Origin of the sequence: Pseudomonas sp. (genome assembly GCF_041601375.1) — a bacterium.
GTDB lineage: Bacteria > Pseudomonadota > Gammaproteobacteria > Pseudomonadales > Pseudomonadaceae > Aquipseudomonas.
Genome location: NZ_JBFIIG010000006.1, coordinates 1 through 55,699 on the forward strand (window position 1 = coordinate 1; position 55,699 = coordinate 55,699).

General features: G+C 63.0%; 59 protein-coding genes (1 of these 59 cut by a window edge). 52 read left to right on the plus strand and 7 right to left on the minus strand.

Going from position 1 to position 55,699, the window contains the following annotated elements; genetic code table 11:
* Nucleotides 1–137: 137 nt before the first annotated feature.
* The 41 genes from ABZE94_RS01785 to ABZE94_RS01985 all read left to right on the plus strand — a co-directional run bounded on the left by ABZE94_RS01785 (nt 138) and on the right by ABZE94_RS01985 (nt 41,254).
* Nucleotides 138–2,105: a flagellin gene (locus tag ABZE94_RS01785; RefSeq protein ID WP_372873819.1), complete on the plus strand. Its 1,968-nt coding sequence runs from the start codon at nt 138–140 to the stop codon at nt 2,103–2,105.
* Nucleotides 2,106–2,182: 77 nt separating this feature from the next.
* Nucleotides 2,183–2,554 (plus strand): flagellar protein FlaG, encoded by a 372-nt coding sequence (locus ABZE94_RS01790; protein ID WP_372873820.1) that lies wholly within the window; start codon nt 2,183–2,185, stop codon nt 2,552–2,554.
* Nucleotides 2,555–2,622: 68 nt separating this feature from the next.
* Nucleotides 2,623–4,023 (plus strand): flagellar filament capping protein FliD, encoded by a 1,401-nt coding sequence (gene fliD, locus ABZE94_RS01795; RefSeq protein ID WP_372873872.1) that lies wholly within the window; start codon nt 2,623–2,625, stop codon nt 4,021–4,023.
* A 3-nt stretch (nt 4,024–4,026) separates the two neighbouring features.
* Nucleotides 4,027–4,413, plus strand: coding sequence for a flagellar export chaperone FliS (gene fliS / locus ABZE94_RS01800; RefSeq protein ID WP_372873821.1), 387 nt, complete (start codon nt 4,027–4,029; stop codon nt 4,411–4,413).
* Between the two features lie 154 nt (nt 4,414–4,567).
* Nucleotides 4,568–4,948 carry a flagellar export chaperone FliS gene (gene fliS / locus ABZE94_RS01805; protein ID WP_372873822.1) on the plus strand — a complete coding sequence of 127 codons (381 nt, stop codon included), beginning with the start codon at nt 4,568–4,570 and terminating at the stop codon, nt 4,946–4,948.
* A 28-nt stretch (nt 4,949–4,976) separates the two neighbouring features.
* Nucleotides 4,977–5,273 carry a flagellar protein FliT gene (locus ABZE94_RS01810; RefSeq protein ID WP_372873823.1) on the plus strand — a complete coding sequence of 99 codons (297 nt, stop codon included), beginning with the start codon at nt 4,977–4,979 and terminating at the stop codon, nt 5,271–5,273.
* A gap of 410 nt (nt 5,274–5,683) precedes the next feature.
* A complete protein-coding gene (locus ABZE94_RS01815) occupies nt 5,684–7,156 on the plus strand; it encodes a sigma-54 dependent transcriptional regulator (RefSeq protein ID WP_372873824.1) in 1,473 nt (490 codons plus the stop codon).
* Nucleotides 7,157–7,767: 611 nt separating this feature from the next.
* Nucleotides 7,768–8,982 (plus strand): PAS domain-containing sensor histidine kinase, encoded by a 1,215-nt coding sequence (locus ABZE94_RS01820; RefSeq protein ID WP_372873825.1) that lies wholly within the window; start codon nt 7,768–7,770, stop codon nt 8,980–8,982.
* A gap of 4 nt (nt 8,983–8,986) precedes the next feature.
* Nucleotides 8,987–10,390, plus strand: coding sequence for a sigma-54-dependent transcriptional regulator (locus ABZE94_RS01825; RefSeq protein WP_372873826.1), 1,404 nt, complete (start codon nt 8,987–8,989; stop codon nt 10,388–10,390).
* 500 nt (nt 10,391–10,890) lie between these two features.
* Nucleotides 10,891–11,220 carry a flagellar hook-basal body complex protein FliE gene (gene fliE / locus ABZE94_RS01830; RefSeq protein WP_372873827.1) on the plus strand — a complete coding sequence of 110 codons (330 nt, stop codon included), beginning with the start codon at nt 10,891–10,893 and terminating at the stop codon, nt 11,218–11,220.
* 16 nt (nt 11,221–11,236) lie between these two features.
* Nucleotides 11,237–13,033, plus strand: a complete 1,797-nt coding sequence (gene fliF, locus ABZE94_RS01835) for a flagellar basal-body MS-ring/collar protein FliF (protein ID WP_372873828.1) — start codon at nt 11,237–11,239, stop codon at nt 13,031–13,033.
* Complete coding sequence (gene fliG, locus ABZE94_RS01840; RefSeq protein ID WP_372873829.1) at nt 13,026–14,042, plus strand: flagellar motor switch protein FliG; 1,017 nt, start codon at nt 13,026–13,028, stop codon at nt 14,040–14,042. Before fliF ends, fliG begins: the two co-directional genes overlap by 8 nt.
* A gap of 15 nt (nt 14,043–14,057) precedes the next feature.
* Nucleotides 14,058–14,870 (plus strand): flagellar assembly protein FliH, encoded by an 813-nt coding sequence (gene fliH, locus ABZE94_RS01845; protein WP_372873830.1) that lies wholly within the window; start codon nt 14,058–14,060, stop codon nt 14,868–14,870.
* Nucleotides 14,860–16,224 (plus strand): flagellar protein export ATPase FliI, encoded by a 1,365-nt coding sequence (gene fliI, locus ABZE94_RS01850; protein ID WP_372873831.1) that lies wholly within the window; start codon nt 14,860–14,862, stop codon nt 16,222–16,224. Before fliH ends, fliI begins: the two co-directional genes overlap by 11 nt.
* On the plus strand, nt 16,225–16,674 hold the full coding sequence (gene fliJ, locus ABZE94_RS01855; protein WP_372873832.1) for a flagellar export protein FliJ: 450 nt from the start codon (nt 16,225–16,227) through the stop codon (nt 16,672–16,674).
* A 137-nt stretch (nt 16,675–16,811) separates the two neighbouring features.
* Nucleotides 16,812–17,117, plus strand: a complete 306-nt coding sequence (locus ABZE94_RS01860; protein ID WP_372873833.1) for an STAS domain-containing protein — start codon at nt 16,812–16,814, stop codon at nt 17,115–17,117.
* 16 nt (nt 17,118–17,133) lie between these two features.
* Nucleotides 17,134–18,831: a SpoIIE family protein phosphatase gene (locus tag ABZE94_RS01865; protein ID WP_372873834.1), complete on the plus strand. Its 1,698-nt coding sequence runs from the start codon at nt 17,134–17,136 to the stop codon at nt 18,829–18,831.
* A gap of 30 nt (nt 18,832–18,861) precedes the next feature.
* The gene (locus ABZE94_RS01870) at nt 18,862–19,215 is read left to right on the plus strand and encodes an Hpt domain-containing protein (protein ID WP_372873835.1); all 354 of its coding nucleotides are present in this window, start codon (nt 18,862–18,864) and stop codon (nt 19,213–19,215) included.
* A 184-nt stretch (nt 19,216–19,399) separates the two neighbouring features.
* On the plus strand, nt 19,400–20,680 hold the full coding sequence (locus ABZE94_RS01875; RefSeq protein WP_372873836.1) for a flagellar hook-length control protein FliK: 1,281 nt from the start codon (nt 19,400–19,402) through the stop codon (nt 20,678–20,680).
* A gap of 455 nt (nt 20,681–21,135) precedes the next feature.
* Nucleotides 21,136–21,657 (plus strand): flagellar basal body-associated protein FliL, encoded by a 522-nt coding sequence (gene fliL, locus ABZE94_RS01880; RefSeq protein ID WP_372873837.1) that lies wholly within the window; start codon nt 21,136–21,138, stop codon nt 21,655–21,657.
* Nucleotides 21,658–21,714: 57 nt separating this feature from the next.
* Nucleotides 21,715–22,686, plus strand: coding sequence for a flagellar motor switch protein FliM (fliM, locus tag ABZE94_RS01885; protein ID WP_372873838.1), 972 nt, complete (start codon nt 21,715–21,717; stop codon nt 22,684–22,686).
* A 62-nt stretch (nt 22,687–22,748) separates the two neighbouring features.
* Nucleotides 22,749–23,219, plus strand: a complete 471-nt coding sequence (gene fliN / locus ABZE94_RS01890; RefSeq protein WP_372873839.1) for a flagellar motor switch protein FliN — start codon at nt 22,749–22,751, stop codon at nt 23,217–23,219.
* Between the two features lie 103 nt (nt 23,220–23,322).
* Complete coding sequence (gene fliO, locus ABZE94_RS01895) at nt 23,323–23,754, plus strand: flagellar biosynthetic protein FliO (RefSeq protein WP_372873840.1); 432 nt, start codon at nt 23,323–23,325, stop codon at nt 23,752–23,754.
* The gene (gene fliP / locus ABZE94_RS01900; RefSeq protein ID WP_372873841.1) at nt 23,754–24,524 is read left to right on the plus strand and encodes a flagellar type III secretion system pore protein FliP; all 771 of its coding nucleotides are present in this window, start codon (nt 23,754–23,756) and stop codon (nt 24,522–24,524) included. Before fliO ends, fliP begins: the two co-directional genes overlap by 1 nt.
* Before the next feature lie 2 nt (nt 24,525–24,526).
* Nucleotides 24,527–24,796 carry a flagellar biosynthesis protein FliQ gene (fliQ, locus tag ABZE94_RS01905; RefSeq protein WP_372873842.1) on the plus strand — a complete coding sequence of 90 codons (270 nt, stop codon included), beginning with the start codon at nt 24,527–24,529 and terminating at the stop codon, nt 24,794–24,796.
* Between the two features lies 1 nt (nt 24,797).
* Nucleotides 24,798–25,574: a flagellar biosynthetic protein FliR gene (fliR, locus tag ABZE94_RS01910; RefSeq protein ID WP_372873843.1), complete on the plus strand. Its 777-nt coding sequence runs from the start codon at nt 24,798–24,800 to the stop codon at nt 25,572–25,574.
* Nucleotides 25,575–25,577: 3 nt separating this feature from the next.
* Nucleotides 25,578–26,714, plus strand: a complete 1,137-nt coding sequence (gene flhB, locus ABZE94_RS01915) for a flagellar biosynthesis protein FlhB (protein ID WP_372873844.1) — start codon at nt 25,578–25,580, stop codon at nt 26,712–26,714.
* Nucleotides 26,715–26,988: 274 nt separating this feature from the next.
* The gene (gene flhA, locus ABZE94_RS01920; RefSeq protein ID WP_372873873.1) at nt 26,989–29,097 is read left to right on the plus strand and encodes a flagellar biosynthesis protein FlhA; all 2,109 of its coding nucleotides are present in this window, start codon (nt 26,989–26,991) and stop codon (nt 29,095–29,097) included.
* A 15-nt stretch (nt 29,098–29,112) separates the two neighbouring features.
* A complete protein-coding gene (flhF, locus tag ABZE94_RS01925; protein ID WP_372873845.1) occupies nt 29,113–30,414 on the plus strand; it encodes a flagellar biosynthesis protein FlhF in 1,302 nt (433 codons plus the stop codon).
* A 118-nt stretch (nt 30,415–30,532) separates the two neighbouring features.
* On the plus strand, nt 30,533–31,363 hold the full coding sequence (gene fleN / locus ABZE94_RS01930) for a flagellar synthesis regulator FleN (protein WP_372873846.1): 831 nt from the start codon (nt 30,533–30,535) through the stop codon (nt 31,361–31,363).
* Nucleotides 31,360–32,106, plus strand: a complete 747-nt coding sequence (fliA, locus tag ABZE94_RS01935) for an RNA polymerase sigma factor FliA (RefSeq protein ID WP_372873847.1) — start codon at nt 31,360–31,362, stop codon at nt 32,104–32,106. Before fleN ends, fliA begins: the two co-directional genes overlap by 4 nt.
* Before the next feature lie 138 nt (nt 32,107–32,244).
* Nucleotides 32,245–32,619 carry a chemotaxis response regulator CheY gene (locus ABZE94_RS01940; protein WP_170862135.1) on the plus strand — a complete coding sequence of 125 codons (375 nt, stop codon included), beginning with the start codon at nt 32,245–32,247 and terminating at the stop codon, nt 32,617–32,619.
* Between the two features lie 19 nt (nt 32,620–32,638).
* Entirely contained in the window at nt 32,639–33,427 is a 789-nt protein-coding gene (locus ABZE94_RS01945) for a protein phosphatase CheZ (protein ID WP_372873848.1), read from the plus strand.
* A gap of 10 nt (nt 33,428–33,437) precedes the next feature.
* A complete protein-coding gene (locus tag ABZE94_RS01950) occupies nt 33,438–35,609 on the plus strand; it encodes a chemotaxis protein CheA (RefSeq protein ID WP_372873849.1) in 2,172 nt (723 codons plus the stop codon).
* 43 nt (nt 35,610–35,652) lie between these two features.
* Nucleotides 35,653–36,759, plus strand: coding sequence for a chemotaxis response regulator protein-glutamate methylesterase (locus ABZE94_RS01955; protein WP_372873850.1), 1,107 nt, complete (start codon nt 35,653–35,655; stop codon nt 36,757–36,759).
* A complete protein-coding gene (locus ABZE94_RS01960; RefSeq protein ID WP_318947662.1) occupies nt 36,759–37,499 on the plus strand; it encodes a flagellar motor protein in 741 nt (246 codons plus the stop codon). Before ABZE94_RS01955 ends, ABZE94_RS01960 begins: the two co-directional genes overlap by 1 nt.
* A gap of 2 nt (nt 37,500–37,501) precedes the next feature.
* Nucleotides 37,502–38,374, plus strand: coding sequence for a flagellar motor protein MotD (gene motD / locus ABZE94_RS01965; protein WP_372873851.1), 873 nt, complete (start codon nt 37,502–37,504; stop codon nt 38,372–38,374).
* Nucleotides 38,375–38,424: 50 nt separating this feature from the next.
* Complete coding sequence (locus tag ABZE94_RS01970) at nt 38,425–39,213, plus strand: ParA family protein (RefSeq protein WP_372873852.1); 789 nt, start codon at nt 38,425–38,427, stop codon at nt 39,211–39,213.
* A gap of 87 nt (nt 39,214–39,300) precedes the next feature.
* Complete coding sequence (locus ABZE94_RS01975) at nt 39,301–40,098, plus strand: CheW domain-containing protein (RefSeq protein ID WP_372873853.1); 798 nt, start codon at nt 39,301–39,303, stop codon at nt 40,096–40,098.
* Between the two features lie 102 nt (nt 40,099–40,200).
* A complete protein-coding gene (locus ABZE94_RS01980) occupies nt 40,201–40,680 on the plus strand; it encodes a chemotaxis protein CheW (RefSeq protein WP_372873854.1) in 480 nt (159 codons plus the stop codon).
* Nucleotides 40,681–40,855: 175 nt separating this feature from the next.
* Nucleotides 40,856–41,254 (plus strand): DUF2802 domain-containing protein, encoded by a 399-nt coding sequence (locus ABZE94_RS01985; RefSeq protein ID WP_372873855.1) that lies wholly within the window; start codon nt 40,856–40,858, stop codon nt 41,252–41,254.
* A 235-nt stretch (nt 41,255–41,489) separates the two neighbouring features.
* Here ABZE94_RS01985 and ABZE94_RS01990 read toward each other — a convergent pair whose 3' ends face one another.
* Nucleotides 41,490–41,825 (minus strand): EscU/YscU/HrcU family type III secretion system export apparatus switch protein, encoded by a 336-nt coding sequence (locus ABZE94_RS01990; protein ID WP_372873856.1) that lies wholly within the window; start codon nt 41,823–41,825, stop codon nt 41,490–41,492.
* Entirely contained in the window at nt 41,822–43,366 is a 1,545-nt protein-coding gene (locus ABZE94_RS01995; RefSeq protein ID WP_372873857.1) for a flagellar hook-length control protein FliK, read from the minus strand. The genes ABZE94_RS01990 and ABZE94_RS01995 overlap by 4 nt, the downstream gene beginning before the upstream one ends.
* 152 nt (nt 43,367–43,518) lie before the next feature.
* Between ABZE94_RS01995 and ccmA the strand changes: the two genes are divergently transcribed.
* From ccmA to ABZE94_RS02045, 10 genes are all read left to right on the plus strand, one after another.
* Nucleotides 43,519–44,154: a cytochrome c biogenesis heme-transporting ATPase CcmA gene (gene ccmA / locus ABZE94_RS02000; RefSeq protein ID WP_300650390.1), complete on the plus strand. Its 636-nt coding sequence runs from the start codon at nt 43,519–43,521 to the stop codon at nt 44,152–44,154.
* A complete protein-coding gene (ccmB, locus tag ABZE94_RS02005; protein WP_238041682.1) occupies nt 44,151–44,822 on the plus strand; it encodes a heme exporter protein CcmB in 672 nt (223 codons plus the stop codon). The genes ccmA and ccmB overlap by 4 nt, the downstream gene beginning before the upstream one ends.
* Before the next feature lie 63 nt (nt 44,823–44,885).
* Nucleotides 44,886–45,644, plus strand: a complete 759-nt coding sequence (locus ABZE94_RS02010) for a heme ABC transporter permease (RefSeq protein ID WP_372873874.1) — start codon at nt 44,886–44,888, stop codon at nt 45,642–45,644.
* On the plus strand, nt 45,641–45,817 hold the full coding sequence (ccmD, locus tag ABZE94_RS02015; protein WP_372873858.1) for a heme exporter protein CcmD: 177 nt from the start codon (nt 45,641–45,643) through the stop codon (nt 45,815–45,817). The genes ABZE94_RS02010 and ccmD overlap by 4 nt, the downstream gene beginning before the upstream one ends.
* Complete coding sequence (ccmE, locus tag ABZE94_RS02020; protein WP_372873859.1) at nt 45,814–46,281, plus strand: cytochrome c maturation protein CcmE; 468 nt, start codon at nt 45,814–45,816, stop codon at nt 46,279–46,281. The genes ccmD and ccmE overlap by 4 nt, the downstream gene beginning before the upstream one ends.
* Nucleotides 46,278–48,251, plus strand: coding sequence for a heme lyase CcmF/NrfE family subunit (locus ABZE94_RS02025; protein WP_372873860.1), 1,974 nt, complete (start codon nt 46,278–46,280; stop codon nt 48,249–48,251). The genes ccmE and ABZE94_RS02025 overlap by 4 nt, the downstream gene beginning before the upstream one ends.
* Complete coding sequence (locus tag ABZE94_RS02030; protein ID WP_372873861.1) at nt 48,248–48,784, plus strand: DsbE family thiol:disulfide interchange protein; 537 nt, start codon at nt 48,248–48,250, stop codon at nt 48,782–48,784. The genes ABZE94_RS02025 and ABZE94_RS02030 overlap by 4 nt, the downstream gene beginning before the upstream one ends.
* Complete coding sequence (locus ABZE94_RS02035; RefSeq protein ID WP_372873862.1) at nt 48,781–49,281, plus strand: cytochrome c-type biogenesis protein; 501 nt, start codon at nt 48,781–48,783, stop codon at nt 49,279–49,281. Before ABZE94_RS02030 ends, ABZE94_RS02035 begins: the two co-directional genes overlap by 4 nt.
* Nucleotides 49,278–50,483 (plus strand): c-type cytochrome biogenesis protein CcmI, encoded by a 1,206-nt coding sequence (ccmI, locus tag ABZE94_RS02040; protein WP_372873863.1) that lies wholly within the window; start codon nt 49,278–49,280, stop codon nt 50,481–50,483. Before ABZE94_RS02035 ends, ccmI begins: the two co-directional genes overlap by 4 nt.
* Complete coding sequence (locus ABZE94_RS02045) at nt 50,480–50,803, plus strand: hypothetical protein (RefSeq protein ID WP_372873864.1); 324 nt, start codon at nt 50,480–50,482, stop codon at nt 50,801–50,803. Before ccmI ends, ABZE94_RS02045 begins: the two co-directional genes overlap by 4 nt.
* Nucleotides 50,804–51,015: 212 nt before the next feature.
* On the opposite strand, the gene ABZE94_RS02050 is transcribed toward ABZE94_RS02045, so the two are convergent.
* The 5 genes from ABZE94_RS02050 to ABZE94_RS02070 form a co-directional block, all read right to left on the minus strand.
* Nucleotides 51,016–51,870, minus strand: coding sequence for a pirin family protein (locus tag ABZE94_RS02050; RefSeq protein ID WP_372873865.1), 855 nt, complete (start codon nt 51,868–51,870; stop codon nt 51,016–51,018).
* A gap of 299 nt (nt 51,871–52,169) precedes the next feature.
* Nucleotides 52,170–52,904, minus strand: a complete 735-nt coding sequence (locus ABZE94_RS02055; protein ID WP_372873866.1) for a VacJ family lipoprotein — start codon at nt 52,902–52,904, stop codon at nt 52,170–52,172.
* 193 nt (nt 52,905–53,097) lie between these two features.
* Nucleotides 53,098–54,396: a serine/threonine protein kinase gene (locus tag ABZE94_RS02060; RefSeq protein WP_372873867.1), complete on the minus strand. Its 1,299-nt coding sequence runs from the start codon at nt 54,394–54,396 to the stop codon at nt 53,098–53,100.
* A 77-nt stretch (nt 54,397–54,473) separates the two neighbouring features.
* A complete protein-coding gene (locus ABZE94_RS02065) occupies nt 54,474–54,962 on the minus strand; it encodes an N-acetyltransferase family protein (RefSeq protein ID WP_372873868.1) in 489 nt (162 codons plus the stop codon).
* A 152-nt stretch (nt 54,963–55,114) separates the two neighbouring features.
* On the minus strand, nt 55,115–55,339 hold the full coding sequence (locus tag ABZE94_RS02070; RefSeq protein WP_372873869.1) for a DUF2061 domain-containing protein: 225 nt from the start codon (nt 55,337–55,339) through the stop codon (nt 55,115–55,117).
* Between the two features lie 263 nt (nt 55,340–55,602).
* On the opposite strand from ABZE94_RS02070, the gene ABZE94_RS02075 reads away from it, so the two are divergent.
* Nucleotides 55,603–55,699, plus strand: the beginning of a protein-coding gene (locus ABZE94_RS02075) for a ComEA family DNA-binding protein (RefSeq protein WP_372873870.1). 227 nt of this gene lie beyond the right edge of the window; only the first 97 of its 324 coding nucleotides appear in the window; it begins with the start codon at nt 55,603–55,605; its stop codon lies beyond the right edge, outside the window.

Here is a 55,699-nt window from a genome sequence, read left to right on the forward strand (position 1 = left end):
AAAAGCCCCTAAAGCATCCTGGCTTAGCGCCGATAAAGATTACGAATGCGAAGTAACTGGGATGCCTGAGCCAGGCAACCGCCCAAGCGCTCGCAACGCCCAGCTACCTTAAGTACTAGCCCATTGGAGGCAACACCATGGCCCTTACCGTCAATACCAACATTGCGTCGCTCAACACCCAGCGCAACCTGAACTCGTCTTCCAATGCGCTGAATACTTCCCTGCAGCGTCTGTCCACCGGTTCGCGCATCAACAGCGCCAAGGACGACGCCGCCGGCCTGCAGATTTCCAACCGCATGAGCAGCCAGATCAGCGGCCTGGGCGTTGCCGTACGTAACGCCAACGACGGTATCTCCATGGCGCAGACCGCAGAAGGCGCCCTGCAGCAGACCACCGGCATCCTGCAGCGCATGCGTGACCTGTCCCTGCAGTCGGCCAACGGCTCCAACGGCGACTCCGAGCGCAAGGCACTGAACGGCGAAGTGGTGCAGTTGAAAAACGAACTGGACCGTATCGCCACCACTACCCGCTTCGGTAGCAAGCAGTTGTTCGACGGCACCCTGAAAGAGAATATCCAGGTCGGCGCCAACGCCAACGAAACCATCAACGTGGCGATCTCCAGCTTCCGCACCGTCGACATGGGCACCACCGCTTCGCGGGAAGCCACCGCGGCCAAGCTCAGCGCGAGCAATGCGGTCACCAGTCGGACCATCGGCGCGTCGGGTGGCTCCGCGGCCGCGGCCCAGGTCGATGGCAGCGCCTCGACCCTGGTCGGTTCGGCCGCTCCAACCACAGATTTTGACAACAGTGTTGCGGGAACTGCGTCCACGCTGACAGGGAGCGCTGCGCCTACCACGCTGGTTATTGATGGCACCAACAATACTCTGGATCTTAGTGGTGGAGGCATTAGTGGTACTGTAAGTCTCACTCTGAGCTCTGCAACCTATGGTACTGATCAGCTTCTTGCAGATGAGATCAATACTCAAATTGCAGGGTCTGCAGCAGCGGGTCAAGTTACGGCCACCGTTTCTGGCGGTAACTTGGTGTTGACTGAGGTTGACGCGGGCAGTGGCTTCAGCGGTACAGATCTGGCGGTTGCGGGCAATGGTGCAGCTAATGCATTCGGTACTCCGGCCAATAATACTGCTGCAGCAACCGTGGCCAACACTGCCGCTGCGGACTTCACCATTGACTTCGGTGGCACCAACCAGAGCTTCACCCTCAATACTGACCTGACCGACGCAGCTGGCGTCCGGGACGAGATCAATACCCAGATTGCCGCAGGTGCGCTCAACGGGCTAGTCACAGCGTCTTTGGATGGCAGTGGTAACCTGCAGCTGACCGAAGTGGATGTGGGCAGCGATAGCCTCTATACAGCCGGAGCGCTGGCGGTTAGCGGTACGGGTGCAGCCTCCGTCTTCGGTGCAGGGCCAACCAGCACTACCGGTACCGCCGGTACGGCAGCGGTTGCAGCGGTTCCGGCTACCACCAACAGAAGCTTCGATATTTCTCTGGACGGCGGCACCGCTGCAACCATCACCATCGATGACGGTACCTACGACAGCCTGGAAGCCCTGGCCGACAACATCAACCAGAAGTTCGCCGCCGATGCCACCCTGAAAGGCGAGGTGCGTGCCACCGTCGATAACGGCCAGTTGCAGTTCGTTCGTTCCGACAAGGGCACGGCCAACAGCGTCACCGTCACTGCGGTGGCGGGCGATACGGGTCTGACCAACCTGGGCTTCGCCGATGCCGACACCATCGCCGGCACCGATGCCGGTGCAGTCGACAGCTCGGTCGAGCAGATCGATATCAGTACCGTCGAAGGGGCCCAGGCGGCGATCGCCACCCTGGATGCCGCGTTGGCCGAAGTGGACACCACCCGCGCCAACATGGGTGCGGTGCAGAACCGCTTCGAGTCGACCATCAGCAACCTGCAGAACGTCTCGGAAAACACCGCGGCTTCCCGTGGTCGTATCCTGGATACCGACTTCGCCGCGGAAACTGCCAATCTGAGCAAGAACCAGATTCTGCAGCAGGCCGGTACCGCGATTCTGGCTCAGGCCAACCAGTTGCCACAGGCAGTACTCAGCCTGCTGCGTTAAGCTCAGTGGCAGGTTAGCTTGAACCTCGGGGGGTAGTGCCTGGCGCTACTCCCCGCTTTGCCATTCGAGGTAAGGTTATGGATATCAATGCAGTAAGTAATGCAGGGCAGGTGGGCAGCGTCAGCCGTTTGCCGCGAAGCGATACGGCTCCTGGGGCCGAGCTCGGTCGTCCTCCGGTCGCGGTGCCAGCAGAGCAGGTGCAGCCCGCTGCGCAGCAGGCGCCGTCACGTGAGCCGGTGGAAGAGGCCGTATCGAGTATCAAGGCGTTCGCCCAGAGCATTCAGCGCAACCTGAATTTCGCCCTGGATGACTCGAGTGGACAGGTCGTGGTCAAGGTGACCGATGGCATCTCCGGCGAGGTTATCCGGCAGATCCCCTCGGAAGACGCATTGCGCCTGGCCGAGAGCCTGGAAGAGGCGCGCAGTTTGCTGTTCAAGGCGGAAGCCTAGAACGGCACGCTTCTTGATTGCTCTTGTCTCTACAGGGGTAGCGTCAACTCCATGACGAGGTGGTCAGCATGGCAGGCATAACAGGTATCGGTTCCGGCCTTGATATCAACAGCATCGTAGGTGCGTTGATCAATGCCGAGAAGGCTCCCAAGCAGGCGCAGCTCGCGCGTCTGGAAAAAGCGTCCACTACCAAGTTCTCCGCATTGGGGCAGCTCAAGGGTGCGCTCGGTACCTTCCAGACTGCCATGAAGAATCTCAACAGTCCGGCGTTGTTCGAGAAGCGCACGGCGACCTCTTCCAATAGCAGCGCGCTCACGGCTACAGCCAGCAAGACTGCGCTGGCAGGCAGCTACAAGGTCACGGTGGAGCGTCTGGCCAGTGCCAGCAAGGTTGCTACCGCCGCATTGGCCAGTGATTTTGCGGCGACTGGCACTGGCCAGTTGAGCGTCAAGCTCGGCGCCAGTGATGCAGGGGTAAGCGTCGATATCGCCAGCGGCGATACTCTGGTGGGCATCCGTGACAAGCTGAATGCGGCGCTGAAGGACAAGGGCATCACCGCCAATATCGTCAACAATCCGGCAGACGGCACCTCGCGTCTGGTCCTGAATGCCAAGGAGACGGGGGGTGGCCAGGATATTTCCATCGAAACCGCCGATGCCGGTCTGACTGCCCTGGTCGTCGATGGCGCGAGCGAGGTCGTGGGCGATGCTGCCGGTTATCTGCAGCAGGCGGCAGATGCGGAGTTCACCATCGATGGTCTGGCACTGAAAAGCTCGAGCAACAGCGTCGATGGCGCCATCCCTGACGTAACTTTTACCCTGGTTGGCAAGACCGAAGTGGACAAGCCGTTGACGGTCAACGTCGGTCAGGATAAGTCCGGGGTTACCGCCAACATCAAGAAATTCGTCGAGGCTTACAACAAGCTGATAGCCACCACCAGTGAGCTGACCAGCGTAGTGGCCGTGGGCGAGGGTAAGGCGCCGGTTGTCGGTGGCCTGGTTGGCGATGCTTCGGTGCGTATGCTGCTGAGCGGTGTGCGTAACGAGCTGGTCAATCCGGCTGATCAGGAGGGCGTGCGGGTGTTGGCCGATTTGGGGATCACCACCCAGAAAGACGGTACCCTGAAAATCGACGATGCCACGTTGAGCACGGCGCTCACCGATAATTTCGATGCAGTGGGCGCCTTTTTTACTGGCGATAACGGCCTGATGAGTCGCGTCGACAAGCGCATCGATGGTTTTGCCAAGACTGGTGGTGTGCTTGAGCAACGCATGAGTGGTCTGCAATCCACCCTGACGGGCATCGACAAGCAGCGGGAAACCTTGAATCGACGTGTCGAGCAGATGCAGGCACGACTGCTTTCCCAGTTCAACGCGATGGACGCGTTGGTGGGCCAGTTGAACCAGACCAGTGAGCGACTTGCCCAGTCTTTAGGCAACCTGCCAGGCGTAGTTAAACAGGACTATTGATTCGTGAATAACCCAATCGACACCTACAAAACCGTCAAGACCAGCCAGGAAGTCAGTCCTTACCGTGCCGTGCAATTGTTGCTCGATGGCGCATTGGAGCGGATTTCCCTGGCATTGCTGGCTCAACAGCAAGGCAGTCCCGATGTGCGTGGCGAAGCCGTGGGCGGGACCCTGTCCATCATCGGCATTCTCCAGGGCAGCCTGGACAAGCAGCTGGGCGGCGAACTGGCGGAAAATCTGGATTCGTTGTACGACTACATGACCCGGCGCCTGGCCGGTGTGGCGCTGGACAAGACTCCGCAGAGCCTGGAAGAGGTGCAGGGCTTGCTGGCGCAGATACGTGATGCCTGGAGTGCGATCGGGCCTGAGGTCGAGCCTGTCGCGTCCTGATTACGGCGGCGATTCATTGGCCTGTGCAATGGCTTGCTGGTTCCTGTTTGACGAGTTAAATCAATCAGTTGTGTTCTTTACATGTCGCCCTAAAGCTGCCGCCGGAACTGCCGATACATGAAGTATTCCCGCACCACACTGGAGTACATTCAGCATGAACGCGATGACGGCCATGAAGCAGTATCAAAACGTCAACACCCAGGCTCAGGCCGTGGATGCCAGTCCCCATCGGTTGATCCAAATGCTGATGGAAGGCGGTCTGACTCGCATCGCCCAGGCGCGTGGCGCCATGGAGCGCCAGCAGACGGCGATAAAGGGCGAACTGATCGGCAAGGCCATCGCTATCATCGGTGGCCTGCGCGAAGGCCTGGATCTGCAGCAGGGTGGCGAGTTGGCAGCCAACCTGGATAGCCTCTACCAGTACATGGTTTCTCGTCTACTCGAGGCCAATGTTAAAAATGACGCCGCGTCGCTCGATGAAGTGGCGGGGCTGTTGCGAAATGTGAAGTCCGGCTGGGACGCGATCGGCCAGTGATGCAGCCTGGCGCTTAAGGAGCACGCTCATGAGTTCATCTGTCCAGCGTCTGGAAAAGACCGGAAGCGCCTTGCGCGATGCCCTGGCCGCACAGGATTGGGCGGCCATCGGCGAACTGGATCTGCAGTGCCGCCAAGCCGTTGACGAAGCCATGGTCGAGTCCGTGCAGGACGAAGACGTGCTGCGCGCACGCATGCAGGAATTGCTGGACCTGTACCGCGAGCTGGTCGATGTCTGTCAGTCGGAGCAACGGCGCCTGGCGGACGAGCTGATGCAGCTGAACCAGGCCCAGCAAGGGGCCAAGGTCTACCAGTTGTTCGGGTGATGGGTCGGCGGTCAGCCAGTATGCAATAATCCACAATCCGTAGGGCGTATATGGACTCCTCCTATAGGCGGCATCTGCGTGCCAAGTAATGTGTTCTGAGTAAGAGTCACAGTACTCACCAAGAGGAGGAGTCCATCCCATCATCACTCGCCGCAGGCAGTGCGCCACGGATAGTTGGTGCAGCACAATAGCTGGCGGGTTGTCGCTTCGCTCCGAAGCCGCCCTACGATAGGATCATCGTCCTACTGGTCTTGCTCCCCCTTCTTGCAAACAATCGCTTAGGCACTTGGTCGTGAATATCAAAAAAAGCACGCCATAAAATTGACTATTCTCGAGAAATTGACTTTACTAGCGGCCAATTGCCAGCGTACAGAGTGCGCTTCCGTTCGCTCCCAGGATCAGATCAAAATATGTGGCGTGAAACGAAAATTCTGCTGATTGACGATGACAGCGAGCGGCGTCGTGATTTGACGGTCATCCTCAATTTCCTGGGCGAAGATCACCTCGCGTGTGGCAGCCGTGACTGGCAGGATGCGGTGGCTCAATTGGCCTCCAGTCGCGAGGTGCTCAGCGTATTGCTCGGTGATGTGCTGGCCAAGGGCGGGGTCCTGGAGATCCTCAAGCAAACGGCTGCCTGGGACGAGTTTCTGCCGATCCTGCTGATCGACGAACAGGCGGCTGCGGAATGGCCGGAAGAGTTGCGCCGCCGTGTGCTGGCGACCCTGGAAATGCCGCTTAGCTACAACAAGCTGCTCGATTCCTTGCACCGTGCTCAGGTCTACCGTGAGATGTACGACCAGGCGCGCGAGCGCGGTCGTCAGCGTGAGCCGAATCTGTTCCGCAGCCTGGTCGGTACCAGCCGCGCCATTCAGCAGGTGCGGCAGATGATGCAGCAGGTGGCGGATACCGAGGCCAGCGTGCTGATCCTCGGTGAGTCGGGCACCGGCAAAGAGGTTGTGGCGCGCAACCTGCACTATCACTCCAGGCGACGAGAGGCGCCTTTCGTGCCGATCAACTGTGGCGCGATTCCTGCGGAGTTGCTGGAAAGCGAACTGTTCGGTCATGAAAAGGGCGCCTTTACCGGAGCGATCACCAGCCGCGCCGGGCGTTTCGAGTTGGCCAATGGCGGCACCCTGTTCCTCGATGAAATTGGCGACATGCCCCTGTCGATGCAGGTCAAGCTGCTGCGGGTGCTGCAGGAGCGCACCTATGAGCGAGTTGGCAGCAACAAGACGCAAAGTGCCGACGTGCGCATCATCGCGGCGACCCACAAGAATCTGGAAGAGATGATCGAAGCGGGTAGTTTTCGCGAAGATCTCTACTACCGGCTCAATGTGTTCCCCATCGAAATGGCACCGCTGCGCGAGCGTATCGAAGATATTCCCCTGCTGATGAACGAGCTGATCTCGCGCATGGAGCACGAGAAGCGCGGCTCGATCCGTTTCAACTCGGCGGCGATCATGTCGCTGTGCCGCCACGACTGGGCGGGCAATGTGCGTGAGCTGGCCAATCTGGTCGAACGCATGGCGATCATGCATCCCTATGGGGTGATCGGCGTGGGCGAGCTGCCGAAGAAATTCCGTCATGTCGACGATGAAGACGAGGACCTGACCGCTAGCCTGCGTGAGGATCTGGAGGAGCGTGCAGCCATCATCGCCGGGCTGCCGGGCGTCAGTACGCCGGCCATGCTGCCGGCCGAAGGCCTCGACCTGAAGGACTACCTGGGCAACCTCGAGCAGGGCTTGATCCAGCAGGCGCTCGATGACGCCAGCGGTGTGGTGGCCCGGGCGGCAGAGCGCTTGCGCATTCGCCGCACCACCCTGGTCGAGAAAATGCGCAAGTACGGTATGAGCCGGCGTGACGACGAGGTTCAGGAAGACTGATACCAAGCAGCGCGCGTAGCGCGCTGCTTGGTTCGCTGGGCGACCCGGGCGGTGTCCATTCTGAGGTAGGGCGGCCTCGGCGCGCAGTGACAACCCGCCAGCTCTGCGTCGCGCCGATAACCCACGGTGCACTGCCTGCGGCGGGTGACACCCTACGGGTCGCGATTTGCCCCAGATTCAACGATACCTTCGCACTGTAGGGCGGCCTCGGAGCGAAGCGACAACCCGCCAGCTTTATGCCGCGCCGATGGACCATGGTGCACTGCCTACGGCGAGTGACACCCTACGGATCGCGGGTTGTTCAAGACCCGGTATGGCGTGCATCAGGCTCGCCGCCGCCCCAGATTACGCTTGAGCTCATCCAGGCTACGGTATGGTCAACGTCACCGGTCCCAACCCATCCGACCGCTCGGTGAGCAATGGCGTCCGCCGGCCGCAGTCAGCGAGTCAGGGTCTTGGCACCGCTGCATTCAATTCAGCCGGGGCTTTGACGCAATTGGCGGGCTTGTTTTTCAAGGCATTGATAAATAGCTAATTTTTTTTAGGCACGGGTATTGCTAACTCTCTGCTAACTGACTGTCTTATGACGGCTCGCCAGGCGAGAGAGAACAATGAAGCCCAATGCCCAACCTTCCCCGAATGCCGAACTTGAACCTGCGGCTCCTCAGGAGCTGGCCAGTCGCGCGAGCCTGGAACAGGCGTTTGCCCGCTTCAACCAGATGTCGACTCAGTTCAGCGAGTCTTACAGCATGCTGGAGGATCGGGTCGCCGAGTTGAAGGGGCAGTTGGCCCTGATCAGCGCCCAGCGCATGCAGGAGCTGGCCGAGAAGGAGCGCCTGGCCTACCGCCTGCAAAGCCTGCTGGATCTGCTGCCCGGCGGGGTCATCGTTATCGACGGGCAGGGCGTGGTGCGTGAAGCCAATCCGGTGGCGTGCAATCTGCTCGGTCTGCCGCTGCTCGGCATGCTCTGGCGTCAGGTGATCGCGCGCAACTTCGCCCCGCGCGAGGACGATGGCCACGAAGTCTCCCTGAAAGATGGTCGACGCCTGTCGATTGCCACTCGCTCGCTGCAGGGCGAGCCGGGCCAACTGGTGCTGCTCACCGACCTGACAGAAACCCGGCGCCTGCAGGATCAGCTGGCGCGGCATGAGCGCTTGTCCGCGCTCGGGCGCATGGTCGCCTCCCTGGCCCATCAGATTCGTACGCCGCTCTCGGCGGCGTTGCTCTATGCCAGCCATTTGACCGAGCAGGTGTTGCCGGTCGAACAGCAGCAGCGCTTCGCCGGGCGCTTGAAGGAGCGTCTGCATGAGCTGGAGCACCAGGTGCGCGACATGCTGGTCTTCGCCCGTGGCGACCTGCCGCTGCCGGATCGGCTGACGCCCAAGGCATGGTTCGAGGCCCTGCAGGCGGCGGCCGAGCCCCATGTGCGCGACATGACGGTGCGCTGGCAATGCGACAGCCGTGACGGCGAGTTGCTGTGTAATCGCGACACCCTGGTCGGTAGCGTGCTCAACCTGATCGAGAATGCGATCCAGGCCGCCGGGCGCGAGGCGCGCTTGAAGATTCACCTGTATCAGCGCGGCAACAGCCTGCGCCTGTGCATCAGCGACAACGGCCCGGGCATAGACAGCGTCACCCTGGCTCGCCTGGGCGAGCCCTTCTTTACCACCAAGGCCACCGGTACCGGCCTCGGCCTGGCGGTGGTCAAGGCGGTTGCGCGCGCCCATCAGGGCGAATTGCAGGTGCGTTCGCGGATCGCGCGCGGCACCTGCGCCTTATTGATTTTGCCGCTGCTGCCCGCGGCGCAACCCTTGATTCAGGAGTAACCCCATGGCTGCCAAAGTTCTACTGGTCGAAGACGACCGCGCCCTGCGCGAAGCCCTGGCCGATACCCTGGCGCTGGGTGGTCACGACTACCGGGCGGTGGATTGCGCCGAAGCGGCGCTCACGGCCCTGGGGCAAGAACCCTTTGGCTTGGTGATCAGCGACGTGAACATGCCGGGCATGGACGGCCATCGGTTATTGGCCCTGATTCGCCAGCGCCAGCCGCAACTACCGGTGTTGCTGATGACCGCCTTCGCGGCGGTCGAGCGTGCGGTGGATGCGATACGCCAGGGCGCGGCGGATTATCTGGTCAAGCCGTTCGAGCCGCAAACCCTGCTGGCGCTGGTCGATCGCCATGCCCTCGGGCGCGTGACGGCGGCCGAGCAGGACGGTCCGGTGGCGCTGGAGCCGGCCAGCGTGCAATTGCTCGAGCTGGCCACGCGGGTGGCGCAGAGCGATTCGACGGTGTTGATCACCGGCGAGTCCGGCACCGGCAAGGAGGTGTTGGCGCGTTTCATTCACCAGCAGTCGCCACGGGCGGCGAAGCCCTTCATTGCCATCAACTGTGCGGCGATTCCCGACAACATGCTCGAGGCCACGTTGTTCGGCCATGAGAAGGGCTCTTTCACCGGCGCCATCGCCAGCGCGCCGGGCAAGTTCGAGCTGGCCGAGGGCGGCACCATTCTGCTCGATGAAATTTCCGAGATGCCACAAGGTTTGCAGGCCAAGCTGTTGCGCGTGCTGCAGGAGCGTGAAGTGGAGCGGGTCGGTGGGCGCAAGCCGATCAGCCTGGATATTCGCGTACTGGCCACCAGTAACCGCGACCTGGCCGGCGAAGTGGCGGCGGGGCGCTTCCGCGAGGACCTCTACTATCGCCTGTCGGTCTTCCCGCTGGCCTGGCAGCCGCTGCGCGAGCGCCCGGCCGACATCCTGCCGTTGGCCGAGCGGCTGCTGGCCAAGCACGTCAAAAAAATGAATCACGCGCCTATTCGGCTTTCGCCGCAGGCGCAGGCGAGTCTGGTGAGCCATGCCTGGCCGGGTAACGTGCGTGAGCTGGATAACGCCCTTCAGCGTGCGCTGATCCTGCAGCAGGGTGGTTTGATCCAGCCGCAGGATCTGTGCCTGGCAGCCACTGTCGGCAGTCTCGCGTCTGCGCCCAGGCCGTTCCTGGCGATGGTGCCGGCGAGCGTCCCGCTGCCGCCGGAGGTTGTGTCGGCCGAGGCTGGTGCCTTGGGTGAAGACCTGCGCCGGCATGAGTTCCAGATGATCATCGATATCCTGCGCGCCGAGCGCGGGCGGCGCAAAGAAGCCGCCGAGCGCCTGGGCATCAGCCCGCGCACCCTGCGCTACAAGCTGGCACAGATGCGCGATGCCGGCATGGATGTGGAGGCCTATCTGTTTGCCAGCTAGCGCTGGCAGCGGCAAGCCGAAAAGGGTGGACGTAGGGTGGGCTCAGGAGCGCAGCGAACAGTCCACCGCCACCCTGCCATCAGCCGGGAACCTTGCCACGGCGTACTGCTTTGCGAGTACGCCCTACGGTCTGCTCCGTGCTCCGATTGTACGTAAAAGCCGTAGCCAGGTTGGGCGAGGAGGGTGGACGTAGGGTGGACTCAGGAGCGCAGCGAACAGTCCACCGCCACCCTGCCATCAGCCGGGAGCCTTGCCACGGCGTACTGCTTCGCGAGTACGCCTGACGGTGTGGCCCTATATTGGCAAATTCAAGCTGTAAGCCGTAATCGTTAAGCCACAAGAAGAAGCCCGTCTCCTGCGGCTTCATCCGGGCCGAGCTTTGGCTGTTGCTTGCAGCTTTTGGCTTACGGCTTGCGATTGCCGTTATCTGGCACCCTTGTTGCAATACCTCTGCTACGAGCCGCGTAGTGTCAAAAAACCGCGGCCAGTGGAGGAAGGTCATGAGCCAGGGTATTGAATTCAACCGCTTGATGCTGGAAATGCGTTCCATGCAGACCGAGGCGATGGCGCGGCAGAAGCCGGTCGCCAGCGTGCCGGAGCCCGGTGCTCCGAGCTTCTCGGACATGCTGGGGCAGGCGGTGAACAAGGTCAACGAAACCCAGCAGGCCTCCAATCAACTGGCCACTGCCTTTGAAATGGGCAAGAGCGGGGTGGACTTGAGCGATGTGATGATCGCCTCGCAGAAAGCCAGCGTGTCTTTCCAGGCCATGACTCAGGTGCGCAACAAGCTGGTTCAGGCGTATCAAGACATCATGCAGATGCCGGTTTAAGGGTAGGTTCTAGATTATGGCCGACGCACTCGCCAGCAACATTCCCGCCACGACTGCTGGCAATGACTCGAGCAAGCCGCTGTTCGGCCTGGCGTTTCTGGAGAACCTCGCGGACATGTCGATGCTCCGCCAGCTCGGCCTGATGGTCGGCCTGGCCGCCAGCGTCGCCATTGGTTTTGCCGTGGTGCTCTGGTCGCAGCAGCCGGATTACCGTCCGCTGTATGGCAGCCTGGAGGGGATGGACGCTTCTCAGGTCATGCAGACCCTGGGCGCCGCCGACATCAGCTACACCGTCGAACCCAGTTCTGGCGCGCTGCTGGTCAAGGCCGATGATCTGGCGCGGGCACGCATGCGTCTGGCCGCCGCCGGCGTGGCGCCGAGCGATAACAACATCGGCTTCGAGATTCTCGACAAGGAACAGGGCCTCGGCACCAGCCAGTTCATGGAAGCCACGCGTTATCGCCGTGGTCTGGAAGGCGAGTTGGCGCGCACCGTGTCCAGCCTCAACAACGTCAAGGCTGCGCGGGTGCACCTGGCCATTCCGAAGAGTTCGGTGTTCGTGCGTGACGAACGCAAGCCCAGCGCCTCGGTGCTGGTCGAGCTGTATTCGGGGCGCGGTCTGGAGCCGAGCCAGGTGACGGCCATCATCAACCTGGTGGCCACCAGCGTGCCCGAGCTGGACAAGGCACAGGTCACGGTGGTCGACCAGAAAGGCAACCTGCTGTCCGATCAGCAGGAGACGTCCGCGCTGAGCATGGCCGGCAAGCAGTTCGACTACAGCCGGCGCATGGAGAGCATGCTCACCCAGCGCGTGCACAATATCTTGCAACCGGTGCTCGGTGCCGGGCGCTACAAGGCCGAGGTGTCGGCCGATGTCGACTTCAGCGCGGTCGAGTCCACCTCGGAAATGTTCAACCCGGATCAGCCGGCGTTGCGCAGCGAACAACAGGTCAACGAGCAACGCAGCAGCGGCAGCCAGTCGCCGCTGGGCATACCGGGCGCCCTGAGCAATCAGCCGCCGGGCGCCGCGGGCGCACCGGAGAAGGCCGGTGGAGCGGCGGCCGCAGGCGGGGCGATTGCCGCGGGTCAGCCGCTGGTGGACGTCAACGGCCAGCAGGTCATGGACCCGGTGACCGGTCAGCCGATGCTGGCGCCTTTCCCGGCGGACAGGCGCGAACAATCGACGCGCAATTTCGAACTGGATCGCTCGATCAGCCACACCAAGCAGCAACAGGGCCGTCTGCGCCGCCTGTCGGTGGCGGTGGTGGTCGACGATCAGGTCAAGGTCGATGCCGCCACTGGCGAAACCAGCCGCACGCCCTGGACCATCGACGAACTGGCACGCTTCACCCGCCTGGTGCAGGACTCGGTCGGCTTCGATGCCAGCCGCGGCGACAGCGTCAGCGTGATCAATACGCCATTCTCCGCCGTGATCGGCGAAGAAATCGCCGAGATTCCGTTCTACACCCAGCCCTGGTTCTGGGACGTGGTCAAGCAAGTGCTCGGCGTGTTGTTCATTCTGGTCCTGGTATTCGGCGTGTTGCGCCCGGTGTTGAACAATATCACCGGTGGCGGTAAAGGCCGGAGCCTGGCAACTGGCGGTCGCCATGGCGATGCCGAACTGGGTGACATGGGCGGTCTGGACGGCGAGCTGGCCGCCGACCGGGTCAGCCTCGGCGGCCCGCAAAGCATCCTCCTGCCGAGCCCGAGCGAGGGGTATGATGCGCAGCTAAATGCAATCAAGAGCCTGGTGGCGGAAGATCCGGGCCGCGTTGCCCAGGTGGTGAAAGAGTGGATCAACGCCGATGAGTGAGAACCGTACAGCCGCCAAGTTGAGCAAGGTCGAGAAGGCCGCGATCCTCCTGCTGTCGCTCGGTGAAACCGATGCCGCACAGGTGTTGCGCCACCTCGGGCCGAAGGAAGTGCAGCGCGTCGGCGTGGCCATGGCCGGCATGCGCAACGTGCACCGCGAGAAGGTCGAGCAGGTGATGGGCGAGTTCGTCGACATCGTCGGCGACCAGACCAGCCTGGGCGTGGGTGCCGACGGTTATATCCGCAAGATGCTGACCCAGGCCCTGGGCGAAGACAAGGCCGGCAACCTGATCGACCGTATCCTGCTCGGCGGCAGCACCAGCGGCCTGGACAGCCTGAAATGGATGGAGCCGCGCGCCGTGGCCGACGTGATCCGCTACGAGCATCCGCAGATCCAGGCGATCGTGGTGGCCTACCTCGACCCCGACCAGGCCGGCGAGGTGCTCGGCCATTTCGACCACAAGGTGCGCCTGGATATTGTCCTGCGCGTGTCCTCGCTGAATACCGTGCAGCCGGCGGCACTCAAGGAACTCAACCAGATTCTCGAGAAGCAATTCTCCGGCAGCTCCAACAGCACCCGCGCCAGCATGGGCGGGGTCAAGCGGGCGGCCGACATCATGAACTTCCTCGACAGCTCGATCGAGGGCCAGTTGATGGACTCGATCCGCGAGGTCGACGAAGATCTGTCGTCGCAGATCGAAGACCTGATGTTCGTCTTCGACAACCTCGCCGAGGTCGACGACCGCGGCATCCAGGCGCTGCTGCGCGAGGTTTCCTCCGATGTGCTGGTGCTGGCGCTCAAGGGCGCGGACGAGGCGATCAAGGAGAAGGTCTTCAAGAACATGTCCAAGCGCGCGGCCGAGCTGCTGCGCGACGATCTGGAAGCCAAGGGCCCGGTGCGGGTCAGCGACGTGGAAACGGCGCAGAAGGAAATTCTCACCATTGCCCGGCGCATGGCCGAAGCCGGGGAAATCGTCCTCGGTGGCAAGGGTGGCGAAGAGATGGTTTAACCGGAGAAGATCGGCATGGCCCCCAAGGAAGCGCCCAGCGAGTTGATTCGCGCCCAGGACATCAGCGTCATCGACCGCTGGGCATTGCCCAGCTTCGACCCGCAGGTCGAGGCTGCCGGCGCCGATCCGACGAGCGAGGCCGGCGCAGCCGCAGCCGCAGCCGAGTCCGCCGAGGCGGGGCCGGCTGAGTCCGAGGATGTGGCCCTGGAAGACGTCAAGCCCTTGACGCTGGATGAGCTGGAGGCGATTCGCCAGGACGCCTACAACGAAGGCTTCAGCACCGGCGAGAAGGACGGTTACCACAGCGGTCAGCTGAAAGCCAAGCAGGAGGCCGATAGCGCGCTGGCAGGCAAGCTGCTCGCCGTCGAGCAGCTGATGCAGCAGCTGTTCGAGCCGATTGCCGAGCAGGACCAGCAGCTCGAAGTGGCGCTGGTCAACCTGGTCAGCCACATGGCCCGCGAAGTGATCCAGCGCGAGCTGAGCAGCGACTCCAGCCAGATCCGTCAGGTCTTGCGCGAAGCCCTCAAGTTGCTGCCGATGGGCGCCGGCAACGTGCGTATTCAGCTCAATCCGCAAGACTTCGAGATGGTCAAGGCCCTGCGCGAGCGCCACGAAGAGAGCTGGCGGATTGTCGAAGACGACAACCTGTTGCCCGGCGGTTGTCGGGTCGAGACGGAACACAGCCGTATCGATGCGAGCATAGAAACCCGCCTGGCCCAGGCGCTGAAGCAGCTGTTCGAGCAGCAGCGCGAGCAGGCTACCCACCCGCTCCCAGCCGATATTCAGCTCGACCTGAACGGGGCCAAGGAGCCGCCGCATGCGTCTTGAACGCACCAGTTTCGCCAAGCGCCTGGCCGGTTACCGCGAGGTGCTGCAGTTGCCTAGCCAGCCGGTGGTCGAAGGGCGTTTGCAGCGCATGGTCGGCCTGACCATGGAGGCCGAGGGCCTGCGCGCGGCACTCGGCAGTCGCTGCCTGGTGATCAACGATGACAGCTATCACCCGGTGCAGGTCGAAGCCGAGGTGATGGGCTTCGCCAACGGCAAGAGCTACCTGATGCCGGTCGGCAGCCTGGCCGGCATCGCGCCAGGGGCGCGGGTGGTGCCGCTGCCGGACAGCGGACGTTTGCCGATGGGCAAGTCGATGCTCGGTCGGGTGCTGGACGGCACCGGGCGGGCGCTGGACGGCAAGGGTGGGATGAAGGCCGAAGACTGGGTGCCGCTGGATGGGCCGACGATCAATCCGCTGAAACGCCACCCGATCAGCCAGCCGCTGGATGTCGGCATCCGCAGCATCAACGGTCTGCTCACGGTCGGGCGCGGCCAGCGCATCGGTCTGTTCGCCGGTACCGGGGTCGGCAAGAGCGTGCTGCTGGGCATGATGACGCGCTTTACCGAGGCGGACATCATCGTGGTCGGCCTGATCGGCGAGCGTGGTCGCGAGGTCAAGGAGTTCATCGACGAGATCCTCGGTACCGAAGGCATCAAGCGTTCGGTGGTGGTCGCCTCGCCAGCGGACGATGCGCCGCTGATGCGCCTACGCGCGGCGATGTATTGCACGCGCATCGCCGAATACTTTCGCGACAAGGGCAAGAATGTCCTGTTGCTGATGGATTCGCTGACCCGTTTCGCCCAGGCCCAGCGCGAGATCGCCCTGGCCATTGGCGAACCGCCGGCGACCAAGGGCTATCCGCCGTCGGTGTTTGCCAAGCTGCCAAAACTGGTCGAGCGCGCCGGTAATGCGGAAGAGGGCGGCGGTTCGATCACGGCGTTCTACACGGTATTGAGCGAAGGCGACGACCAGCAGGATCCGATTGCCGACGCCGCGCGCGGCGTGCTCGACGGTCACATCGTACTGTCGCGGCGCCTGGCCGAGGAGGGCCATTACCCAGCCATCGACATCGAGGCCTCGATCAGCCGCGTCATGCCGCAAGTGGTGACCAGCGAACACCAGCGTAGCGCGCAGCGTTTCAAGCAGCTGTGGGCGCGCTATCAGCAGAGTCGCGACCTGATCAGCGTCGGCGCCTACGTGCCCGGCGGCGATGCCGATACCGACCTGGCCATCGCGCGCCAGCCGGCGATGGTCAGATACCTGCGCCAGGGGCTGGGCGACAGTGAAAGCCTGGAGCGCAGCAGTGCGCTGCTGGCGGCGACCTTCAACCCCAACGCCGCGCCGGGGGGCTAAGTGTCGACCAGTCGCGCCGCGCGTCTGGCGCCGGTTATCGAGATGGCCGAGCGCGCCGCGCGCGAGGCCGCCTTGCAACTCGGCCACTGTCAGGGGCTGCTGCGCCAGGCTCAGGTCAAGCTGGGCGAACTGGAGCAATACCGCGGCGACTATCAGCAACAGTGGATCAGCGAAGGCCAGCGCGGGGTTTCCGGGCAGTGGCTGATGAACTACCAGCGCTTTCTTTCCCAGCTGGAAACCGCCATCGGCCAGCAGCGCCAGAGCGTGGCCTGGCATGGCAACAACCTGGACAAGCTGCGGGTGGTCTGGCAGCAGCGCTATGCGCGCCTGGAGGGCCTGCGCAAGCTGGTTCAGCGCTATCGGGAGGAGGCCCGCCTGAGCGCGGACAAGCGCGAGCAAAAACTCCTCGACGAGTTGGCCCAACGCATACGCCGGGACGATATCGCTTGATTGCCAGTTGCCGCTGGCGCTTGCGAGTGCTACATCTTGAGCACACGGATCGTGCATTCAGACTCGTTCAGTCGCGATAACCATCGCGCAGCCTTGTCTGGGGCGATCGACTGTTCTGCTCGAGTAAGGAGTTCTGTATGGCCATCACCTCGCTGCCCTCGCCCGATGGGCAAGAGTTGACCATTGTGATTCAGGGACGTTTCGATTTCGGCTCGCACCAGGAATTTCGTGACGCCTATGAGCGCGTCAACCTCAGCCCCAAACGCTATGTAGTGGATCTCAAGGGCACGACCTATCTCGACAGTTCGGCGCTGGGCATGTTGCTGTTGTTGCGCGATCACGCCGGTGGCGATCATGCGCAGATCCGCTTGCTCAACTGCAACCCGGATGTGCGCAAGATCCTCGCCATCTCCAATTTCGAACAACTGTTCCAGATCACCTAGCGCGAGCCTCTGAGCCATGCCTGCGCGTCTGTCGATTCTGATTGCCGAGGACAATGCGGCCGACCGCATGCTGTTGTCGACCATCGTCAGCCGTCAGGGCCATCGTAGCCTGACCGCCAGCAATGGCATGGAGGCGGTTGCCTTGTTCGCGCGGGAGCGTCCGCAGCTGGTGCTGATGGACGCCCTGATGCCGGTCATGGACGGCTTCGAGGCGGCACGTCGGATCAAACAGATGGCCGGCGAGGAGCTGGTGCCGATCATCTTCCTGACCTCGCTGACCGAAGGCGAAGCGCTGGTGCGTTGCCTGGAGGCGGGCGGCGATGACTTTCTCGCCAAACCCTACAATCGGGTGATCCTCGAGGCCAAGATCAATGCCATGGATCGTTTGCGCCGCCTGCAGGATACCGTGCTGCAGCAGCGCGACCTGATCGCCCAGCACAACGAGTACCTGCTCAACGAGCAGCGCGTGGCCAAGGCGGTATTCGACAAGGTGGCGCATTCCGGTTGTCTCGCCGCAGCGAATATCCGCTATCTGCAATCGCCCTATGCCTTGTTCAATGGCGATTTGCTGCTCGCCGCGTTCAAGCCTTCCGGTGAAATGCATGTGCTGCTCGGCGACTTTACCGGCCATGGCCTGCCGGCGGCGATCGGCGCCATGCCGCTGGCCGAGGTGTTCTATGGCATGACCGCCAAGGGCTATTCCCTGACGGAAATCCTCCGTGAGATCAACGCCAAGCTCAAGCGTATCCTGCCGCTGGGCGTGTTCTGTTGTGCCACCCTGCTCAGTATCAGCTTCCAGCGCCGGGTCGTGGAGGTGTGGAGCGGCGGCTTGCCGGACGGCTATCTGCTGCGCGCCAACGGCAGCGAGCGGGTGCCCCTGGTGTCGCGGCATCTGCCCTTGGGGGTGTTGGAGCCGGCAGCGTTCAATGACCGCTACGAGGTCTTCCCGCTGGAGTTGGGTGATCGGGTTTTCCTGCTGTCCGATGGCGTACTGGAAGCGCGCAACCAGCAGGACGAATTGTTCGGCGAGAGGCGCCTGCTCAGGGTGTTTGCCGCCAACCGCCAGCCGGCGCAGCTGTTTACGGAAATTCAGCAGGCGCTGCTGCGCTTTCGCGGCGAACTGCAGGACGATGTCAGCCTGGTCGAAGTCAGCATGGTCGAGGAGGGCAGCCTGAACCGTGGCCCCTTGATCTTCACCGGCAGTGGTCAGAACAGTCCGCTGGATTGGTCAGCGAGTTTCGAGTTTCGTGGCGAGACCCTGCGCCGCTTCAATCCGCTGCCGTTCCTGTTGCAGTTGCTGCTCGAGGTCGAGGGCTTGCGACCCCAGGGGGGCGCGCTCTACAGCGTGCTCACCGAGCTCTACTCGAATGCCCTGGAGCATGGGGTGCTGGGCCTGGATTCGAGTTTGAAATGCGATGCCGAAGGTTTCGCCGAGTATTACCTGCAGCGCAGCGCCCGCCTGACCCAGTTGCGTGAGGGCTATGTGCGTTTCCATCTGCAATTGGTTCCCGAATCTGCCGGCGGGCGGCTGACCGTGCGGGTCGAAGACAGTGGGGCGGGTTTCGATGAGCAGGCGATTCTGCAGCGACAGCTGCATGTTGACCGTCTGTGTGGGCGCGGCCTGGCGCTGGTGCGTCAGTTGAGCGAGCGCTGCACCTGGTCGGAGGATGGTCGGGGGGTTAGCGTGGAGTTTTCCTGGTCGGCTGGGGCATAATCCCGCGCCTGGTGATCAGGGAGCGAGCAGATGTCCGATATTCATCTCGATAGCGCGGTATTGGCTGCACTGCAGGATGTAATGGAGGATGAGTATCCGGTGTTGCTGGATACCTATCTGGCGGATTCAGAAGAACGCCTGCGCTTGTTGCATCAGACCCTGCGTGAGGCCGATGCACGGGGCCTGCGTCTGGCGGCGCACAGCTTCAAAGGCAGTTGCAGCAACATGGGCGCGCCCATACTCGCCGGCTTGTGCAGGCAACTGGAAGAAGTCGGTCGGCGCGAGGCGCTGGTCGAGGCGGCCGCGCTGATCGAGCAGATCGACCGTGAATTCGCCATCGTGCGCATTCTGTTCAAAGCCGAGCGCCAGCGTTATCGGCGATGAGAGCAGAAGAGTCGCTACCAGCCGCAAGCGACAAGTAACAGCAAAAGCCCGGCCTGGATGACATCTTCAGGGGCTGAATTTTTCTTGCAGCTTGCAGCTTATGGCTACCGCTCAACTCTACAACCCAACTTGGCCCGGCCTTTGCTAAGTCTATGGCACGACCCCATTTGAATGGAGAATGCCCATGGCCGTCGCCCCCGATCCGCTACTCCGGTCGGCACCGCAAATAAAGCCGAAAACCTCTGCGGGAAAAGCGCCGGAAAGACCGGCCGAGCCCCGTAAGAACGAGGCTTCCAGTTTTGCCCAGGTGTACGCCAAGGAGCGTCAGGCGAAAGCAGCAGAGCGCAGCGATGCGTCCGCCAAACCCGCTCGCCCGGGCAAACCCGAGACGCAGGATGCGCGGCATGCGCAAGCCCCAGAGGCTGCGACTGTCGCGCCGCAGCCGGAATTTGCCGATAGCGGCAAGCTTTTGCCGAACGCCTCGGACGTGGATGACCCGGCCCTCGATTCGCTGCTGGTGTTGGACTCGCCCGGCCAGCAGCCGCTCGATGGCGAAGCGGCAGGTCTCGGTCTTGATCTGGAGCTCGCCGGCGAGCCGCAGCCGCTGATGACGACTGCCCTGTCGGGCGCCTGGCCGACGCCGTCGACCCAGTTGCCAGCGGCCAACGCCGATGCCGAACTGGATGTGCTGGAGCAACTGCCGGCCGTGCAGATGGCTCTGGAATTGGGCGCCAAAGCCAAGGCCACAGTGGCCGAGCAGAGCGCGCCAGGCAGTGTGGCGACGCAAGCCGTGCAAGGCGCCGGGCAAAGCTTTGCCAGCGCCATCGCGGCCATGGGCACTCAGCAGGCGGAGCCCGAGCTCGACTTGCCGGCGCTCGAGCTGACCGCGCAGGGCCTGGAGGCGCTCAAGGAAAGCACCGCCGACAATCGGCCGGAAAACTTCGTCGCCCGGCTCAGTGCGCTGAGTCAGGCCGTTGCTCAGCAGGCCTCGCAAGCTCCGCGCGCCGGGTTGATGGCCGGTCAGCCGGTGCCCATGCAGCAGGCTGGTTGGAGCGAGGCCGTGGTGGATCGGGTGATGCTGCTCTCCAGCCAGAACCTCAAGTCCGCCGAGATTCAGCTCGATCCGGCCGAACTGGGGCGCCTGGAAGTGCGCATCAGCGTCAATCAGGAGCAGACTCAGGTGACCTTCGCCAGCGCCAACGCCGGAGTTCGTGAGGCCCTGGAAGGGCAGATGCACCGTCTGCGCGAGATGTTCGCCCAGCAAGGCATGAACCTGCTCGATGTGAATGTTTCCGATCAGTCGCTCAACCGCGGCTGGCAGGGGCAGGGCGGCGATGGCAAGGGACGTGGCGACGCGGGTAGCGAGCTGCTGGGCGGGGTTGACGAGGAGCTTGTGCCTCTCGGTGTGGAGCTCAAGGGTGGCCTGCCCGGCACCGGGCGCGGCATGGTCGACTATTACGCTTGACGGGCCGAATAGTTTCGCGTCTCGCTTGAGAGTGCACTTTTCGTCGGCTGCCACTCACCGCAGGCCGTGCACCGATGGTTCACCGGCGCGACACAGAATCTGGCGGGTTGTCGCTGCGCTCCGAAGCCGCCCTACCCGCAGGCAGTGCACCGATGGTTCGCCGGCGCGGGGCACAAAAGCTGGCGGGTTGTCGCTGCGCTCCGAGGCCGCCCTCCGAACGAATCGCCGTCCGCCCCCGCAATGGGGGCGGACGTGGCGTTTTCGGGTGACAGCAAGGGGCGAGACTGGTATACCCGCTGGCCATCGTTGAGTCGAACCTCGATTGCGTATGCTGTCGCACCATTGTCTGGGTGTTTCGCAGGCCCGGCACCCTGCAGATATTCGCAAGCTGGCATAACACTTGCTCTCAACCCTTTGAACACGGATTGAACTCCGATTAGTGACGGATAATTGGCATGGCTAAGAAAGACGCGGCGCAAGACCCGGCAGGCGCCGAGGCGAAACCGGCCGGTAAGTTGAAGCTCATCATCCTGATTGTCGTGGCCCTGCTCCTGGCTGCGGGGCTGTCGGTGGGCGGCACCTGGTTCTTCCTCAGCAAGGGCGAGGCCAAGAGTGAGGTCGCGACGGAGTCCGCAGAACCTGCGGTGCCCGTCAAGCAAATGGCGATCTACGAAGAGTTAGTGCCGGCGTTCGTGGTCAACTTCACCCATAACGGTCGGCCGCGCTACATGCAGGTCAGTATTGCTCTGCTGGTGCGTGACCAGGCGGCGCTCGATGCGCTCAAGGTGCACATGCCGGTGCTGCGCAACCGTCTGGTGATGTTGTTCTCCAATCAGGAGTTCGAGTCGTTGATCACCCCGGTGGGCAAGGAAATGCTGCGACAGCAGGCGACGGCCAGCGTGCAGGAACTGGCGCAGCAGGAGACGGGTAACGTAACCGTCGAGCAAGTGCTGTTCACCAACCTGGTGCTGCAATAGGGCATGTTCAGCGCGCCAGCGTGAACAGTCTTTCAAGACCCTAGAGGGGAGCTCCACATGGCTGTGCAAGACCTGCTTTCCCAAGATGAAATCGATGCGCTGCTGCACGGTGTCGATGACGGCTTGGTCGAGACCGAGGACGAGGCCGAACCGGGGAGCGTCAAGCAATATGACCTGACCAGTCAGGACCGGATTGTCCGTGGGCGCATGCCGACCCTGGAAATGATCAACGAGCGCTTCGCCCGCTACACCCGCATCAGCATGTTCAATCTGCTGCGCCGCTCGGCGGATGTGGCAGTCGGCGGCGTGCAGGTGATGAAGTTCGGCGAGTACGTGCATTCGCTGTATGTGCCGACCAGCCTCAACCTGGTCAAGATGAAGCCGCTGCGTGGCACCGGCCTGTTCATCCTCGATGCCAAGCTGGTGTTCAAGCTGGTCGACAACTTTTTCGGTGGCGACGGTCGTCACGCCAAGATCGAAGGCCGTGAATTCACCCCCACCGAACTGCGTGTGGTGCGCATGGTGCTCGATCAGGCATTCATCGATCTCAAGGAGGCCTGGCACGCGGTGCTGGACATCAACTTCGAGTACGTCAACTCAGAGGTCAATCCGGCCCTGGCCAACATCGTCAGCCCCAGCGAAGTGATAGTGGTGTCGACCTTCCATATCGAGCTGGACGGCGGTGGCGGCGACCTGCACATCACCATGCCCTATTCGATGATCGAGCCGATTCGCGAAATGCTCGATGCCGGTTTCCAGTCCGATGTCGACGATCAGGACGAGCGCTGGATCAAGTCCCTGCGCGAAGACATCCTCGACGTCAGCGTGCCGCTCGGCGCCACTGTGGCCAAGCGCCAACTGCGGCTGCGCGACATCCTGCACATGCAGCCGGGCGATGTGATTCCGGTGGATATTCCCGACAACGTAATCATGCGTGCCAATGGCGTCCCGACCTTCACGGTCAAGCTCGGCGCACATAAAGGCAACCTGGCGCTACAAGTGCTAGAGCCCATCGACCGCCAGCGCTGACAGGCTGTCATTGCACAGCACCGCGCTCGCCCAACCCGCTACCAGCCAGCCGAGGACATACGATGGCAGACGAGAATGAACAGACCACCCCCGAGGAGCAGGCGCTGGCCGACGAGTGGGCAGCCGCCTTGTCCGAATCCGGCGACGACGCCAGTCAGGATGATATCGATGCCATGCTAGCCGTCGGTGGGGCGGCTGCGCCAGCTGCGCCACGCGCGCCCATGGAAGAGTTTGGCAGCGTGCCCAAGGGCAATCTACCGGTCAACCTGGACGGGCCGAATCTCGATGTGATTCTCGATATTCCGGTGTCGATTTCCATGGAGGTCGGCAACACCGATATCACCATCCGCAACCTGCTGCAGCTCAACCAGGGTTCGGTGATCGAACTCGATCGGCTCGCTGGCGAGCCGCTCGATGTGCTGGTCAACGGTACCCTGATCGCCCACGGCGAAGTGGTGGTGGTCAACGAGAAGTTCGGCATCCGCCTGACCGACGTGATCAGCCCCAGCGAGCGGATCAAGAAACTGCGTTAACCGGTCGTTGAACAACTCCCTAGGTTGCGGCCGTTTTTGCCTGGTCTTGGCGGCCTCGCCGAGATTTTTCAGCGACTTGTCAAGACGCCGACAGAGCCCGATCATGCACAGATTTTTTGCTATTCCCCTGTTCCTGCCGTTCACCGCCCTGGCCGCCGAGCCGGCCGCACAAGCGGCCGCGCCCATGGCCGGCAGTGGCATCGCCGGGCAACTGGTGCAGTTGCTGCTCGGCCTGCTGCTGGTGATCGGCTTGATTTTCCTGCTCGCCTGGCTGATGCGCCGGGTGCAGCAGCTAGGCCCGCGCGGCGGCCAGGTGATCAAGATAGTCGCCAGCCAGGCCCTGGGGCCGCGCGATCGGCTGGTGCTGGTGCAGGTCGGCGGCGAGCAGTTGCTCCTGGGGCTGACGCCGGGGCGTATCGCGCCCTTGCATGTGCTGAAAGAGCCGGTGCACTTGCCTGACGGCGAGCCGGCCTCGACCGAGTTCGCCCAGCGCCTGATGGAGCTGCTGGGCAAGGATCAGAAGGACAAGTCGTGATGAGCGCACTGCGCCTGCTGCTGGTTCTGCTGTTCTCCCTGCTCGCCCCCATGGTCTTCGCTGGCGAGGTGTTTGCCGCCGACAATCCGTTGTCGATCCCGGCGATCACCCTGAGTACCGATGCCGAAGGCCAGCAGGAGTATTCGGTCAGCCTGCAGATCCTGTTGATCATGACGGCGCTGAGTTTCATTCCGGCCTTCGTCATGCTGATGACCAGTTTCACCCGCATCATCATCGTGTTCTCCATCCTGCGTCAGGCTCTGGGCCTGCAACAGACGCCGTCCAACCAGATTCTCGTCGGCCTGGCACTGTTTCTCACCCTGTTCATCATGGCGCCGGTGTTCGAGCAGATTAATGAAGAGGCCTTGCAGCCTTATCTCAGCGAGCAATTGCCGGCCCAGGAGGCGATTGCCAAGGCCGAGGTGCCGCTGAAGAACTTCATGCTGGCGCAGACCCGCGAAAGCGATCTGGAGCTGTTCATGCGCCTGTCCAAGCGCAACGATATCGCCAGCCCGGAAGACACGCCCCTGGTCATCCTGGTCCCGGCGTTCGTCACCTCCGAGCTGAAGACGGCGTTCCAGATCGGCTTCATGATCTTCATCCCGTTCCTGGTGATCGACCTGGTGGTGGCCAGTATCCTCATGGCCATGGGCATGATGATGCTCTCGCCGCTGATCATTTCCCTGCCGTTCAAGATCATGCTGTTCGTCCTCATCGATGGCTGGGCGCTGATCATGGGCACCCTCGCCGCCAGCTTCGGAGGGACCTAGGCATGACGCCCGAGGTAGCCGTCGACCTGTTTCGCGAGGCGCTGTGGCTGACCGCGACCATAGTCGCGATCATCGTCGTGCCCAGCCTGCTGGTCGGCTTGCTGGTCGCCATGTTCCAGGCCGCGACCCAGATCAACGAACAGACCCTGAGCTTCCTGCCGCGCCTGCTGGTGATTTTGGTCACCCTGATCGTCGCCGGGCCCTGGCTGGCCCAGCGCATGATCGAGTACACGGAGAATCTGATCATGAATATTCCTATGCTGATCGGCTGACATGCTGGAACTGAGCGATGCGCAGATCGGCGGCTGGGTGAGCAGCTTTCTCTTGCCGTTGTTTCGTATCGCCGCGTTATTGATGACCATGCCGATCATCGGCACGCAGCTGGTGCCGCTGCGCGTGCGCCTGTATCTGGCGCTGGCGATCTGCCTGGTGTTGCTGCCCAACCTGCCGGCGATGCCGCAGGTCGAGGCGCTGAGCCTGCCGACGTTTATCCTGATCGCCCAGGAAGTGCTGATCGGGGTGATGCTGGGTTTTACCTTGCAGCTGTTCTTCCATGCCTTCGTCATCGCCGGGCAGATAGTGGCAACACAGATGGGCCTGGGCTTCGCTTCCATGGTCGATCCGGCCAACGGCATCTCGGTGGCGGTGATCGGGCAGTTTCTGCTGATGCTGGTGACCTTGCTGTTCCTCGCCATGAACGGCCATCTGGTGGTCTTCGAGGTGCTGGCCGAGAGTTTCGTCACCCTGCCGGTTGGTGGCGGCTTCCTGGTCGAGCACTACTGGCAGTTGGCCAATAAACTGGGCTGGGTGATAGGTGCGGCGCTGATTCTGGTGTTGCCGGCGATTACCGCGCTGCTGGTGGTCAACCTGGCCTTCGGGGTGATGACCCGCGCCGCGCCGCAGCTGAACATTTTCTCCATCGGTTTTCCGCTGACCCTGGTCGTGGGATTGGTAATCCTCTGGATTGGCATGGCCGATATTCTTGCGCAGTACCAGGTGTTCGCCAGCGAAGCCCTGCAACTGCTGCGCGAAATGGCGCGGGCGGGGTAGACCATGGCCGAATCGGAGAGCGGTGCCGATAAAAGCGAGGAGCCCACGGAGAAACGCCTGCGCGAATCCCGTGAGAAAGGCCAGATCGCCCGCTCCCGCGAGCTCAATACCCTGGCGATCATGCTGGCCGGGGCCGGTGGCTTATTGGCCTTCGGCGGCAGCCTGGGCAGTGCCTTGCTGTCGATCATGGGCGGCAACTTCTCCCTGGCGCGCGAGACGATCATGGACGAGCGCTCCATGACGATCTGGCTGCTGGCTTCCGGCAAAGTCGCCGTGGATGCCCTGGTGCCCTTGCTTCTGGCCTTGCTGATCGCCTCCATAGTCGGTCCGATCGCCCTGGGCGGCTGGCTGTTCTCGGCCAAGGCGATGGCGCCCAAGATGAGCCGGATGAACCCGGGGGCGGGGCTCAAGCGGATGTTCTCGGCCAAGGCGCTGGTCGAATTGCTCAAGGCACTGGCCAAATTCACCCTGGTGCTTACGGTGGCGCTGGTGGTGCTGGCCGCCAATGTCGACGACCTGCTGGCGATAGCCCATGAGCCGTTGCAGTCGGCCATCATGCACGCCGCCCAGGTGGTCGGCTGGAGCGCGTTGTGGATGGCCTGTGCGCTGGTGCTGATTGCGGCGGTGGATGTGCCGTTCCAGCTCTGGGACAACAAGCAGAAGATGATGATGACCAAGCAGGAGGTGCGCGACGAATACAAGGACAGCGAGGGCAAGCCCGAGGTCAAACAGCGTATTCGCCAGCTGCAGCGCGAGATGGCCGAGCGGCGCATGATGCAGGCCGTGCCGCAGGCGGATGTGGTGATCACCAACCCGACTCACTTCGCCGTGGCCCTGAAGTACGACCCGAGCAAAGGCAGCGCGCCGGTGTTGCTGGCCAAGGGCGGCGACTTTACCGCCTTGAAGATTCGCGAGATCGCCCAGGAGCACAAGGTCATGCTGCTGGAGTCGCCGGCCCTGGCGCGTGCGGTGTTCTATTCCACCGAACTGGACCAGGAGATTCCGGCCGGCCTGTACCTGGCCGTGGCCCAGGTGCTGGCCTACGTCTACCAGATCCGCCAGTACCAGGCCGGCAAGGGCAAGCGCCCGGCACCGCTGCCGGACCTGCCGATCCCGTCGGATTTACGCCGCGACGAGTAGGGCGGGTGCAACCTGCCGTTGCCGGCGTGGCGGGTTGCACCCGCCCTACAGCTAATTCCCTCCACCCGACATGGCGTCAGCAGGCCCGGTGCCGCGATGGGTTACGCCGCGCCCGAACAGCGGTCTTGAGCGAATATCGGCTCAGCGGCTCAACCCAGCCTGCGAATGGTTCGGACAAAGTTGGACAGCTTCTTGCAAACCCTCGGCAAGGGCGCGGTCAGCGTCAAAAGATTGAATTGGCTGGGGTAGGGATGTGGCAGTAGATCGCTCGCAAATGGTCGGTAACGTGCGCAGCAACCTCTCCGGGTTGCGCGAGGGTAATCTGGGCATTCCCCTGATGCTGCTGGTCATGCTCGGCATGGTCATGCTGCCGATTCCGCCGTTCCTGCTCGACGTGTTGTTCACCTTCAGCATCGCCCTGTCGATCGTGGTGCTGCTGGTCGGCATCTATGCCTTGCGCCCGCTGGATTTCGCGGTGTTCCCGACCATCCTGCTGGCGGCGACCTTGCTGCGCCTGGCGCTGAACGTCGCCTCCACCCGCGTGGTGTTGCTCAACGGGCATGACGGTCATGGCGCGGCGGGGCAGGTGATTCAGGCCTTCGGCGAGGTGGTGATCGGCGGCAACTACGTGGTCGGTATCGTGGTGTTCGCCATCCTCATGATCATCAACTTCGTGGTGGTGACCAAGGGCGCCGGGCGGATTTCCGAGGTCAGCGCCCGCTTCACCCTGGACGCCATGCCCGGCAAGCAGATGGCCATCGACGCGGATCTGAATGCCGGCCTGATCGATCAGGCGGAAGCCAAGACGCGTCGTTCCGAGGTCTCCCAGGAGGCCGACTTCTATGGCTCGATGGACGGTGCCAGCAAGTTCGTCCGTGGCGATGCCATCGCCGGTCTGCTGATCCTGTTCATCAACCTGATCGGTGGCATCGCCATCGGCATCTTCCAGCACGACCTGAGCTTCGCCGATGCCGGCAAGGTCTACACCCTGCTGACCATCGGCGACGGCCTGGTCGCCCAGATCCCCTCGCTGCTGCTGTCGACTGCCGCGGCGATCATGGTCACCCGCGTCTCCAGCTCGGAAGACATGGGTGCCCAGGTCGGCCGGCAGATGTTCGCCTCGCCGCGCGCCCTGGCCGTGGCGGCGGCGATCATGATCGCCATGGGCCTGGTGCCCGGCATGCCGCACTTTTCCTTTATCAGCCTGGGCCTTGCCGCCGCGGCTGGCGCCTACTGGATCGCCAACAAGCAGCGCAAGGTCAAGGAAGAGGAGGTGCACGAGGTGCAGCGTCAGCAGGAACTGCTGCCGGCCCAGCGTGCCCAGGAGGTCAAGGAGCTCGGCTGGGACGACGTCATGCCGGTGGACATGGTTGGCCTGGAGGTCGGCTACCGGCTGATTCCGCTGGTCGACCGCAACCAGGGCGGCCAGTTGCTCGCGCGGATCAAGGGCGTGCGCAAGAAGCTCTCGCAGGAGATGGGCTTTCTCATGCCCTCGGTGCATATCCGCGACAACCTCGACCTGCAGCCCAGCGCCTATCGCCTGACCCTGATGGGGGTCAGCGTGGCCGAGGCCGAGGTCTACCCGGACCGCGAATTGGCGATCAACCCGGGCCAGGTATTCGGCAGCCTCAACGGGGTTGCCGCCAAGGATCCGGCGTTCGGCCTGGAGGCGGTCTGGATCGATCCGGGCCAACGAGATCAGGCGCAATCGCTGGGCTACACCGTGGTCGATGCCAGCACCGTGGTCGCCACCCACCTCAACCAGGTCTTGCACAAGCACGCGCACGAGCTGCTGGGGCACGAGGAGGTCCAGCAGCTCATGCAGTTGCTGGCCAAGAGCTCGCCGAAGCTGGCCGAAGAGCTGGTGCCGGGTCTGGTCTCGCTGTCGACCCTGCTCAAGGTGCTGCAGGCGCTGCTGCAGGAACAGGTGCCGGTGCGCGACATCCGCACCATCGCCGAAGCCATCGCCAACGTGGCGCCGAAGAGTCAAGATCCCGCCGCGATGGTCGCGGCGGTGCGGGTCGCCCTGGCTCGCGCCATCGTGCAAAGCATCGTGGGACTAGAGCTGGAGCTGCCTGTGATCACCCTCGAGCCAAGGCTGGAACAGATATTGCTAAACAGTCTACAGAAGGCCGGTCAAGGCTCCGAGGAGGGCATCCTCCTGGAGCCGGGCATGGCCGAGAAGTTGCAGCGTTCCCTGGTGGAAGCAGCGCAGCGCCAGGAAATGCTCGGCAAACCGGTGATCCTACTGGTAGCCGGTCCGGTTCGGGCGATGCTCTCGCGGTTTGCACGGTTGGCAGTGCCGAGTGTGCACGTGCTGGCTTACCAGGAAATCCCGGACAACAAGCAGGTCACCATCGTCGCAACGGTGGGGCAGAATTAACCGAGGTAACAGGCCATGCAGGTCAAACGCTTTTTCGCTGCCGATATGCGCCAAGCCATGAAGCTGGTTCGCGACGAGCTGGGTGCGGACGCCTCGATCATCGGCAACCGCCGGGTTGCTGGCGGCGTCGAGCTGACTGCCGCTCTGGACTACCAGATTCCCGCCGCTCCTGCCCGCCAGCCGAACGCTGCACTGGAAGCCGAGCTGCTTCAGACCCAGGCCCGTATCGCCTCGGCCCAGGCCGAGCTGGTGACGCGCAGCCAAGCCGACGCCAGCAAGGATCGCCAGTTGCTCGCCGAAGAGCCGGCGGCGCCGCTTGACAGCCTGGATAGCACGCTGCGCATGGCCGCGCCGGCACCGATGACGACCGGCGACCAGGGCGCGCTCGAGGCCATGCGCTCCGAACTGCACGGCTTGCGTGAGTTGCTCGAGGTGCAACTCGGCTCCATGGCCTGGGGCCAGATGCAGACGCGTCGGCCGCAGCAGGCCAACCTGTGGCGGCGTCTGCAGCGCATGGGCTTGCCCGCCGAGTTGTCGCGGGTGTTGCTCGAACGCGTGGCGAATGTCGCCGAGCCGCGCCAGGCCTGGGGCATGTTGCTCGCCCACCTGGCCCATGCGATTCAGACGCCGCAGCAGGAGCCGCTGGAAGAGGGCGGGGTGATTGCCCTGGTCGGTCCGGCCGGCATGGGTAAAACCACCACCCTGGCCAAGCTGGCCGCGCGTTACGTGCTCAAGTACGGCGCCCAGCATGTCGCCCTGGTCAGCCTGGACAGCTATCGGATCGGCGCCCAGGAGCAACTGAAGACCCTGGGGCGGATTCTCAATGTGCCGGTGACCCTGGTCGATCCGGGGCAGTCGTTGACCCAGGCCCTGGCGCCCTTGGCGCGCAAGCGCGTGGTGCTGATTGATAGCGCCGGCCTGCCGGCCAGCGATCCCGCCCTGCACATGCAGCTGGAGACCCTGGCCAGTCGCGGCATCAAGGCCAAAAATTACCTGGTTCTGGCCGCTACCAGCCAGAATCAGGTGCTCAAGGCGGCCTACCACAGCTACAAGCGTTGCGGCCTTTCCGGCTGCATCCTGACCAAACTGGATGAGGCCACCAGTCTGGGCGAGGTTTTAGGTCTGGCTATTGGCCAGCGTCTACCGGTAGCCTATCTGACCGATGGACCGCGGATTCCGGATGATCTGCAGGTGCCACGCAGTCACCAGCTGGTGAGCCGCGCGGTGGGCCTGCAAAGCGCCGAGAATCCGAGCGAAGATACGATGGCCGAGATGTTTGCCGGGCTTTATCAACATCCGGCGCGGCGCGCCGGTTAACAGACCACTGCGGCAGTGGTTCAGCGATAGGCGGCAATGCGTGGTGCCCGGCAGAGACTTGGCGCAGGACACGCAGCCACATGGTTCCAGTCGAAGTCAGACAAGGTGTGTAGATAACATGGGTATGCATCCCGTACAGGTGATTGCGGTGACCGGCGGCAAGGGTGGCGTCGGCAAGACCAATGTGTCGGTGAATCTGGCGCTGGCGCTGGCTGACCTCGGTCGGCGGGTGATGGTGATGGACGCCGACCTGGGCCTGGCCAACATCGACGTACTGCTGGGCCTGACGGCCAAACGCACGCTGGCCGATGTGATCAGTGGCGAGTGCGAACTGCGTGATGTGGTGCTGCAAGGCCCCGGCGGCATTCGTATCGTGCCCGCGGCCTCCGGCACGCAAAGCATGGTGCAGCTCTCGCCCATGCAGCATGCCGGCCTTATCCAAGCCTTCAGCGACATCAGCGAAAACCTCGATGTCTTGATCATCGATACGGCTGCCGGTATTGGCGACTCGGTGGTCAGTTTCGTCCGCGCCGCCCAGGAAGTGTTGGTGGTGGTGTGTGACGAGCCGACTTCGATCACGGACGCCTATGCCCTGATCAAGCTGCTCAACCGCGACCATGGCATGAGCCGTTTCCGCGTGCTGGCGAATATGGCGCACAGTCCACAGGAAGGCCGCAACCTCTTTGCTAAGCTGACCAAGGTTACCGATCGCTTCCTCGATGTCGCGCTGCAATACGTCGGCGCGGTGCCTTACGACGAGTCGGTACGCAAGGCCGTGCAGAAGCAGCGTGCGGTCTACGAAGCTTTCCCGCGTTCGAAGTGTTCCCTGGCGTTCAAGGCAATTGCCCAGAAAGTCGATGCCTGGCCGCTACCGGCCAATCCGCGCGGCCATCTGGAGTTTTTCGTCGAACGTCTGGTGCAGCAACCGGCCGCGGATACGGCCATATGACAGCAGCTTCTGGACTCCGTATGTACAGCAAGGCTCAGACCCAGGACGCCCAGCACCAATTGATCGAGCGCCATGCGCCCCTGGTCAAGCGGATTGCCTATCACTTGTTGGCGCGTTTGCCGGCCAACGTGCAGGTGGACGATTTGATCCAGGCCGGGATGATCGGCCTGCTCGAAGCCTCGAAGAAATACGACTCCAGCAAGGGTGCCAGTTTCGAAACATTCGTCGGCATCCGCATTCGCGGCTCGATGCTCGACGAGGTGCGCAAGGGCGATTGGGCGCCGCGTTCGGTGCACCGCAACAGCCGCATGGTCAGTGACGCAATTCGGGTAATTGAGGCCAAAACCGGTCGCGACGCTAAAGATCAAGAGGTTGCGGCCGAACTCCAATTGAGTCTCGAGGATTACTACGGCATTCTTGGCGACACTTTGGGCAGCCGCCTGTTCAGTTTCGACGATCTGTTGCAGGACGGCGAACATGGCGGGCTGCACGAAGACGCCGGCTCCACCCATCCCGAACCCTCGCGAGAACTGGAGGAAGAGCGCTTCCAGGCGGCGTTGGCCGATGCCATCGGCCACTTGCCCGAACGGGAGCGGTTGGTGTTGGCGCTGTATTACGATGAGGAATTGAATCTCAAGGAAATAGGCGAGGTTCTGGGGGTTAGCGAATCGCGCGTCAGCCAGTTGCATAGCCAGTGTGCCGCACGCTTGCGGGCACGCCTGGGTGAATGGCGAGCGCGCTGAGCCGGTAAATCAGCAGACCCTTGAAGTGTTGCAAGCGCAGTGGTTTTGCAGCGGCCTGTCAGGCCGGTTTCACGATATAAGGCGTGCCCAGGTGCTGGGTTCGTTTGGGACTGTACGGAGGTCGACTTGGACAAAAACATGAAAATCCTCATCGTTGACGACTTTTCAACGATGCGCCGGATCATCAAGAACCTCCTGCGCGATTTGGGGTTTACCAATACCGCAGAGGCCGATGACGGCACCACTGCACTGCCGATGCTGCACAGCGGCAGTTTCGATTTTCTGGTGACTGACTGGAATATGCCAGGCATGACCGGGATCGACTTGTTGCGTGCGGTGCGCGCCGACGAGCGCCTGAAGCACCTGCCGGTGTTGATGGTGACCGCCGAAGCCAAACGCGATCAGATCATCGAGGCCGCACAAGCCGGAGTGAATGGCTATGTGGTAAAACCGTTCACAGCCCAGGTGCTGAAAGAAAAGATCGAAAAGATCTTCGAGCGGGTCAACGGCTGATGTCTGCCGCGAGGGCACTATGGAACATGATGAATCCGCTCAGGGTGATTTCGAGTCGACCCTGAAAACTCACGCCCGCCAATTGGTAGAGAGCCTGGAACACGGCGATTTTGGCGAAGCGGTGCAACTGATCAACGATCTCAACAAGGTGCGCGACCGTGGTCTGTATCACGAGGTCGGCAAGCTGACGCGCGAGCTGCATAACGCCATCGTCAATTTTCAGCTCGATCCACGGGTGCCGCATGCCAAGGAAGTGTCGCAAATCACCGACGCGACCGAACGCCTGAACTATGTGGTGACGATGACCGAGAATGCGGCCAATCGCACCATGGATCTGGTCGAACTGAGTTCACCGCTGGTCAACGGCATCGGTGCCGAGGCGCAGAACCTGAGTGCCGACTGGGGTCGTTTCATGCGTCGGGAAATGGGCGCCGAGGGCTTCCGTGACCTGGCCAAGCGGATCGAACTGTTCCTCGCCAACAGCGAGCGCGACAGCGTCCAGGTGTCCGCCCATCTCAACGATATTCTGCTCGCGCAGGACTATCAGGATTTGACCGGCCAGGTGATCAAGCGGGTGACCCAACTGGTCACCGAAGTGGAAAGCAACCTGCTCAAACTGGTGCTGATGGCCAGTCAGGTCGACCGTTTTGCCGGTATCGAGCATGACCACGCCGTGCTGCGTGCTGAACAAGAACAACAAAAACAGCCTTCCCACGGTGAAGGTCCGCAGATTCATGCCGATAAGCGTGAAGACGTCGCATCCAATCAGGACGACGTCGACGATCTGCTTTCCAGCCTGGGATTTTAGGAGCACGTCTATGAGCTTCGGCGCCGATGAAGAAATCCTCCAGGACTTCCTGGTGGAGGCCGGCGAGATTCTTGAACTACTGTCCGAGCAGCTGGTGGAGCTTGAAAGCCGCCCGGACGACATGAATCTGCTCAACGCTATTTTTCGCGGGTTTCATACCGTCAAAGGTGGCGCCGGTTTTCTCCAGCTCAATGAGCTGGTGGAATGCTGCCATATCGCAGAAAACGTCTTCGACATCCTGCGCAAGGGTGAGCGGCGCGTCGACTCCGAGTTGATGGATGTAGTGCTGGAAGCGCTCGATGCGGTCAATGGCATGTTCACCGAGGTGCGTGAGCGCGTCACCCCGACGCCGGCCACCCGGGAGTTGCTGGCCGCCCTGGCGCGTCTGGCCGAGCCGGCTGCGGTCGTTACGCCCGAGCCGCCCAGCGTCGAAGTCGTTGCCGAGGCGCCAGCGGTGGCCTCTGGCGATATCACCGACAGCGAATTCGAGCAGTTGCTCGACGCGCTGACCGATTCGCCTGGCCAGGTGGCGAGTACCAGCGCTGGCAGTGACGAAATCAGCGATGACGAGTTCGAGTCGCTGCTCGATGAGCTGCATGGCAAAGGGCAGTTCGCTCCGCCGCCAGTGGTCGCCAATGTCGCGCTGCAGCCAGCAGCGGGCGCTGCCGGCGACGAGATCAGTGACGACGAATTCGAGGCGCTGCTCGACCAGTTGCATGGCAAGGGCCAGTTCGCTGCACCCGCTGTACCCGCTGCCGCCGTGGCGCCGCCGGTCGCAGCGCCCGTCGCCGCCGCTGGTGATGAAATCAGCGACGACGAGTTCGAGGCGCTGCTCGATCAGCTGCATGGCAAGGGCAAGTTTGTCGAGCCGGCCGCGACCGCCAAGGCGTCCGCGGCCGCTCCGGCCAAACCAGCTGCGCCCGCACAGCCCTTGGCCAAACCCGAGGTCAAGGTTGCCCCGCCGAAAGCGCCGCCGGCTGCCGCCGTCGCCGACAAGGCGCAAGCGCCCAGCGAAGCGGAAACCACCGTACGGGTGGATACCGCGCGCCTGGACGAGATCATGAACATGGTCGGCGAACTGGTGCTGGTGCGTAACCGCCTGGTGCGCCTGGGCTCCAATAGCGGCGACGAGGCCATGGCCAAGGCCGTGTCCAACCTCGACGTGGTCACCGCGGACCTGCAGACGGCGGTGATGAAGACCCGCATGCAGCCGATCAAGAAGGTCTTCGGCCGCTTCCCGCGCCTGGTCCGCGATCTGGCGCGCAGCCTGAAGAAAGAGATCAATCTGGAGCTGGTCGGCGAAGAAACCGACCTGGACAAGAACCTGGTCGAGGCGCTGGCCGATCCGCTGGTGCACTTGGTGCGCAACGCCGTCGACCATGGCATCGAAACCCCGCAAGAGCGCGAGGCCGCGGGCAAGTCGCGCGGCGGCAAGGTGGTGCTCTCGGCCGAACAGGAAGGCGACCACATCCTTCTGTCGATCTCCGATGATGGCAAGGGTATGGATGCCGATGTGCTGCGCGCCAAGGCCGTGGAGAAGGGCCTGCTGGACAAGGACGCGGCCGACAGGCTCAACGAGTTCGAGTGCTACAACCTGATCTTCGCCCCGGGCTTCTCGACCAAGGCCGAGATCTCCGACGTGTCCGGCCGCGGGGTTGGCATGGACGTGGTCAAGACCAAGATTTCCCAGCTCAACGGCACGGTCAACGTGTTCTCGGTCCAGGGCCAGGGCTCGAAGATCGTCATCAAGGTGCCGCTGACCCTGGCGATCATGCCGACCCTGATGGTGATGCTGGGCAACCAGGCTTTCGCTTTCCCGCTGGTCAACGTCAACGAGATCTTCCACCTCGACCTGTCGCGCACCAATGTGGTCGATGGCCAGGAAGTGGTGATCGTACGCGACAAGGCGCTGCCGTTGTTCTACCTCAAGCGCTGGCTGGTGCGCAGCGCTGCCCATGAGGAGCAGGGCGAGGGCCATGTGGTGATTCTCACCGTGGGTAGCCAGCGCATCGGTTTCGTTGTCGATCAGCTGGTCGGTCAGGAAGAAGTGGTGATCAAACCATTGGGCAAAATGCTCCAGGGCACTCCGGGTATGTCTGGCGCTACCATCACCGGCGATGGACGCATCGCCCTGATTCTCGACGTGCCGAGCATGCTCAAGCGCTACGCGCGGCGCATCTGATTGTTCGCGGCGCCGATTCAGACGGCGTCGTTTAGGAGTGTTTATGCTGGTCAAGGTGTTGGTGGTGGACGATTCCGGCTTTTTTCGCCGGCGTGTTTCGGAAATTCTCTCTGCCGATCCGAATATCCAGGTGGTGGGTACGGCGACCAATGGGCGCGAAGCCATCGATCAAGCGTTGGCGCTCAAGCCCGATGTGATCACCATGGATTACGAGATGCCGATGATGGACGGCATCACCGCCGTCCGGAACATCATGCAGCGCTGCCCGACCCCGGTGTTGATGTTTTCCTCGCTGACCCACGAAGGCGCGCGCGTCACCCTGGATGCGCTGGATGCCGGGGCGGTGGACTTCCTGCCGAAGAACTTCGAGGACATCTCGCGAAACCCGGAGAAGGTCAAGCAACTGCTCTGCGAGAAGGTGCACAGCATCGCCCGCAGCAATCGCCGCGGCCTTGTTACGGCGCCAACGCCGAGGGCCAGTACGCCGGGAAAGCCGGCAGCGCTCAGTAGCCTCGCTCGTCCTGGCGTCGGCGTGCCTGCGCCAGCCGCCCCGGTTACTGCGCGCGCGAGTGCGCCCAAACGCAAAAAAGCCTACAAGCTGGTGGCCATCGGCACCTCGACCGGCGGGCCTGTGGCGCTGCAGCGGGTCCTGAGCCAGCTGCCGGCCAACTTCCCGGCGCCGCTGGTGCTGATCCAGCACATGCCCGCGGCTTTTACCAAGGCGTTTGCCGAGCGTCTGGACAAGCTGTGCCGGATCAGCGTCAAGGAGGCCGAGGACGGCGATCTGTTGCGCCCGGGGCTGGCGCTGCTGGCCCCGGGCGGCAAGCAGATGATGATCGATGGGCGCGGCGCCGTGAGGATTCTGCCGGGCGATGAGCGCCTGAACTACAAGCCCTGTGTCGACATCACCTTCGGTTCGGCGGCCAAGGCCTTTCACGACAAGGTGCTGGCGGTGGTCCTGACCGGTATGGGCGCCGATGGTCGCGAAGGCGCGCGCCTGCTCAAGCAGGGCGGCAGCCAGGTGTGGGCGCAGGACGAGGCCAGTTGCGTGATCTACGGCATGCCGATGGCGGTGGTCAAGGCCGATCTGGTGGACGCCATCTACGGCCTCGACGACATCGGTCGGCACCTGGCAGAGGCCTGCGTGTAATGGACGTGCTGAGCCTGATAGGGGTCATCCTGGCGTTCGTCGCCATTCTGGGTGGCAATTATCTGGAAGGTGGCCACGTCGCGGCGCTGCTCAATGGCCCGGCGGCGTTGATCGTGATCGGCGGCACCCTGGGCGCGGCCTTCCTGCAGGCGCCGGTCAGTGTGTTCAAGCGGGCCCTGGTGATCCTGCGCTGGATATTCTTTCCACCGCACATCGACCTGGTCGGCGGCATCGAGCGTGTCGTCGGCTGGAGCATGACCGCGCGTAAGGAGGGCCTGCTCGGCCTGGAGACGGTGGCCGATGCCGAGACCGATCCCTATGCGCGCAAGGGCTTGCAGTTGCTGGTCGATGGTGCCGAGCCCGAAGCCGTGCGCAGCATCCTCGAGGTCGACCTGTACACCCAGGAGGGCCGCGATATCCAGGCCGCCAAGGTCTACGAAAGCATGGGTGGCTACGCGCCGACCATCGGCATCATCGGTGCGGTGATGGGCCTGATCCATGTGATGGGCAATCTGGCCGATCCGAGCAAGCTCGGCAGCGGCATTGCCGTGGCCTTTGTCGCCACCATCTACGGGGTCGGTTTCGCCAACCTGCTGCTGCTGCCCATTGGCAACAAGCTCAAGGCCGTCGCCCAGCGTCAGTCGCGCTACCGCGAGATGCTGCTGGAGGGTATTCTGTCGATCGCCGAAGGTGAAAACCCGCGCTCCATCGAGTTGAAGCTGCAAGGCTTCATGGAGTAACCATGGCTCGTCGCAGGCACCAGGAAGAGCATGAGAACCATGAGCGCTGGCTGGTCTCCTACGCGGACTTCATTACCCTGTTGTTCGCCTTTTTCGTGGTGATGTATTCGATGTCCTCGGTCAACGAGGGCAAGTACAAGATTCTCTCGGACAGCCTGACCGGGGTGTTCAACCAGCCCGACCGGGCGATCAAGCCCATCCCCGTGGGCGATCTGCGCCCGCGCACCACCGAGCCGGATCGTGCGCTGGTCGATGAAGACGAGCCGGTCGGCCAGGCGACGGACTCTCTGCAGAGCATCGTCGACAGTATGCGTCAGGCGTTTGCCGGGTTGATCGACTCCAAGCAACTGAAAGTGAGCGGCAACGAGTTGTGGGTCGAGATCGAGCTCAGTTCCAGCCTGTTGTTCCCCAGTGGCGATGCCTTGCCGAACAATGCGGCCTTCGACCTTATCGAGAAGATTGCCAAAATTCTGGCGCCTTACGAGAATCCGGTGCATGTCGAGGGCTTTACCGACAACCTGCCGATTAAAACCGCGCAGTACCCGACCAACTGGGAGTTGTCGGCAGCCCGGGCGGCCAGCATCGTGCGCATGCTCGCCATGGATGGGGTCAACCCCGGGCGGTTGGCGTCGGTGGGCTATGGTGAGTTTCAGCCCGTGGCGGATAACGCCACGGCCGATGGCCGGGCACGTAACCGGCGGGTGGTGCTGGTGGTGTCGCGCAACCTCGATGTGCGCCGCAGCGTGAGTGGTGTGGGCAGTTCCAATGCCCGCCCCGATAGCGCCTTGCAGCGGGCTGGCACGCAACCTGCACCACCGCCAGCAGTGCAGGCCCCGTCAGCGGGTGCCGTCAATCCTCCGTCGTTTGCCCCCTAGGGCGGCGCCCGTTCTCGGTAGGTCTGGATCATGCCGGAAGGACAAGCAAGATGAGAGTCTGGGCAGTAGCCAATCAAAAGGGTGGTGTTGGCAAGACCACCACCGCCATCGCCTTGGCCGGCCTGCTGGCCGATGCCGGTAAGCGCGTGGTCGTGGTCGATCTCGATCCCCACGGCTCGATGACCAGTTATTTCGGCCACGATCCGGACGCGCTGGAGCACAGCTGCTTCGACCTGTTCCTGCATCAGGGCGCGGTGCCTGAGGGGTTGCCGAAGCAACTGCTGCTGCCCACCAGTCACGAGCGCATAGCCCTGTTGCCATCGAGCACCGCCTTGGCCACGCTCGAGCGTCAATCGCCCGGGCAGAGTGGTTTGGGCCTGGTCATCGCCAAGAGCCTGGCGCAGTTATGGCAGGGCTACGACCATGCGGTGATCGACAGTCCGCCGTTGCTGGGCGTGCTGATGGTCAATGCGCTGGCGGCCAGCCAGCATCTGGTGATCCCGGTGCAGACCGAGTTTCTCGCGGTCAAGGGCCTGGAGCGCATGGTCAGCACCCTGGCGATGATCAACCGGTCGCGCAAGCAGGCGTTGCCCTACAGCATAGTGCCGACCCTGTTCGACCGGCGTACCCAGGCCTCGCTGAGCACCTTGCGCCTGCTGCGCGACAGCTATCCCGAACACCTGTGGCCGGCCTATATTCCGATCGACACGCGCTTGCGCGATGCCAGCCGCGCAGGCCGCACGCCCTCGCAGTTCGACCCCAGCAGCCGCGGTGTACTGGCCTATCGGGCGCTGCTCAAGCACCTGTTGGCGCAGCAGTTGGCGGCGCAGGTGGCTTGAGATGAGGGGCTATGTCGAGTCGAAGCGTTCAAGTATGCCGCCACTGCGGCCGATAGGTTGTACAGGCTATTTTTGCGGATTCCATCTATGAGTCGTCCCGTCGCCACCGCCACCCGTCCCCAGCTGGCCTTGCAGTCCTACCTGGACAGCTTGCTGCGGGAGGCCGCAGTCGAGTTGGTCGAGAGCAGCCTCGACGAGTTCGAGGCCGCGGTGCTGGAGGAGCAGGCGCGCGATGCCGGCCTGTTCTCCACTTTAACCGTGCAGGCGCTGGCGGAGTCGCCGGTTGTCGTGCCGCCGATCGAGCCGGCGCCTGCGGTCGTTGCTCATCCGGTGTCGGTTGAGTCGGTAATCGAGATCAATCTGCCCGCCGCGGCGCCGAATCCGCTGCTCGGCTTGCAGCCGGGAGAGCGGCCGGAGTGGGCGCAAGAGCCGTTCGAATGCCTGCTGTTCGATGTCGCCGGCCTGACCCTGGCCGTGCCGCTGGTGTGCCTGGGTTCGATCTTTCCGCTGGCGGGGCAGGAATTGACGCCATTATTTGGCCAGCCGGACTGGTTTCTCGGCATACTGCCGTGCCAGGCCGGCAATCTGAAAGTCCTGGATACCGCGCGCTGGGTCATGCCTGACCGTTATCGCGACGATTTTCGCCAGGGTTTGCAGTATGTGATTTCGGTCGAAGGCTATGAATGGGGCCTGGCCGTGCATCAGGTCAGTCGCTCGATTCGCCTGGACCCGAGCGAGATCAAGTGGCGCACCCAGCGCACGCAGCGACCTTGGCTGGCGGGCACCGTGATCGAACACATGTGCGCCTTGCTGGATGTGACGGCCCTGGCCGAGCTGATTGCCAGTGGCGCGGCCAAGCGCATGGTCAAGGGCCAGGTTCACTGATTGAGAGATAACGGGCTCGCCCTCGCGGCGGGCCTGACGGATGATGACCAGCGGTTTGAACCGCGCACGCCGCACAGTGCGGCTTACGACGAGGCTAGGGATATGATTAAGAATTCTGCACAGGGCGCTGAAGATCCCATCCTGCAATGGGTGACCTTTCGCCTGGACAATGAAACCTATGGCATCAATGTGATGCAGGTTCAGGAAGTGCTGCGCCATACCGAGATTGCGCCGGTGCCGGGTGCGCCGAGCTATGTGCTGGGCATCATCAACCTGCGCGGCAATGTGGTGACGGTGATCGACACCCGCCAGCGCTTCGGCCTGGACTCGGCGGCGGTGACCGACAACACCCGCATCGTGATCATCGAGGCGGACAAGCAAGTGGTCGGCATCATGGTCGACAGCGTGGCCGAGGTGGTCTATCTACGCCAGTCCGAGGTGGAGACCGCGCCGAATGTCGGCAACGACGAGTCGGCCAAGTTCATCCAGGGCGTGTGCAACAAGAACGGCGAGCTGCTGATTCTGGTCGAGCTGGACAAGATGATGAGCGAAGAAGAGTGGTCCGAGCTGGAGAGTATCTAGTGTCTCGACGCATGAGTTTGGCAGAGAGATGGCGAGTGGTTTTTGTTGTCTGGCAAGGCGCCGTGACGAGTCATAGCTTGCTATGGGGAGCGGCAACGCCGCATGGTCGGGGCGCCGAACCGAGCAAAAGACGCCGCCAGAATTTGTCCGAAACTTGTGTGTCGAGATACTGACCATGCTCGAGATCGCGCTGATCCTGCTCGGGCTGGTGTGCCTGGGGTTGGTCGGCACCTGCGTCTGGCTGGTCATGCAGCAGCGCCACCTGGCGTTGCTGCAGGCCGAACGGGACGCGGCGCGCGATCTGCGGATCAAGGAGCTGGGTAAACGCCTGGATATCTATCTGGCCGGTAGCGTGCGCATGGGTGAAGAGCTGCACGAACTGCGGCAGGTCGTAGCACCGTTACCGGACAAGCTCAGCCAGATCGAGCAGCGCGACCCCAGCAGTCTGTCGTTCACCCAGGCCGCGCGCCTGGTCGGCCTGGGTGCCAGTGTCGATGACCTGACCCAGTCCTGCGGGCTGAGCAAGGCCGAGGCGGAGCTGATCACTAAGCTCAATCAGCCGAGAAACCGCTAGTGTCGCGTCAACGTTGAAATGTCGGTTAAGCGCGGTATTACCCATGTACCGCGAATCCTTTTAGGGTGGGTTACGCGGCGCGCCACGATGGCGGTGTCCGATCCGCGCCGCTAACCTGCGCGGCACGACCTAGGCGGCCCCAGCCACCCTACAGTGAAGCGACATTTCAGGATTGACACGACACCAGTAAGCGCTTGCGTCGCCCGGACTGCCTCCGGGCCGCAGGCGCTGCCTGCTAGCGGGGTGGGCCGTCGAGTAGCGCTAGCGGCGGGGTGATGTCGCTGTCACGCTTATCGCTCTGGAAGCCCGGCGGGCACTTGCCCTTCAGGTGCCAGGCAAAGGCGATGATCTCGGCAATGCAGCGGTACAGTTGCTCGGGGATTGCCTCGCCCAGTTCAAGGCGTGCCAGCAGGCGCACCAGATCGGCATTCTCGTAGATCGGTACTTCATATTCGCGGGCGATTGCCAGGATCGCTTCGGCCAGCTCGTCATCGCCCTTGGCGCTGAGGCTGGGCGCATTCTGCCCGTCATAGGTCAGGGCGATGGCTTGGCGCGGAGCTGGTTTTTTCATGCGGTTTCATCAACCCAGCGTTGTTCCAGACTGGTTCTCGGTCCCTGGGGTGGCGTGCCTTGATTGCACGCCAGTTCGCCGACGGTCAGGCCGGCGGCGGTCAGACGTTCACGCAGGGTGTTCAGCTCGGCGTCGATCAGGCTGGCGGTGCGCGGGCGTTCGGCCCATAGTTGGCTGGACAGGCTGCCGCGCGCCAGTTGCGCCTGGACTTGCAGCGGGCCCAGCGGTTCCAGGTCGAAGGCCAGTTCGACCTTCCACAGCGCTTCCTGCTGTTCGTTGCCGGGCGACTTCTGCGGCTCTTCGTGCTGGATTTTCACCTGCAGGGGCACCAGTTCGCGCTGGTCGCGCATGGGCAGCTCCAGTTGCCAGGTGGTCAGCAGGTTGCCGTCCGGGCCGACCTGGCTCTGCGCCAGGCTGGACAGTTGGTGAGTTTGCAGGCGCGAGACGGCGGCGGCGGCCAGTTTCAGCAGGGTCTGCAGATCGGCGTCTCCCTCCATCGCCTGCAGCAGGCGCGATGGCAGGGGGAAGCGCAAGGCCTGTTGGCGTGCGCTGGCTTGGCCGAGGGAGCCGAGGATGTCGCGGGCGAATGCCGGCAGGGCCTGGGCCATGGCGGCGCTGGCATTGGCCGTGGCCAGCGGTGCGCCGCTCGCCAAGCTGGGCAGCAACTGGCTGATCAGGCGCAGCAGGTTGGCTTTCATGTCCGCCGGCAGGGCCTGGCCCTGACCGCCGAGCAGTTTGCTTTCGAGGAACAAGCCGCTGTTTTCCAGGGCCAGGCTCAGCCCCTTGCCGGTACTCAGCTGGGCGGCATCGGGCAGGGCGTTGAACAGCTTGTCGATGCTGGTACGCAGACCCTCCGGCAGGGCCTCCTTGCCCCCTGCGCCTTGCAGGGCCTTGAACAAGCCTTCCAGCGAGCCCTGGCGGTTTTGCTGGCTGGCCAGTTGCTGGCTCAATTCGAGCTGATCCAGACGCCCGCTGAGGGGCAGGAAATTCAGGGCCTGGCTGCCTTGCACCTGCGCGCTGAGCAGGCTGCCGAGGGGCAGGGCCAAGGGGGTTTCCAGCGACAGCTTGCTGCCCGCCAGCGGGGTGTTGAGCAGGCTCACGACCACCTTGTAGAGCGCCTGCTGTGATTTCGCCTGGACCAGTTGCTCGCGCGTCACGACCTTGCCTTGCAGTAGGGTGCCGACCGGCAGTTGCTCGAGATCCAGGCTGGTCAGGGCTTTTTCGCCGCCGGCCAGCAGCGCCACGGCCAGGCGGCTGTCCGCCAGTGCCGTGACCATCAGGGCGGTGCCTTGGGCGAGGGGACGCGGGCTGCTGGCCTGCAGGGTCGCCTGGCGACCATTGTCCAGCGTCAGTTTGAGCAGCAGTTGGAAACTGTGCGCCACTTCCTTGAGGGCAACCACTTCGGCCTTGGCGCTCTCGCCGCTGGCCAGCAGGCCTTGCAGCGGCTGCAGCAGCTTGAGCGCCAGATCGCTGGCCGGCGCGCTGGCACGGCTGCTCGGTGGTGTCGGCGCTATCGGGCGGGAACTGCTGATTTCGCTCATTGGCGGGTTACACCCTGTCGAAAATGCCCACTGCGGGGGGCAGGGCATGGCATGTATAATCGCGCCCCGTCTGGGTCGGCTGCGCATTTAACTTGCGTCAGTATAGCGGCCGGGGCACTGCCGACTTGAACCGCTTTTTAGGTAAATATGCCGTGACCAGCCCTCTTCTTGAAGCCGTGGCGCTCTCCTGTGAGCGGGATTGGCGCATGTTGTTCGAGCGGCTCGAGTTGCGTTTGGCGGCCGGTGAGATGTTGCAGGTTTGCGGTCCCAACGGCAGTGGCAAGACCAGTCTGCTGCGTTTGCTCGCCGGGCTGATGCAGCCGACGGCCGGAGAAGTCCGTCTGAATGGGCAGCCGCTGGGCTCGCAGCGCAGCGAGCTGGCACGCAATCTGTTGTGGATTGGCCATGCCGCCGGGATCAAGGGTCTGCTCACTGCCGAAGAAAACCTGGCCTGGTTGTGTGCGCTGCATCGTCCGGCCGAACGCACGGCGATCTGGCAGGCGCTGGAGGCCGTTGGCCTGCGCGGTTTCGAGGATGTGCCCTGTCATACCCTGTCTGCCGGCCAGCAGCGTCGTGTCGCGCTGGCCCGCTTGTATCTGGACGGGCCGCCGTTGTGGATCCTCGATGAACCTTTCACCGCCCTCGACAAGCTCGCGGTGGCGCAACTGGAAAACCACCTGGCGTGGCACTGCGAAATGGGTGGTCTGGTGTTGCTGACTACCCACCATACGCTGACGGTAAAGCCCGCCGGTTACCGCGAGCTTGATCTGGGGCAGCGTATTCTATGAGCAATGTGTTCAGTTTATTGGTCGCGCGCGAAGCGCGACTGTTGTTTCGCCGGCCTGCCGAGCTGGCCAATCCGCTGGTGTTCTTCGCCATCGTGATCGCGCTGTTTCCGTTGGCCGTGGGGCCGGAGACCCAGTTGTTGCAAACCCTGTCGCCAGGCCTTGTGTGGGTGGCGGCATTATTGGCTGTCTTGCTCTCGCTGGATGGCATGTTTCGCAGCGATTTTGAGGATGGCTCGCTGGAGCAGTGGGTCCTTTCGCCGCACCCCTTGCCTCTTCTGGTATTGGCCAAGGTACTGGCAAACTGGCTGTTTTCTGGCCTGGCCCTGGTGCTGCTGGCGCCCTTGCTGGCCCTGATGCTCGGTTTGCCCGGGCGTTGCCTGCCGGTGCTGCTGCTCTCGCTGCTGCTCGGCACGCCGGTGCTGAGCCTGCTCGGCGCAGTCGGTGCGGCGCTGACGGTGGGCCTCAAGCGTGGCGGCCTGCTGCTGGCGCTGCTGATTCTGCCGCTGTATATCCCGGTGCTGATTCTTGGCAGCGGGGCGTTGCAAGCCAGCCTGCAAGGATTGCCGGCGGTTGGTCACCTGCTGTGGCTGGCCAGCCTCACCGCGTTGGCGGTGACCTTGACACCTTTTGCGATTGCCGCCGGTCTGACGATTAGTGTCGGCGAGTGATCTACAACCGTGCTACCGAGGACGGCCAATGCGCGGCCATTGCCTCGGAGAATGATGAGTAATCTGATGAACTGGACGTGGTTTCACAAGCTGGGCTCGCCCAAGTGGTTTTATGAGATCAGCGGACGCTTGCTGCCCTGGCTGAGCACGGCTGCCGTAGTGTTGCTGGCGGTTGGGATTGTCTGGGGGCTGGCGTTTGCGCCGCCGGACTACCAGCAGGGCAACAGCTTCCGCATCATCTATATCCATGTGCCGGCGGCGTTTCTGGCCCAGTCGGTCTACGTCATGCTGGCGGTGGCCGGTGTAGTCGGCCTGGTGTGGAAAATGAAGATCGCCGATGTCGCGGTACAACAGGCGGCACCCATTGGGGCCTGGATGACCGTGATCGCATTGCTGACTGGGGCCATCTGGGGCAAGCCGACCTGGGGCACCTACTGGGTCTGGGATGCGCGCCTGACCTCGATGCTGATCCTATTGTTCCTGTATTTTGGTGTGATCGCTCTCGGTCAGGCCATCAGCAACCGCGACAGTGCGGCCAAGGCTTGTGCGGTCTTGGCCATCGTCGGGGTGATCAACATCCCGATCATCAAATACTCGGTGGAGTGGTGGAATACCCTGCACCAACCCGCCACTTTCAGCGTGATCGAAAAACCGGCCATGCCGCTGGAAATGTGGCTGCCACTGCTGATCATGGTGCTTGGCTTCTACTGTTTCTTCGGTGTCGTATTGTTGCTGCGCATGCGCCTCGAGGTGCTCAAGCGTGAGGCGCGCAGCAGCTGGGCCAAGGCCGAGGTCAAAGCTCAGGTGGAGAAAAAACTATGAGCTTCAACTCGTTTGCCGAGTTTCTCGCCATGGGCACTCATGGCGCCTACGTCTGGTCGTCCTTTGGCATCAGCTTGGCCGTGCTGGGGCTGAATATCGTACTGCCGCTTTTGGCACGCCGCCGTTACCTGCAAGACGAGGCGCGTCGCTTGCGCCGGGAGAAGTTGCAATGAATCCTCTTCGCAAGAAGCGCCTGTTGATCATCCTGGCGATCCTCGCCGGCGTGGGTATCGCCGTGGCCTTGGCCCTGAGTGCGCTGCAGCAGAATATCAACCTGTTCTATACGCCGACCCAGATCGCCAACGGCGAGGCGCCACAAGACACGCGCATCCGCGCCGGCGGGCTGGTGGAAGAGGGTTCGGTCAAGCGCTCCAGCGATTCCCTGGAAACCGACTTCGTGGTGACCGACGGAGCGGAAAGCGTGACCATTCGCTACAGCGGCATCCTTCCTGACCTGTTCCGCGAAGGGCAGGGCATCGTGGCCATGGGCAAGGTCAATGCCGATGGCGTGTTGATCGCTGATCAGGTGCTGGCCAAGCATGATGAAAACTACATGCCGCCGGAAGTCATGCAGGCCTTGGAGCAAAGCGCAATGAAGCAAAAGCATGACGCGGCCACACAAGGGGGTGCGCAATGATTCCTGAACTCGGCCATCTGGCGATGATCCTGGCCCTGTGCCTGAGCCTGGTACAGGCCAGCCTGCCGATGATCGGCGCCTGGCGCGGCGATCGGCAGTGGATGAGCCTGGCGCAGCCCGCGGCCTGGGGCCAGTTCGCCTTCCTGGTTTTCGCCTTCCTGTGCCTGACCTATGCCTTCATGGTCGACGACTTTTCCGTTGCCTATGTGGCCCATAACTCCAACAGCGCGCTGCCCTGGTACTACAAATTCAGTGCGGTGTGGGGCGCCCACGAGGGCTCGCTGCTGCTCTGGGCGCTGATCCTGGCCGGCTGGACCTTCGCCGTGTCGATCTTCTCCCGCCAGTTGCCCGAGGAGATGCTCGCCCGTGTGCTCGGGGTGATGGGCATGATCAGTATCGGCTTTCTGCTGTTCCTGATCGTCACCTCCAACCCGTTCGCACGCTTGCTGCCGAACACGCCGCTGGACGGCCGCGACCTCAATCCGCTGTTGCAGGACTTCGGCCTGATCATCCATCCGCCGATGCTCTACATGGGTTACGTCGGCTTCTCGGTGGCCTTCGCCTTCGCCATCGCCGCCTTGCTCGGCGGCAAGCTGGATGCGGCCTGGGCGCGCTGGTCGCGGCCCTGGACCATCGTCGCCTGGGCCTTCCTCGGCATCGGCATCGCCCTTGGCTCCTGGTGGGCCTATTATGAGCTTGGCTGGGGCGGCTGGTGGTTCTGGGACCCGGTGGAGAACGCCTCCTTCATGCCCTGGCTGGTCGGCACCGCGCTGATCCACTCCCTGGCAGTGACCGAGAAACGTGGGGTGTTCAAGAGCTGGACGGTGCTGTTGGCGATTGCCGCCTTCTCCCTGAGCCTGCTCGGCACCTTCCTGGTTCGCTCCGGAGTACTGACCTCGGTGCATGCGTTTGCCACCGACCCGGAACGCGGGGTGTTCATCCTGGCCTTCCTGTTGATCGTGGTCGGCGGTTCGCTGACCCTGTTCGCCATCCGTGCGCCGGTGGTCAAGAGTCAGGTCGGGTTCGCCCTGTGGTCGCGGGAAACCCTGCTGTTCGTGAACAACCTGATCCTGGTGGTGGCGGCGGCGATGATTCTGCTCGGCACCCTCTACCCGCTGGTGCTGGACGCCATGACCGGGGCCAAGCTGTCGGTTGGCCCGCCGTACTTCAACACGCTGTTCGTGCCGCTGATGGGCCTGCTGATGGCGATGATCGCGATCGGCGTGCTGGTGCGCTGGAAGGACACGCCGCTGCGCTGGCTGTTGGGCATGCTGGCGCCGGTGCTGATCGGCAGCGTGGCACTGGCCGCGCTGGCGAGCGTGTTGCACGGCGACTTCAGCTGGGCGGTGCTGGGCGTCTGCCTGCTGGCCAGTTGGGTGGTGTTGGCCGGGGTGCGCGACATTCATGACAAGACCCGCCACAAGGGCCTGCGCAAGGGCCTGCCAAGCCTGGGCCGCAGCTACTGGGGCATGCAGACGGCGCACCTCGGCCTGGCCGTGTGCGCCCTCGGGGTCATCCTGACCAGCATGGGCAGCTTCGAGCGCGACATGCGCATGGCGCCGGGCGACTCGGTGGAAATGGGCGGTTACCAGTTCATCTTCGAGGGCGCCGAGCACTTCGAGGGACCGAATTTCACCTCGGACAAAGGCACCGTGCGCATCCTCGAAGACGGCCAGCAGATCGCCGTGCTGCACCCGGAGAAGCGCCTGTATACCGTGCAGCAGTCGGTGATGACCGAGGCCGGGATCGACGCCGGCCTTACCCGCGACCTGTTCGTCGCATTGGGCGAGCCGCTGGAAGACGGCGCCTGGGCCGTGCGTGTGCACATCAAGCCGTTCGTGCGCTGGATCTGGTTCGGCGCCTTGCTGATGGGCCTGGGCGGCTTCCTCTCGGCGTCCGACAAGCGTTACCGGATGAAGGTCACCACCCGGGTGCGTGAAGCCCTGGGCATGGCGGGGGCGCAAGCATGAAGCGGTTGATCCTGTTGTTGCCGTTGGCGATCTTTCTCGGCGTGGCGCTGTTCCTCTACCGCGGCCTGTTCCTCGATCCCTCCGAGTTGCCTTCGGCGTTGATCGGCAAGCCATTCCCGGCGTTTTCCCTGCCGGCAGTAGAGGGCGATAAAACCATCAGTCAGGCCGACCTCAAGGGCCAGCCGGCGCTGGTCAATGTCTGGGCCACCTGGTGTGTGGCCTGTCGGGTCGAGCATCCGGTATTGAACAAGTTGGCGCAGCTGGGCGTGACCATCCATGGGGTCAATTACAAGGATGACAACGCCGCGGCGCAGAAGTGGCTGGTCGAATTCCACGACCCCTACCGGCTCAATATCAACGATGCGCGCGGCTCGCTGGGCCTGGATCTGGGCGTGTACGGCGCGCCCGAGACCTTCCTGGTCGACAAAGACGGCATCATCCGCCACAAGTTCGTCGGCGTGATCGACGAGCGGGTCTGGCGCGAACAACTGGCACCGCTCTATCAAGAGCTGGTCGACGAGGTCAGCCCATGAAGCGTTTGCTCAGTGCCGCCGTGCTCGGTTTGCTTCTGCTCGGTACCGCCCAGGCGGCCATCGACACCTACGAGTTCGCCGACGAGGCCGAACGCCAGCGTTACCGCAGCCTGATCGAGGAACTGCGTTGCCCCAAGTGCCAGAACCAGAACATCGCCGATTCTGATGCGCCGATTGCCATGGACCTGCGTGCGCAGGTCTATCGCATGCTGGAAGAGGGCCAGAGCAACGAGCAGATCATCGATTACCTGGTCTCGCGTTACGGTGATTTCGTCCTCTACAAGCCGCCGGTCACGGCGCGCACCCTGCTGCTCTGGTACGGCCCGGCCGGGCTGTTGCTCGGCGGCTTCGTGCTGCTCGGCGTGGTGGTACTGCGTCGTCGGGGCAAGAAGTCCGCGGGCTCGAGCGGCCTTTCCACCGATGAGCAGCAGCGCCTGGCTACTCTGCTCAGCCAACGGCCTACCAATCAAACGCCTCAGGATAAGAACGACCGATGATCGAATTCTGGCTGTCCGCCGGCCTGCTGTTGCTGGCCGCCCTGGGTTTTCTGCTGATACCGGTCATGCGTGGCCGCAAGGCCCAGGCCGAAGAAGACCGCACCGCATTGAATGTCACCCTCTATCAGGAGCGCCTGCAGGAGCTGGAGAATCAGCGCCAGGCCGGTACGCTCAGCGAGGAGCAATGGCAGAACGGTCGCGACGAAGCGGCCCGCGAACTGTTGGCCGACACCGAGGGTGCCGAGAGCAAGGCCCGGGTCGGTGTGCTCGGCAGCAAGGTGCCGCTGACCGCCGCCTTGCTGATGCCGCTGCTGGGTTACGGCCTGTACCTGTACTGGGGGGCGATCGACGACGTCGAGCGGGCGCGGACCTTCGCCGAGCAGCCGCAGACCATCGAGGCGATGACCGCGCGTCTGGAGGCGTCGGTGAAGGCTGATCCGACGTCCGCCGAAGGCTGGTACTTCCTCGGCCGTACCTACATGGCCCAGGAGCGTGCCGCCGACGCCGCCACTGCCTTCGAGCGTGCGGTGGAGACCGGCGGACGCGAGCCGGAGTTGCTCGGCCAGTGGGCCCAGGCCCTATATTTCGCCGGCGACAAACAATGGAGCGAGCAGCTGCAGACGCTGACCGACGAAGCGCTGAAGGCCGACCCGGCGGAAGTCACCAGTCTCGGCCTGCTCGGCATCGCCGCCTATGAAGAAGGGCGTTTCGAGGAGGCCATTGGTTTCTGGGAGCGTCTGGTCGCGGTATTGCCCGAGCAGGATCCCTCGCGCCAGGCCATCCAGGGCGGCATCGCCCGCGCCCGTGAGCGCCTGGCTACACCGACGGATGCGTCGCCGACTGTCGCCGCGAGCGGGCAACTGAGGGTCAAGGTCGATCTGGCGGCCGCATTGCAAGACAAGGTGGAGCCGGGCGACAGCGTGTTCGTCTTCGCCCGCGCCGCGTCCGGGCCGCCGATGCCGCTGGCGGTCAAGCGCCTGACCGTGGCCGATCTGCCGGCCGAGGTCAGCCTGTCGGACAGCGACGCGATGATGCCGCAACTGAAAATTTCCGGGTTCGAACAGGTGCAGCTGGTGGCGCGTATTTCGCGCAGCGGCAATGCCACCGCCGGCGAATGGATCGGCCGTAGCCAGCCGTTGGCCAGCAGCACCACCGAGGCGCAGCACCTGACCATCGACACAGCGGACGGCCAGGCGCAATGAACAGGTGGCTGACGCTTGTCCTGGCCATCGGTTTGTCGAGCCTGGCCGGCTGCGCGGTGCAGGGCACGGCGCCGATCGGCCAAGTGCCGGTGGTGAGCAAGTCCCACCCGCGCTATGCGCCGCCGCCGGGGGTGGAAAGCCACTGGGATGGGGGTCTGGGTGTCTATGTGGTGGGTGGCGCGCGTGACCTGTATTACCGCGAGCGCACCTACTACCGCTGGAGCAGCGGCTGGAGTTGGGCGACCAATCCGCAAGGGCCGTGGCAGGCGACCGACAGCAGCGGCGTGCCGCCGGGCCTGTACCGGCGGTACGCGCAGTAGCGTTGCCTCTGCGTCAGGTTGAATTTGCCGTGTCGTAGGGTGGGCCGGGCGGCGTTCCGCTTCAGCCCACCGAGGCATCAGTGATACTTGCAGACGGTGGGCTGAAGCCCACTCTACAAACGCTCAAAGGTTGTGAGAATATCGAGCGCCCTAGCGCAACGCGACCAGCGGGCGCCAGGGGGCGCAGTAGGCGAGAGTTTTTTCACCGCCTCTCAGGCCAGCACCCCGTCGCGAAAGTCGCGCAGCGCCTGCTCGATCTCTTCCTGGGTATTCATCACGAAAGGCCCGTACTGCACGATCGGCTCGCCCAGCGGCTTGCCGGCGATCAGCAGCAGTCTGGCGCCGTCGCGGCTGCTCAGGCGCAGTTCGCCGCTATCGGACAAGCGCACCAGGCGTCCGGCGGGCACCTCCTGTGCACTGGCGCCCGGTAACTCGAGCGTGCCTGCGTAGACGTACAGCATGGTGCGATGGCCATCAGGCAGGCGCGGGGCGATCTGGCTGCCGGCCGGCAGGCGCAGGTCGAACAGCTGTGGCTCGGTGTGCGGGCGTTGTACGGCGCCGCTTTGCTGCACCTCGCCGTCGTCGAACTGGCCGGCGATCACCACCGCCTCGACGCCGCTGGACGTGGTCAGGCGCGGAATATCGCTGGCGGGAATGTCGCGGTAGCCGGGGTCGCCGAGCTTGTCCTTGGCCGGCAGGTTGAGCCACAGCTGGAAGCCGTGCATGAGCCCTTGTTCCTGCTCGGGCATCTCGCTGTGGATGATGCCGCGGGCGGCGGTCATCCACTGCACGCCGCCGCTTTGCAGCAGGCCGACATTGCCCAGGTGGTCTTCATGGCGCATGCGGCCTTCGAGCATGTAGGTGATGGTCTCGAAACCGCGGTGCGGGTGCGGCGGGAAGCCGGCGATATAGTCGTCCGGATCGTCCGAGGCGAATTCATCGAGCATCAGGAAGGGGTCGAAACGCTCGATCCCGCCGCCGCCAATCACCCGGTTCAGGCGCACACCGGCACCGTCGGACGCGGGTTTTCCGGGCTGGATGGCGAGTACGCTGCGTGCTGGGTTCATGGGGCACCTCCTCAAGTTGGAATATGCCCATCCTATGTCTATAAATCGGATCGATGGTTGCGAAATTCGCGACATAATTATCGGTTTATTAGATATTCGGCCGGCAGGGCATGGCCAGGCGCTTTTTGCCGGGCAGTTCGAAGCCCTCGATCCGTCGGCCGATGGCGTGGCCTTCCGAGGTGCATTGCGCCCGCTATGGCGTTGCGCGACGCCTAGCGACGGCGCTCGGTATTTTCACAACCGCTGCTGAGCCGCGCCAGGTTGAAATCCTGGGACGGCTCGAGCTCAAGCAGGTCGATCTATTCGGCAATCAGCAGCTTGCGCGACTCGTTGTAGAAGTAGCGGATCTTCTCGTACTCGAACGGCGAGTTGAGCTGGCCGTAACGGAAGTTGACGGTGGAGCGCTGGTCGACCGTCTCGAGCAAAAAGATTTCCGGATGGCTGTTGGTGGCCTCGGCCACGTTGAGCCAGTTGACCTGACTCTTGGCGCTGAAATCCACCACCAGTCCGCCGGTGTCGCGCAGGTTGGAGGGGCCGAGCAGCGGCAGCATCAGGTAAGGGCCGGCCGGTGCGCCGTAGAAGCCCAGGGTCTGGCCGAAGTCTTCGCGCTGCTTCGGCAGGCCCATGCGGCTGGCCGGATCCCACAGCCCGGCTACGCCGATGGTGGTGTTGAGCAGCAGGCGGGCGGTGGTCTGCATCGAGCGCTTGGCCTTGAACTGCAGCAGGCTGTTGACCAGATTGGGCACGTCGCCGAGGTTGCTGAAGAAGTTGCTCACCCCATGTTGCACGACAGTCGGGGTGACATAGCGATACCCGTCGACGATGGGCAGAAACACCCACTGATCGAAGCGGTAGTTGAAGTGATAGACCCGGCGGTTCAAGGATTCCAGGGGGTCGTAGACATTCAGGGCGCCCAGGGTGGAGCGCTCGAATTCGCGCTGATCCAGGCGTGGGTTGAACTCCAGGTGCTGCAGCGGTTGCTTGAAGCCGTCTGCATCGGCCTGATGCTCGGCCTGAGCCTGGCCGCAGGTCATTAGCAGGGTCAGCAGCAGGGTTGTAGCAAGCGGCTTAACAGGCTGTTGAAAAACTACCTGCGTTGCCGCTGCGTCGTTAGAAACCGGCTCAAAATGCTCATTTACAACACCTGAAGTCGAATGCGATCCCAGTCGCATTTTCGCCTGTTTCTGCCTAGCTTCGGCTGCCTCGCCTACGTTATTCAACGGTCTGTTATCCACGGAAGAACTCCAGCATGGCGTCGCTATTGACCCGGTAGTTGAGGTTGCCGCAGTGCCCGCCGAACGGGTAGACGGTTAGGCGCTCGCCCAGGGTGCGGCGCAGAAAGCCCAGGTCGCCAGGGCCGAGGATGAGGTCGTCTGCGTTGTGCATCACGGCGATCTTGCTGGAGTCTTTCAAGTAGTCCTCGACGGCGTAGAGACTGATCTGATCGACCATCTGGGTAACGCTGCCGCCATTGAGGCGGGCCCGCCACATCGGGATCAGTTGCTCGGTGATGTAGCAGTTGAAGTTGCATTGCAGCGCGCGCCTGAAGAAGGGCGTGAGGCTGGTGCTGTCGTTGATCGGATAGCGCGCCGGGGTGATCAGGCCGCGCCGGTTGATCAGGTCGGAGGTGAAGGCGATATCGGCAGCGGCGAAGCGGAACACCGCGCCAATCAGCATGGCCATCTGCTCGTCGGAAAGCTGCTCCTTGGAGCGCTGGAAGTCATATAGCATCGCTTCGTTGAGGTCGACGTAGCCCTTTTCCTGGAAATAGCGGGTCAGCTTGGCCAGTACCATCTCGTAGAAGGTGGTGGTGTCGTCTATGCCCTCGACCCGGGTCTGCATCAGGCGGTCGAGGTTGTTGATCGAGGTGTAGAGGTTGACCGGCGGGTTGAGCAGCAGCACGCGCTTGAAGTTGAAGCTGCGTCGGGTTTCGTCGAGCTGGCTGACGAATGCCGCCTGCAGGGCGCCCAGGCTATAGCCGGTCAGGTGGAAGGCACTGACCTTCAGGCGCGGATGCTGGGCGCGCACGGCCTGCATCGCCCGGTACAGATCGTCGGCATCCTCGCTGGTGAGGCCCGGTGTGGCGGAGCGCGAGGCGGCGGTCATGAAGTCGTAGCTGGTCGGCGAGGACAGCTGCACCACGTGGTAACCGGCGCCGTAGAACAGTTTTTTCAGGTAATCCGCTGTGCTGCTGGAGTAAGGCATACCCGTGCCGGCGATGATGAAAATCAGCGGCGCCTCGCCTTTCTGCTGGGCCAGGCGATACCCCATCTTGGTCACCGGCCAGAAGTTATCCGGCAGTTCGAACTCGCGCTCCGGGCGCAGTCTGACTCGGTAGTCCTGCTGGTCAATGTCGGCATCGGCCGGCAGTTGCGGGCGCAACTCGGGCGGGGTGGTGGCGATGGTCGCCTCGAACGGGTTGGTCAGTGGATAACCATAGCTCTGCGCATCGATCTCGGCAGCCAACAGTGACCCACCGAGGGTTATGCCGCACAGCAGAGCAGCGAGGTGATATACAAGCGGCATGACTTGAATCCCTTTAAAAGAGCGCGGATTGATCGAGTTGAATGAAGTGTGACAACTGAACCTGCAGAGAGTGCCGGTCAAACCGATCTTTGACTCAACTCATGCAGTGCCGGGCCGGTCAGGCGATACTGCGTCCAGTCATCCAGCGGCTGAGCGCCCAGGCGCTTATAGAAGTCGACGGCCGGTTCATTCCAGTCCAGCACCGACCATTCCAGGCGGCCGCAACCGCGCTCTATGGCCAGGCTCGCCAGCTTCCCGAGCAAGGCGGTACCAAGCCTCGTGCCACGAGCGCTGGAGCGTACATAGAGGTCTTCGAGATAGATACCGGGTTTGCCGAGAAAGGTCGAGTAATTGTGGAAGAACAGGGCAAAGCCTGCGGCCGCGTCATTCACTTCGCCGATCAGCACCTCGGCGAAGGGGCGCGTGCCGAACAAGTGTTCGCGCATTTGTGCGGGGTCGGCGACCACCTGGTCGCTGAGCTTCTCGTACTCAGCCAGTTCGCGGATAAAGCCGATGATCAGTCCAACATCGTCAGGTTGGGCACTGCGGATGTGCAAATGAGACATGGTCGTTCCTTGAGTTGCCGGTCAGGTGAGCATGCGGTGTGGCCAGAGGGCTTGCAAGCTGTGTCCAGCATCCTTGGACCACTTCACCATCACTGCTCGGCGCGTCAGGCGTTTGAGGCGGCTGCAGTCGGCGAGATTCTTTGCGCCGCCTCTCAAGCCTGATGGTGCAGCCAGGCATGCTTCGGTCGCACTGGTGTTGGTCGCGCACGATTCTCCAGGCGTTGCCAGAGCTTCTCGTGGAAGTAGAAACCGACCGAATTGCACAGTGGCTCGATGGCGGCCACCAAGCCACTGGCCGCGACGCTGCCAGTCAGCGCATAGGTCACCGCAAAGGCGATGCAGAAGTGCATCAGGGTGAAGGTCAGGGTCTTGAGCATGGCAGCCTCTAATCAGAAGTATCAGCGATTGTTTGTGAGGCTAGCGGCTTCATGCTGATTGAGGAAATGCTTCATTCTGATTCATTCGATAGTATTTGATAATTGATAATGGTAATCGAGCAGGGGAGGCCGCGAGAACTCGTCAATAAAATCTGCGGAGGAATTTGACAAGGCGAGGCTGGCGGCTAACTTGAAGTGCGCGGCGCATGGAAGTCCCGCGTCGCTCACCGTTGACTTGAGCTTTTCTGAAATGGAGTTCCAACATGCATAAGCGCTACCTCTCTTCCCTGTTGTGTGCTGTTCTGACCGCAGCTGCTCTCAGCGTCTCCGCCGCCGAAACCACCAAGACTGCTCCCGCGA

Coding starts and splice junctions, on each gene's coding strand:
- fliL (WP_372873837.1), top strand. CDS start 21,136: ATGGCTAAGAAAGACGCGGCGCAAGACCCGGCAGGCGCCGAGGCGAAA.
- ccmD (WP_372873858.1), top strand. CDS start 45,641: ATGAGCTTCAACTCGTTTGCCGAGTTTCTCGCCATGGGCACTCATGGC.
- fliN (WP_372873839.1), top strand. CDS start 22,749: ATGGCAGACGAGAATGAACAGACCACCCCCGAGGAGCAGGCGCTGGCC.
- ABZE94_RS01940 (WP_170862135.1), top strand. CDS start 32,245: ATGAAAATCCTCATCGTTGACGACTTTTCAACGATGCGCCGGATCATC.
- flhF (WP_372873845.1), top strand. CDS start 29,113: ATGCAGGTCAAACGCTTTTTCGCTGCCGATATGCGCCAAGCCATGAAG.
- ABZE94_RS01820 (WP_372873825.1), top strand. CDS start 7,768: ATGAAGCCCAATGCCCAACCTTCCCCGAATGCCGAACTTGAACCTGCG.
- flhB (WP_372873844.1), top strand. CDS start 25,578: ATGGCCGAATCGGAGAGCGGTGCCGATAAAAGCGAGGAGCCCACGGAG.
- fliA (WP_372873847.1), top strand. CDS start 31,360: ATGACAGCAGCTTCTGGACTCCGTATGTACAGCAAGGCTCAGACCCAG.
- fliD (WP_372873872.1), top strand. CDS start 2,623: ATGGCAGGCATAACAGGTATCGGTTCCGGCCTTGATATCAACAGCATC.
- ABZE94_RS01995 (WP_372873857.1), bottom strand. CDS start 43,366: ATGAGCGAAATCAGCAGTTCCCGCCCGATAGCGCCGACACCACCGAGC.
- ABZE94_RS01990 (WP_372873856.1), bottom strand. CDS start 41,825: ATGAAAAAACCAGCTCCGCGCCAAGCCATCGCCCTGACCTATGACGGG.
- ABZE94_RS01860 (WP_372873833.1), top strand. CDS start 16,812: ATGGCCATCACCTCGCTGCCCTCGCCCGATGGGCAAGAGTTGACCATT.
- fliI (WP_372873831.1), top strand. CDS start 14,860: ATGCGTCTTGAACGCACCAGTTTCGCCAAGCGCCTGGCCGGTTACCGC.
- fliQ (WP_372873842.1), top strand. CDS start 24,527: ATGACGCCCGAGGTAGCCGTCGACCTGTTTCGCGAGGCGCTGTGGCTG.
- ABZE94_RS02035 (WP_372873862.1), top strand. CDS start 48,781: ATGAAGCGTTTGCTCAGTGCCGCCGTGCTCGGTTTGCTTCTGCTCGGT.
- ccmE (WP_372873859.1), top strand. CDS start 45,814: ATGAATCCTCTTCGCAAGAAGCGCCTGTTGATCATCCTGGCGATCCTC.
- fliE (WP_372873827.1), top strand. CDS start 10,891: ATGAGCCAGGGTATTGAATTCAACCGCTTGATGCTGGAAATGCGTTCC.
- fliS (WP_372873822.1), top strand. CDS start 4,568: ATGAACGCGATGACGGCCATGAAGCAGTATCAAAACGTCAACACCCAG.
- ABZE94_RS02070 (WP_372873869.1), bottom strand. CDS start 55,339: ATGCTCAAGACCCTGACCTTCACCCTGATGCACTTCTGCATCGCCTTT.
- ccmI (WP_372873863.1), top strand. CDS start 49,278: ATGATCGAATTCTGGCTGTCCGCCGGCCTGCTGTTGCTGGCCGCCCTG.
- ABZE94_RS01865 (WP_372873834.1), top strand. CDS start 17,134: ATGCCTGCGCGTCTGTCGATTCTGATTGCCGAGGACAATGCGGCCGAC.
- motD (WP_372873851.1), top strand. CDS start 37,502: ATGGCTCGTCGCAGGCACCAGGAAGAGCATGAGAACCATGAGCGCTGG.
- ABZE94_RS01955 (WP_372873850.1), top strand. CDS start 35,653: ATGCTGGTCAAGGTGTTGGTGGTGGACGATTCCGGCTTTTTTCGCCGG.
- ABZE94_RS01870 (WP_372873835.1), top strand. CDS start 18,862: ATGTCCGATATTCATCTCGATAGCGCGGTATTGGCTGCACTGCAGGAT.
- ABZE94_RS01785 (WP_372873819.1), top strand. CDS start 138: ATGGCCCTTACCGTCAATACCAACATTGCGTCGCTCAACACCCAGCGC.
- ABZE94_RS02025 (WP_372873860.1), top strand. CDS start 46,278: ATGATTCCTGAACTCGGCCATCTGGCGATGATCCTGGCCCTGTGCCTG.
- ABZE94_RS02045 (WP_372873864.1), top strand. CDS start 50,480: ATGAACAGGTGGCTGACGCTTGTCCTGGCCATCGGTTTGTCGAGCCTG.
- fliH (WP_372873830.1), top strand. CDS start 14,058: ATGGCCCCCAAGGAAGCGCCCAGCGAGTTGATTCGCGCCCAGGACATC.
- ccmB (WP_238041682.1), top strand. CDS start 44,151: ATGAGCAATGTGTTCAGTTTATTGGTCGCGCGCGAAGCGCGACTGTTG.
- ABZE94_RS01945 (WP_372873848.1), top strand. CDS start 32,639: ATGGAACATGATGAATCCGCTCAGGGTGATTTCGAGTCGACCCTGAAA.
- fliP (WP_372873841.1), top strand. CDS start 23,754: ATGAGCGCACTGCGCCTGCTGCTGGTTCTGCTGTTCTCCCTGCTCGCC.
- fliF (WP_372873828.1), top strand. CDS start 11,237: ATGGCCGACGCACTCGCCAGCAACATTCCCGCCACGACTGCTGGCAAT.
- ABZE94_RS01950 (WP_372873849.1), top strand. CDS start 33,438: ATGAGCTTCGGCGCCGATGAAGAAATCCTCCAGGACTTCCTGGTGGAG.
- flhA (WP_372873873.1), top strand. CDS start 26,989: ATGGTCGGTAACGTGCGCAGCAACCTCTCCGGGTTGCGCGAGGGTAAT.
- ABZE94_RS01970 (WP_372873852.1), top strand. CDS start 38,425: ATGAGAGTCTGGGCAGTAGCCAATCAAAAGGGTGGTGTTGGCAAGACC.
- ABZE94_RS02030 (WP_372873861.1), top strand. CDS start 48,248: ATGAAGCGGTTGATCCTGTTGTTGCCGTTGGCGATCTTTCTCGGCGTG.
- fliM (WP_372873838.1), top strand. CDS start 21,715: ATGGCTGTGCAAGACCTGCTTTCCCAAGATGAAATCGATGCGCTGCTG.
- ABZE94_RS01810 (WP_372873823.1), top strand. CDS start 4,977: ATGAGTTCATCTGTCCAGCGTCTGGAAAAGACCGGAAGCGCCTTGCGC.
- ABZE94_RS01825 (WP_372873826.1), top strand. CDS start 8,987: ATGGCTGCCAAAGTTCTACTGGTCGAAGACGACCGCGCCCTGCGCGAA.
- fleN (WP_372873846.1), top strand. CDS start 30,533: ATGGGTATGCATCCCGTACAGGTGATTGCGGTGACCGGCGGCAAGGGT.
- ABZE94_RS01980 (WP_372873854.1), top strand. CDS start 40,201: ATGATTAAGAATTCTGCACAGGGCGCTGAAGATCCCATCCTGCAATGG.
- fliG (WP_372873829.1), top strand. CDS start 13,026: ATGAGTGAGAACCGTACAGCCGCCAAGTTGAGCAAGGTCGAGAAGGCC.
- ABZE94_RS02065 (WP_372873868.1), bottom strand. CDS start 54,962: ATGTCTCATTTGCACATCCGCAGTGCCCAACCTGACGATGTTGGACTG.
- ABZE94_RS02050 (WP_372873865.1), bottom strand. CDS start 51,870: ATGAACCCAGCACGCAGCGTACTCGCCATCCAGCCCGGAAAACCCGCG.
- ABZE94_RS02060 (WP_372873867.1), bottom strand. CDS start 54,396: ATGCCGCTTGTATATCACCTCGCTGCTCTGCTGTGCGGCATAACCCTC.
- ABZE94_RS01960 (WP_318947662.1), top strand. CDS start 36,759: ATGGACGTGCTGAGCCTGATAGGGGTCATCCTGGCGTTCGTCGCCATT.
- ABZE94_RS01875 (WP_372873836.1), top strand. CDS start 19,400: ATGGCCGTCGCCCCCGATCCGCTACTCCGGTCGGCACCGCAAATAAAG.
- fliR (WP_372873843.1), top strand. CDS start 24,798: ATGCTGGAACTGAGCGATGCGCAGATCGGCGGCTGGGTGAGCAGCTTT.
- ABZE94_RS01815 (WP_372873824.1), top strand. CDS start 5,684: ATGTGGCGTGAAACGAAAATTCTGCTGATTGACGATGACAGCGAGCGG.
- ABZE94_RS01985 (WP_372873855.1), top strand. CDS start 40,856: ATGCTCGAGATCGCGCTGATCCTGCTCGGGCTGGTGTGCCTGGGGTTG.
- ABZE94_RS01790 (WP_372873820.1), top strand. CDS start 2,183: ATGGATATCAATGCAGTAAGTAATGCAGGGCAGGTGGGCAGCGTCAGC.
- ABZE94_RS02055 (WP_372873866.1), bottom strand. CDS start 52,904: ATGACCTGCGGCCAGGCTCAGGCCGAGCATCAGGCCGATGCAGACGGC.
- ABZE94_RS01975 (WP_372873853.1), top strand. CDS start 39,301: ATGAGTCGTCCCGTCGCCACCGCCACCCGTCCCCAGCTGGCCTTGCAG.
- fliO (WP_372873840.1), top strand. CDS start 23,323: ATGCACAGATTTTTTGCTATTCCCCTGTTCCTGCCGTTCACCGCCCTG.